Annotated in this window: 53 protein-coding genes and 1 tRNA gene (2 of these 54 running past the window's edge); 34 read left to right on the top strand and 20 right to left on the bottom strand. The window is 62.9% G+C overall.

Annotated features, from left to right (window positions below; translation table 11 throughout):
- Positions 1-263, top strand: partial view of a threonine--tRNA ligase gene (gene thrS, locus FQV27_RS02760; RefSeq protein WP_147096278.1) — the 3' end only. 1,684 nt of this gene lie to the left of the window's left edge; the window shows 263 of its 1,947 coding nt (coding positions 1,685-1,947); its start codon lies off the left edge, out of view; it ends in the stop codon at positions 261-263.
- Positions 264-463: 200 nt separating this feature from the next.
- The gene (locus tag FQV27_RS02755; RefSeq protein ID WP_147096277.1) at positions 464-670 is read left to right on the top strand and encodes a cold-shock protein; all 207 of its coding nucleotides are present in this window, start codon (positions 464-466) and stop codon (positions 668-670) included.
- 116 nt (positions 671-786) lie between these two features.
- Here FQV27_RS02755 and FQV27_RS02750 read toward each other — a convergent pair whose 3' ends face one another.
- Entirely contained in the window at positions 787-990 is a 204-nt protein-coding gene (locus FQV27_RS02750) for a hypothetical protein (protein WP_147096276.1), read from the bottom strand.
- On the opposite strand from FQV27_RS02750, the gene FQV27_RS02745 reads away from it, so the two are divergent.
- The gene (locus tag FQV27_RS02745) at positions 974-1,618 is read left to right on the top strand and encodes a DsbA family oxidoreductase (RefSeq protein WP_147096275.1); all 645 of its coding nucleotides are present in this window, start codon (positions 974-976) and stop codon (positions 1,616-1,618) included. The genes FQV27_RS02750 and FQV27_RS02745 overlap by 17 nt on opposite strands.
- Before the next feature lie 74 nt (positions 1,619-1,692).
- Here the strand turns inward: FQV27_RS02745 and mepK are convergent, their stop codons facing one another.
- Positions 1,693-2,250, bottom strand: coding sequence for a peptidoglycan L,D-endopeptidase MepK (gene mepK, locus FQV27_RS02740; RefSeq protein ID WP_147096274.1), 558 nt, complete (start codon positions 2,248-2,250; stop codon positions 1,693-1,695).
- Between the two features lie 284 nt (positions 2,251-2,534).
- Between mepK and FQV27_RS02735 the strand changes: the two genes are divergently transcribed.
- The 4 genes from FQV27_RS02735 to FQV27_RS02720 all read left to right on the top strand — a co-directional run bounded on the left by FQV27_RS02735 (position 2,535) and on the right by FQV27_RS02720 (position 6,828).
- Complete coding sequence (locus tag FQV27_RS02735; protein WP_246132974.1) at positions 2,535-4,130, top strand: L,D-transpeptidase family protein; 1,596 nt, start codon at positions 2,535-2,537, stop codon at positions 4,128-4,130.
- Between the two features lie 74 nt (positions 4,131-4,204).
- Positions 4,205-5,290 carry a UDP-3-O-(3-hydroxymyristoyl)glucosamine N-acyltransferase gene (gene lpxD, locus FQV27_RS02730; RefSeq protein ID WP_147096273.1) on the top strand — a complete coding sequence of 362 codons (1,086 nt, stop codon included), beginning with the start codon at positions 4,205-4,207 and terminating at the stop codon, positions 5,288-5,290.
- Between the two features lie 12 nt (positions 5,291-5,302).
- On the top strand, positions 5,303-5,563 hold the full coding sequence (locus FQV27_RS02725) for an acyl carrier protein (RefSeq protein WP_147096272.1): 261 nt from the start codon (positions 5,303-5,305) through the stop codon (positions 5,561-5,563).
- Positions 5,564-5,619: 56 nt separating this feature from the next.
- Complete coding sequence (locus tag FQV27_RS02720) at positions 5,620-6,828, top strand: beta-ketoacyl-[acyl-carrier-protein] synthase family protein (protein ID WP_147096836.1); 1,209 nt, start codon at positions 5,620-5,622, stop codon at positions 6,826-6,828.
- A gap of 26 nt (positions 6,829-6,854) precedes the next feature.
- Here FQV27_RS02720 and FQV27_RS02715 read toward each other — a convergent pair whose 3' ends face one another.
- Entirely contained in the window at positions 6,855-7,577 is a 723-nt protein-coding gene (locus FQV27_RS02715) for a hydroxypyruvate isomerase family protein (protein ID WP_342779865.1), read from the bottom strand.
- Positions 7,578-7,600: 23 nt separating this feature from the next.
- Positions 7,601-8,191 carry a DUF1285 domain-containing protein gene (locus tag FQV27_RS02710; RefSeq protein ID WP_147096270.1) on the bottom strand — a complete coding sequence of 197 codons (591 nt, stop codon included), beginning with the start codon at positions 8,189-8,191 and terminating at the stop codon, positions 7,601-7,603.
- A gap of 56 nt (positions 8,192-8,247) precedes the next feature.
- Between FQV27_RS02710 and FQV27_RS02705 the strand changes: the two genes are divergently transcribed.
- The 8 genes from FQV27_RS02705 (at position 8,248) to lpxB (ending at position 18,422) form a co-directional block, all read left to right on the top strand.
- On the top strand, positions 8,248-9,246 hold the full coding sequence (locus FQV27_RS02705; protein WP_147096269.1) for an AAA family ATPase: 999 nt from the start codon (positions 8,248-8,250) through the stop codon (positions 9,244-9,246).
- Positions 9,243-10,124, top strand: coding sequence for a DUF58 domain-containing protein (locus FQV27_RS02700; protein WP_147096268.1), 882 nt, complete (start codon positions 9,243-9,245; stop codon positions 10,122-10,124). Before FQV27_RS02705 ends, FQV27_RS02700 begins: the two co-directional genes overlap by 4 nt.
- Positions 10,125-10,126: 2 nt before the next feature.
- Complete coding sequence (locus tag FQV27_RS02695; protein WP_342779864.1) at positions 10,127-12,991, top strand: DUF4159 domain-containing protein; 2,865 nt, start codon at positions 10,127-10,129, stop codon at positions 12,989-12,991.
- On the top strand, positions 12,988-15,111 hold the full coding sequence (locus FQV27_RS02690) for a hypothetical protein (protein ID WP_246132973.1): 2,124 nt from the start codon (positions 12,988-12,990) through the stop codon (positions 15,109-15,111). Before FQV27_RS02695 ends, FQV27_RS02690 begins: the two co-directional genes overlap by 4 nt.
- A gap of 68 nt (positions 15,112-15,179) precedes the next feature.
- The gene (gene fabZ / locus FQV27_RS02685; RefSeq protein WP_147096266.1) at positions 15,180-15,659 is read left to right on the top strand and encodes a 3-hydroxyacyl-ACP dehydratase FabZ; all 480 of its coding nucleotides are present in this window, start codon (positions 15,180-15,182) and stop codon (positions 15,657-15,659) included.
- Complete coding sequence (gene lpxA / locus FQV27_RS02680) at positions 15,652-16,434, top strand: acyl-ACP--UDP-N-acetylglucosamine O-acyltransferase (protein WP_147096265.1); 783 nt, start codon at positions 15,652-15,654, stop codon at positions 16,432-16,434. Before fabZ ends, lpxA begins: the two co-directional genes overlap by 8 nt.
- Positions 16,431-17,225 carry an LpxI family protein gene (locus FQV27_RS02675; protein WP_147096264.1) on the top strand — a complete coding sequence of 265 codons (795 nt, stop codon included), beginning with the start codon at positions 16,431-16,433 and terminating at the stop codon, positions 17,223-17,225. The genes lpxA and FQV27_RS02675 overlap by 4 nt, the downstream gene beginning before the upstream one ends.
- Before the next feature lie 42 nt (positions 17,226-17,267).
- Entirely contained in the window at positions 17,268-18,422 is a 1,155-nt protein-coding gene (gene lpxB, locus FQV27_RS02670) for a lipid-A-disaccharide synthase (RefSeq protein WP_147096263.1), read from the top strand.
- Here lpxB and mnmA read toward each other — a convergent pair.
- Positions 18,419-19,573: a tRNA 2-thiouridine(34) synthase MnmA gene (mnmA, locus tag FQV27_RS02665; RefSeq protein ID WP_246132972.1), complete on the bottom strand. Its 1,155-nt coding sequence runs from the start codon at positions 19,571-19,573 to the stop codon at positions 18,419-18,421. The genes lpxB and mnmA overlap by 4 nt on opposite strands.
- A 136-nt stretch (positions 19,574-19,709) precedes the next feature.
- Here mnmA and sciP point away from each other — a divergent pair, with 136 nt between their 5' ends.
- The 6 genes from sciP (at position 19,710) to FQV27_RS02640 (ending at position 26,796) form a co-directional block, all read left to right on the top strand.
- A complete protein-coding gene (gene sciP, locus FQV27_RS02660) occupies positions 19,710-19,985 on the top strand; it encodes a CtrA inhibitor SciP (protein WP_147096262.1) in 276 nt (91 codons plus the stop codon).
- A 96-nt stretch (positions 19,986-20,081) separates the two neighbouring features.
- Entirely contained in the window at positions 20,082-20,792 is a 711-nt protein-coding gene (gene ctrA / locus FQV27_RS02655) for a response regulator transcription factor CtrA (protein WP_147096261.1), read from the top strand.
- 141 nt (positions 20,793-20,933) lie between these two features.
- Positions 20,934-23,243 (top strand): NAD-dependent DNA ligase LigA, encoded by a 2,310-nt coding sequence (gene ligA / locus FQV27_RS02650; RefSeq protein WP_147096260.1) that lies wholly within the window; start codon positions 20,934-20,936, stop codon positions 23,241-23,243.
- A complete protein-coding gene (gene recG / locus FQV27_RS02645) occupies positions 23,222-25,336 on the top strand; it encodes an ATP-dependent DNA helicase RecG (protein ID WP_147096259.1) in 2,115 nt (704 codons plus the stop codon). Before ligA ends, recG begins: the two co-directional genes overlap by 22 nt.
- 72 nt (positions 25,337-25,408) lie before the next feature.
- A complete protein-coding gene (locus tag FQV27_RS18785; protein ID WP_186827189.1) occupies positions 25,409-25,546 on the top strand; it encodes a hypothetical protein in 138 nt (45 codons plus the stop codon).
- A 146-nt stretch (positions 25,547-25,692) separates the two neighbouring features.
- The gene (locus FQV27_RS02640) at positions 25,693-26,796 is read left to right on the top strand and encodes a patatin-like phospholipase family protein (protein ID WP_147096258.1); all 1,104 of its coding nucleotides are present in this window, start codon (positions 25,693-25,695) and stop codon (positions 26,794-26,796) included.
- Here FQV27_RS02640 and FQV27_RS02635 read toward each other — a convergent pair.
- The 4 genes from FQV27_RS02635 to FQV27_RS02620 all read right to left on the bottom strand — a co-directional run bounded on the left by FQV27_RS02635 (position 26,703) and on the right by FQV27_RS02620 (position 31,872).
- The gene (locus tag FQV27_RS02635) at positions 26,703-27,455 is read right to left on the bottom strand and encodes a DUF502 domain-containing protein (RefSeq protein ID WP_147096257.1); all 753 of its coding nucleotides are present in this window, start codon (positions 27,453-27,455) and stop codon (positions 26,703-26,705) included. The two genes, FQV27_RS02640 and FQV27_RS02635, sit on opposite strands and share 94 nt — an antisense overlap.
- Positions 27,456-27,501: 46 nt before the next feature.
- Entirely contained in the window at positions 27,502-28,431 is a 930-nt protein-coding gene (locus tag FQV27_RS02630; protein WP_147096256.1) for a pseudouridine-5'-phosphate glycosidase, read from the bottom strand.
- Complete coding sequence (locus FQV27_RS02625; protein WP_147096255.1) at positions 28,428-29,321, bottom strand: PfkB family carbohydrate kinase; 894 nt, start codon at positions 29,319-29,321, stop codon at positions 28,428-28,430. Before FQV27_RS02625 ends, FQV27_RS02630 begins: the two co-directional genes overlap by 4 nt.
- Before the next feature lie 64 nt (positions 29,322-29,385).
- Entirely contained in the window at positions 29,386-31,872 is a 2,487-nt protein-coding gene (locus tag FQV27_RS02620; RefSeq protein ID WP_147096254.1) for a penicillin acylase family protein, read from the bottom strand.
- Positions 31,873-32,010: 138 nt separating this feature from the next.
- Between FQV27_RS02620 and FQV27_RS02615 the strand changes: the two genes are divergently transcribed.
- On the top strand, positions 32,011-32,877 hold the full coding sequence (locus FQV27_RS02615; protein ID WP_147096253.1) for an NAD(P)-dependent oxidoreductase: 867 nt from the start codon (positions 32,011-32,013) through the stop codon (positions 32,875-32,877).
- Between the two features lie 7 nt (positions 32,878-32,884).
- On the opposite strand, the gene FQV27_RS02610 is transcribed toward FQV27_RS02615, so the two are convergent.
- From FQV27_RS02610 to FQV27_RS02600, 3 genes are read right to left on the bottom strand one after another with little or no spacing between them, the layout of a single operon-like run.
- Positions 32,885-33,388 (bottom strand): flavin reductase family protein, encoded by a 504-nt coding sequence (locus FQV27_RS02610; protein ID WP_147096252.1) that lies wholly within the window; start codon positions 33,386-33,388, stop codon positions 32,885-32,887.
- 9 nt (positions 33,389-33,397) lie between these two features.
- Positions 33,398-34,291 (bottom strand): aldo/keto reductase, encoded by an 894-nt coding sequence (locus FQV27_RS02605; protein WP_147096251.1) that lies wholly within the window; start codon positions 34,289-34,291, stop codon positions 33,398-33,400.
- Positions 34,291-35,448, bottom strand: a complete 1,158-nt coding sequence (locus FQV27_RS02600) for an LLM class flavin-dependent oxidoreductase (RefSeq protein WP_147096250.1) — start codon at positions 35,446-35,448, stop codon at positions 34,291-34,293. The genes FQV27_RS02605 and FQV27_RS02600 overlap by 1 nt, the downstream gene beginning before the upstream one ends.
- 99 nt (positions 35,449-35,547) lie before the next feature.
- Between FQV27_RS02600 and FQV27_RS02595 the strand changes: the two genes are divergently transcribed.
- The 6 genes from FQV27_RS02595 to FQV27_RS02570 all read left to right on the top strand — a co-directional run bounded on the left by FQV27_RS02595 (position 35,548) and on the right by FQV27_RS02570 (position 40,531).
- A complete protein-coding gene (locus tag FQV27_RS02595) occupies positions 35,548-36,249 on the top strand; it encodes a GntR family transcriptional regulator (protein ID WP_147096249.1) in 702 nt (233 codons plus the stop codon).
- Between the two features lie 8 nt (positions 36,250-36,257).
- Entirely contained in the window at positions 36,258-37,406 is a 1,149-nt protein-coding gene (locus FQV27_RS02590) for a Gfo/Idh/MocA family protein (RefSeq protein ID WP_147096248.1), read from the top strand.
- Positions 37,403-38,407 (top strand): YeiH family protein, encoded by a 1,005-nt coding sequence (locus tag FQV27_RS02585; RefSeq protein ID WP_377768716.1) that lies wholly within the window; start codon positions 37,403-37,405, stop codon positions 38,405-38,407. The genes FQV27_RS02590 and FQV27_RS02585 overlap by 4 nt, the downstream gene beginning before the upstream one ends.
- Positions 38,408-38,564: 157 nt before the next feature.
- Positions 38,565-39,155 carry an NADPH-dependent FMN reductase gene (locus tag FQV27_RS02580; protein WP_147096247.1) on the top strand — a complete coding sequence of 197 codons (591 nt, stop codon included), beginning with the start codon at positions 38,565-38,567 and terminating at the stop codon, positions 39,153-39,155.
- A gap of 61 nt (positions 39,156-39,216) precedes the next feature.
- On the top strand, positions 39,217-39,531 hold the full coding sequence (locus FQV27_RS02575; protein ID WP_147096246.1) for a GNAT family N-acetyltransferase: 315 nt from the start codon (positions 39,217-39,219) through the stop codon (positions 39,529-39,531).
- A 25-nt stretch (positions 39,532-39,556) separates the two neighbouring features.
- Positions 39,557-40,531, top strand: a complete 975-nt coding sequence (locus FQV27_RS02570) for a glutathione S-transferase family protein (RefSeq protein WP_147096245.1) — start codon at positions 39,557-39,559, stop codon at positions 40,529-40,531.
- A gap of 148 nt (positions 40,532-40,679) precedes the next feature.
- On the opposite strand, the gene FQV27_RS02565 is transcribed toward FQV27_RS02570, so the two are convergent.
- Positions 40,680-41,621: a ring-cleaving dioxygenase gene (locus tag FQV27_RS02565; RefSeq protein ID WP_147096244.1), complete on the bottom strand. Its 942-nt coding sequence runs from the start codon at positions 41,619-41,621 to the stop codon at positions 40,680-40,682.
- 119 nt (positions 41,622-41,740) lie between these two features.
- Here FQV27_RS02565 and FQV27_RS02560 point away from each other — a divergent pair, with 119 nt between their 5' ends.
- Entirely contained in the window at positions 41,741-42,664 is a 924-nt protein-coding gene (locus FQV27_RS02560; RefSeq protein ID WP_147096243.1) for a LysR family transcriptional regulator, read from the top strand.
- A 15-nt stretch (positions 42,665-42,679) separates the two neighbouring features.
- Here FQV27_RS02560 and tdh read toward each other — a convergent pair whose 3' ends face one another.
- The 7 genes from tdh to glpX form a co-directional block, all read right to left on the bottom strand.
- Positions 42,680-43,705 carry an L-threonine 3-dehydrogenase gene (gene tdh / locus FQV27_RS02555; protein ID WP_147096242.1) on the bottom strand — a complete coding sequence of 342 codons (1,026 nt, stop codon included), beginning with the start codon at positions 43,703-43,705 and terminating at the stop codon, positions 42,680-42,682.
- Complete coding sequence (locus FQV27_RS02550; protein WP_147096241.1) at positions 43,702-44,895, bottom strand: glycine C-acetyltransferase; 1,194 nt, start codon at positions 44,893-44,895, stop codon at positions 43,702-43,704. The genes tdh and FQV27_RS02550 overlap by 4 nt, the downstream gene beginning before the upstream one ends.
- A 101-nt stretch (positions 44,896-44,996) precedes the next feature.
- Entirely contained in the window at positions 44,997-45,551 is a 555-nt protein-coding gene (locus FQV27_RS02545; RefSeq protein ID WP_147096240.1) for a helix-turn-helix domain-containing protein, read from the bottom strand.
- 31 nt (positions 45,552-45,582) lie between these two features.
- On the bottom strand, positions 45,583-48,279 hold the full coding sequence (locus tag FQV27_RS02540; protein ID WP_186827188.1) for an SEL1-like repeat protein: 2,697 nt from the start codon (positions 48,277-48,279) through the stop codon (positions 45,583-45,585).
- 174 nt (positions 48,280-48,453) lie between these two features.
- A tRNA-Glu gene (locus FQV27_RS02535) sits at positions 48,454-48,528 on the bottom strand.
- A gap of 102 nt (positions 48,529-48,630) precedes the next feature.
- Positions 48,631-50,379, bottom strand: coding sequence for a single-stranded-DNA-specific exonuclease RecJ (gene recJ, locus FQV27_RS02530; RefSeq protein WP_147096238.1), 1,749 nt, complete (start codon positions 50,377-50,379; stop codon positions 48,631-48,633).
- Positions 50,380-50,419: 40 nt separating this feature from the next.
- Complete coding sequence (glpX, locus tag FQV27_RS02525) at positions 50,420-51,385, bottom strand: class II fructose-bisphosphatase (protein ID WP_147096237.1); 966 nt, start codon at positions 51,383-51,385, stop codon at positions 50,420-50,422.
- Positions 51,386-51,618: 233 nt separating this feature from the next.
- Here glpX and cysS point away from each other — a divergent pair, with 233 nt between their 5' ends.
- The 5 genes from cysS to ribB form a co-directional block, all read left to right on the top strand.
- A complete protein-coding gene (cysS, locus tag FQV27_RS02520) occupies positions 51,619-53,103 on the top strand; it encodes a cysteine--tRNA ligase (protein WP_147096236.1) in 1,485 nt (494 codons plus the stop codon).
- Positions 53,100-54,713 (top strand): citramalate synthase, encoded by a 1,614-nt coding sequence (cimA, locus tag FQV27_RS02515; protein WP_147096235.1) that lies wholly within the window; start codon positions 53,100-53,102, stop codon positions 54,711-54,713. Before cysS ends, cimA begins: the two co-directional genes overlap by 4 nt.
- On the top strand, positions 54,710-55,456 hold the full coding sequence (locus FQV27_RS02510; RefSeq protein ID WP_147096234.1) for a squalene/phytoene synthase family protein: 747 nt from the start codon (positions 54,710-54,712) through the stop codon (positions 55,454-55,456). Before cimA ends, FQV27_RS02510 begins: the two co-directional genes overlap by 4 nt.
- A 105-nt stretch (positions 55,457-55,561) precedes the next feature.
- Positions 55,562-56,611: a chemotaxis-specific protein-glutamate methyltransferase CheB gene (cheB, locus tag FQV27_RS02505; protein ID WP_147096233.1), complete on the top strand. Its 1,050-nt coding sequence runs from the start codon at positions 55,562-55,564 to the stop codon at positions 56,609-56,611.
- 347 nt (positions 56,612-56,958) lie between these two features.
- Positions 56,959-57,671: the 5' portion of a 3,4-dihydroxy-2-butanone-4-phosphate synthase gene (gene ribB, locus FQV27_RS02500; RefSeq protein ID WP_147096232.1), read on the top strand. The gene runs 400 nt beyond the window's last position; the window shows 713 of its 1,113 coding nt (coding positions 1-713); its start codon is at positions 56,959-56,961; its stop codon lies beyond the right edge, outside the window.

Here is a 57,671-nt window from a genome sequence, read left to right as displayed (position 1 = left end):
ATGACTATGTTCAAGAAGTAGTGAACGCGCTGCAGGCGGCCGGCATCCGCGCCGAGGCGGATACGCGCAACGAGAAGATAAATTATAAGGTTCGCGAGCATTCGGTGGCAAAAGTGCCGGTGATTCTCGCCATTGGGATGAAGGAGGTCGAGGACCGGACCGTGTCAATGCGCCGCCTTGACCAGCAGGGAAGCCGCAACGTAACGCTTGACGAAGCGTTATCGCAGCTTAGCAAAGAGGCAACTCCGCCCGATTTGGGCTGATTCATGCCGATGTAAACAAAGATTACCGTCGCCTTGTCCAAGCGCGGCGTTTCGGCCTTGCGTTTCGCGCGCTTTCTCCCATTCTGTGGGCGTGAGCATGACTTTCTACCGCCTCCCTTCACGGGGCAGCCGGAATTTCGAAAGGGCTGCACGGCCCGGTCGCAAACCCGCGGCACGGGAAATTTGAAGGAGAGAACGGAATGGCCACCGGCACCGTTAAATGGTTCAACGCCACCAAAGGCTACGGCTTCATCGCCCCCGATTCGGGCGGCAAGGACGTGTTCGTCCATATCTCGGCGGTTGAGCGCGCCGGTCTGACGGGTCTTCAGGACAACCAGAAGATCAGCTTCGAGCTGCAGTCGGGCCGCGACGGCCGCGAATCCGCGTCGGATCTCAAGCTGCTCTGACCAGGCGCGGGGGCGACCATGCGTCAGCCCCCCGTTACTTAGGTGAGCGCGCGCGAAATATGCATTTGCAGTCGCGCTGCCTGCAAGGTCTTGCGATACGAACGATCCCGCCGCCGTCAGAAGGTAGCGGGATTTTTGCTTTTGGGCAGGGCCTTGTCGGCGTGTTGCGCATCGCGACGGCACTGATCTTTTCGATAGATCGATTTCCTGAATCGCTTATCGCGCCAAGCGGGCAGGGCGAGTTGCACCGCAGCGGCCGAGCGATTAAGGCTGGCGGGCCTTGTTTTCAGGAAAGGTCCCCTCATGATCACGTTGGACATTTTTGCCGATCCGACATGTCCCTGGTGCCTCGTCGGCAAGGCAGAACTGGATCAGGCGCTGGAATCGCGCCCCGATCATCCGTTCGAACTGACCTGGCACCCCTTCCGTCTCAATCCGAATATTCCGCCCGCTGGCGTCGGGCATGCTGATTACATGCTTGCAAAGTTTGGCGATGAGGCCGGGATAATCGCTGCGAATACCCCCGTGCTGGAGGCGTCAGAGCGTCTTGGCCTGGGGATCGACATGGCGGCGATCACGCGCGTTCCGCAAACATTGGATGCGTTCCGGCTTATGCATTGGGCCGGGATAGAGGGCGCGCAGACACGGGTCATGTCGGGCCTCATGCGGGCATATTGGCGAGAAGGCCGGGATATCGCAGATCACGACGTGCTGGCGGACATTGGCAAGGGTGCGGGCATGGATGGCGCGATGATCCGCAAGCTGTTGGCCAGCAACGCTGATCGCGACGAAGTATTAGCCCGTGAGGCCCATGCGCGCGAACGCGGCATCCGGGCCGTGCCCACCTTCGTTATTGGCGGAAGTCATGTCTTGCCGGGCGCGCAGCCCGCCGATCTGTGGCGCAAGGTTATTGACGAACTTTCCGGACCGGCCGCAGGTGGCGGCTGAGGTGCCTCCGCACGCCGCGGCAATATAGAACGCAAAAGGCCCGCCAGATCGGCGGGCCTTTTGCAATGCAACGCTCAGGCGCCCCAGGTGCGGATCGGGCCGCAATCCATATGGACGAAGTTCGAGCGTGAATATTTGCCGACCCCGCCGCCACGGCAGGCCATCGCCGCCTTGTACATCTGGTTCACAGAGCGCGATTTCAGGCGCAGATCGGCCGCCTTGCCGGACATGTGAAGAGAGTTCTTCGCCACGCCTTCCGAACGCGAGCGCAGCATCGCGTTGGTCTTGGGCGAACGATAGCCCGACAGCATCATGTAGGGTTCGTTCGTTTGAAGCATCCGGTGCGAGGCGGCTGCAATGTCGACGGTGCGAGGGTCGATGCCAATGGCCTGCCCGACGCGCCAGTCACGCATGAAATAGTTGATCTCGTTCAATGCGTCGCGGATGTATTTTCCGTCGATCCAGTAGACGGTGTCGATGCTTTCGCCAGTTCGTGGCGAATACATGCTGATGCGGCGATAGTCGCCTGCTTTGCGGAGGATGCCGAACGCGTTGCCGGTTACGGGCGCGGCCACGACGGCAGTTGCGGCAAATATCCCGAAGACGCCGCGGCGGGTGATGTCGATTGTCATTTCAGATCGCCTGTCCTGCTTTTCTTAACTCACCACTGTCGGTGGCTGTCCCTGATTACCCGGGACTGGTTAACAATATGTCACCAGTTGCGTGACACCCGAAAGCATTTCGTTCCACTATCGGCAAAATTGTGTCAGAATAGGCGAAAATCCGCCTGTGTGTTGTTGCGAGGCCACGTTTCGTCCAGCCGCGGCAAGTCAAGTGTCGAGTGCATGCAGCTTTTCTGGACGATCCGCGTTGTCGCTGGCAAAAGTAAACAAAAAGCGCGAGCAGAGGTCAAACCGTGAACAAGTTAGCGAATCGTATTCGCCGAACCGTCCTGTTGGGCATCGGAATATCAGCATTGCCTTATATGGTGGCGGCAGCGCCCGCGCCGAAACTTGATTTCAGTGCTTTCGAAATGCAGCTGGCCAGCACAGTGGCCGCTGACCCGGGCCTGGCATCCTTCTATGGCGCGCATGGCCTGAAACCGGTTTTCCTTGGAACGGAGGGCGAAGCGCGCCGTAAAGCACTGCTCGACGCGATTTCGACCGCGCCCCAACACGGGCTGCCGCCGCAGCGTTACAAGTCCAGCGGGCTGTCTGCGGACGATACCGGCAATGATGTCGCGACAGAATTGCGTTATGCGCGCGCCTTGTCGCTTTGGGCGAACGATGTCTCGAATGGCCTTGTCGATCCGTCCCGAACGGATTCGATGAATAAGCGCGAGGTTATCGCGGTCGACATGACGAAACTGCTGGATGGCATGATTGACGGCGACCCTGTTGCGTCGCTCGCCACGCTGCCGCCGCAAAACCGCGAATATCGGGAGTTGCAGCAACTGCTTGCAGATCACGCGCGGCTGATCCCGCCACCGGACGCGCCGGAAGTCGCCTCGGGGTTGTATAAGCTGGGTGTAAAAGGCCCTGCGGTCGCCGATCTGCGCGCACGTCTGGCGAGCATCGGCTTCAGCCCCGCCACGCCGCCCGCCGATCCGCAGAACTTCGATGAGGAACTGGCGCAGATCGTATCGGATTATCAGATCGCCGCCGGACTGCCCGTTGACGGCGTGGCCGGGCCAAGAACCATTGCCCAATTGAGCGGCGGCGAGGCTGGCCCCCAGACCCGGCGCATCATGATCGCGATGGAGCGGCTACGCTGGCTGAACGGCAATGACCTGAACACCCGGATGATCTGGGTAAACATCCCCAGCTATATGGTCGAAATCCGCGAGGGCGGTCAGACCGTCTTTGAATCGCGCGTTGTCGTCGGCAAATCCGAGCCCGACTGGGAAACACCGGAATTCAGTGACACGATGGAATTCGTGGTCCCGAACCCGCGCTGGAACGTGCCGCAATCAATCGCGGCGCAATCCTATCTTTCGAAGCTGCGCGCGAACCGCAATGCGGTGCCTCACCTTGACGTTGTCGATCGCAAGGGCCGCGTGATCCCGCGCGATCAGGTGGATTTCAACAGATACAGCGACACGAATTTCCCCTATCGGCTGCGCCAGAAGCCATCTGCCGACAACGCGCTTGGCCTTGTGAAGTTCATGTTCCCGAATCCGTGGAATATCTATCTGCACGATACGCCGTCGAAGGGTCTGTTCAGCAATCGCAACCGCGCAGCCTCGCATGGGTGCGTGCGTGTCGCCAAGCCGTTTGATCTGGCTTACGAGCTGTTGCGCGGCAATTCAGACAACCCGCAGGCGATGTTCCAGCGGATTCTCGACAAGGGCGACGAACAGTGGATCAAGCTGAAAGAACCGCTGCCCGTCCACCTCGTCTATTTCACCGCGATTCCGGGTCCGGATGGTCAGTTGCGGACCTATCCTGACGTCTATAACCGCGATGCAAAGGTGTGGTCGGCGATGCAGAAGGCGGCCGAGGCGGGGACCTGAAGACCCATCCACTACATGAAGGGCTGGCAAAGCGGGGCGCGGATGGCTAGATCACTCCGCGAAAGGAGACCGCGATGCAGGTCACGATCCAGGATCTCGCCAATGCGCTGAATGCGCGTGCATGGGGCGATGTGTCGATGCAGATCGACGGCGCGGCAGAACCGGGGCAGGCAGGCCCGGGCCAGATCGCGCTTGCGATGTCACCGAAATACGCCGAGGCGCTGAAGCCCGGCGCCTGCGCGATATTGGCAGAGGGGATGGACCCGAAAGACTATGGGCTTTCCGCCGCGATTTTCGCGCCGCGCCCGCGTCTGGTGATGGCCGCGCTGACGCGCAGCTTCGATGCCGGACCTGACATTGCCGAAGGCATCCATCCTTCTGCGGTCATCGATCCGTCTGCGGAAATCGGCGATGGCGCGGCGATTGCTCCTTTTGTGCAGATCGGCGCAGGGGTGCGTATCGGCGCGCGGGCGCGGATCGCCAGCCACGTTTCGATCGCGTCTGGCACGGTGATCGGTGACGACGCACTGATCCTGAACGGTGTGCGCGTTCTGCATCGGGTGCGCATCGGCGACAGGGTCGTGATTCAGCCGGGTGCCATCATCGGATCTGACGGGTTCTCGTTCGTCACGCCAGAGGAATCCGGCGTCGAGGAAATTCGCAGAACGCTTGGAAAACGAGAAACAATCAGGCGCCAGTCATGGGAGCGCATCCACTCGCTTGGGATGGTCGAGATTGGCGACAATGTCGAGATCGGTGCCAATGCCACGATTGATCGTGGCACCATTCGCGCGACGCGGATCGGGTCCGGCACGAAGCTCGATAACCTTGTCCATATCGGCCACAACGTGGTGGTCGGCGACGATTGCCTGATTTGCGGGCAGGTCGGGATTGCCGGATCGTCTGTCATCGGCGACAGGGTGGTTCTGGCCGGGCAATGCGGTGTGTCCGACAATATCACCATCGGCGACGACGTGATCGCGGGCGGCGCGGCCAAGATTTTCAGCCGCGTGGCTGCGGGCAAGGTCGTGCTGGGCAATCCCGCCGTCGACATGCCGACCCGGATGGAGATGGACCGTGCCACTCGCCGTCTGCCGCGACTTGCTGCCACAGTCGCAAAGCTTCAAAAGGCTGTTACAGAATTCGTCGAAAAGCCCTGAATGGAGAGTCACATGACCGATATTCGCGATCGCATCCGCAACATTATCGCCGAACAGGCCATGCTGGAACCCGATCAGGTGACTGACGATTCCAGCCCGGCCGATCTTGGCATCGACAGCCTTGGCCTTGTCGAATCGATCTTCGCACTGGAGGAGGAGTTCGACATCACCATCCCCTTCAACGCGAATGAGCCGGAGAAGTCGGAATTCGACATCTCCAGCATGGGCAGCATTATTGCTGCCGTCGAGAAGCTGGTGGCCGAGAAAGCATGAGCCCGAAGAAGACCGCCGACGAAGCCGCCGCGCCTGCGACGAAACCCGCGAACGGGCTGAGGCGTGTGGTCATCACCGGGATGGGCACCGTCAACGCACTTGGCCTTGATGTTCCGAAAACGCTGGAGGCATTCCGTGAAGGCCGCAGCGGGATCAGCCAACTGAATTTCCGCGATGTTGACCGGCTGACGATCCAGATCGGCGCACAGATCCATGACTGGCAGCCAGAAACCTGGTTCAATCGTCAGCAGATCCTGCTTTACGACAAATTCACCCAGTTCACCCTGCTTGCCGCAAAAGAGGCCGTCGAGCAGTCCGGGCTGGATTTCCAGGGCGAACTTGGGCTTTCGGCCGGGGTTGTTCTGGGCACGGCGGGCGGCGGTCTGAACACCTGGGACGAAAACTATCGGGTCGTCTATGAAGAGGGCAAGAACCGCGTTCACCCCTTTGTCGTGCCGAAGCTGATGAACAATGCGGCGGCCAGCCATGTCAGCATGGAGTACGGCCTTCGCGGGCCTTCCTTCACCGTCGCGACCGCCTGCGCGAGTTCGAACCACGCGATGGGGCTGGCCTTCCAGATGGTCCGCTCTGGTGCGGCGAAGGTGATGCTTTCGGGCGGGTCCGAGGCGATGCTGTGCTTCGGGGGTGTGAAGGCGTGGGAGGGGCTGCGCGTCATGTCCAGGGATGCCTGCCGCCCCTTCTCGGCCAATCGCAACGGCATGGTGCAAGGCGAAGGTGCCGGCGTCTTCGTGTTCGAGGACTATGAACATGCCCGCGCGCGCGGAGCCGAGATTCTGGCCGAGGTGGTGGGATTTGCGATGTCGTCCGACGCGCAGGATATCGTCATGCCAAGCGCGCAGGGGGCCGAACGCGCGATCACCGGCGCGATGCGGGATGCGGCGCTCAACCCCGAAGATATCGGCTATATCAACGCCCACGGCACGGGGACGGCGGCGAATGACAAGACCGAATGTGCCGCCGTCGCTCATGCGTTCGGCCATCACGCCGACCAGCTGATGATGTCGTCCACGAAGTCGATGCATGGTCACGTGATCGGGGGCACCGGGGCGATCGAGTTGCTGGCCTGCGTCATGGCGCTGCGCGACGGGATTATCGCGCCCACCATCGGCTATGAAGAGCCGGACCCCGAATGCGCGCTCGACGTGGTGCCCAACACCGCGAGAGAGGCGAAGGTCACGGCCGTGCTGTCCAACGCATTCGCCTTTGGCGGCCTGAACGCGGTGATCGCGCTCAGGAAGGTCTGAGGGTCACGCCAGAACGGCGCGAGGGATCACATTTCCGCGCCGCGCGACTGGCGCATCCAACGCAATCCGGCCTCGGTCGTCGTGCGCGGCGTGTATTCCGCGGCGACCCAGCCCGGATATTGGGCCGCATCCAGCGCATTGAAAAAGGCGAGATAATCGATCTCTCCCTCGCGCGGTTCGTGACGGCCGGGACAGCCAGCGATCTGGATATGGTGAACACGCGTGCGATAACGCTCCCACGTTCCCAGAACATCACCGGTAATCATATGGGCCTGATAAGCGTCGAACTGCAGGCCGAGATTCGGTGCCGAGACGGCGTCAATCACGTCAGCGGCGGTTTCGAAATCCGACAGGAAATAGCCCGGCATGTCGATCTCGTTCATCGGCTCTATCGTCAGGCTCAGATGCGGCGCACGCGCAGTCGCCCAACGAAGGTTCTCGATCAGGCAGCTCATCGCCTCATGGCCCTCGGCTTTGCCCGACATCACATGCAGATGACGCGCCGACAGCGCCTCGGCCACGCGCACCGACCGCTCGAAGTCGCGGCGAAAGCGGTCGCGCAGCTCCGGGACCGCCGCAAATCCGCGCGGCCCGCCCGCCCAGTTCGGCGGTGGGCAGTTGATAAGCACGATATCCATCCCGCTGCTGCGTGCGGCGCGCCTTAGGTCAGGCGCTGCGACATCATAGGGAAAAAGTATCTCGACACCCTGAAAGCCTGCCTGCTTAGCAGCGCTGAAACGCTGCAGCATCGGAAGCTCGTTAAACATCAGGGTCAAGTTTGCGGCGAACCTTGCCATGGCGACTCCAACTCGTGAAACAGACCGGACGAGCGCAGACCAAGGCGCCCGTCGGGCCCCGGACTGGCGCATTCGGCCAACCGATAAAAGCTCTTGCGGTCGATCCGCGCGCGCAGGCCGCCGCGCACCATGACATAGGGGCGCGGCTCGTCTGGCGAGCCTTCGATCACAAGAGGGTGATCGGCGTCCAGCACCACGCTGTCGCCGACATTCGTCTGAAAGGTCACGAGATCGTCGCCGATTTCGACATCGACCGCGATAAACGGCGAATCCTCGACCTTTATGCCGATCTTCTCGACCGGGGTAACAAGGTAGTGGCGCCCATCCTCGAATTTCAGGATGTTGGAAAACATGCGCACCATACCGGGTCGCCCGATGGGTGAACCTTCGTGGAACCAGGTCCCATCGGCCCTGATTTCCATGTCCATTTCACCGCAATAGGGCGGGTTCCACAGATGCACGGGGGCTGGTCCGCGCAGTCCTGCCTTTTGCGCACCCGCCGCAATATCGCTTGCGCGGTCTGCCGCCGGGCCGGGGTTAGAAGCTATGCCGGACTGTTTGCCCATTTCACCTGCGTTCGATCCGTGGTTTCATATGTGTAGAGCAGAATGAGAGATATGTCATGGCCGAGGATGACAAACTGGTTGACGAAATCCTGTCACTGGGCGGAAAGCTGATCGAGGCGAGGTCCAGTATCGAGCGCCGGTTCGTCGGGCAGCACGATGTCGTGGAGCAGGTTCTGGCCGCGATCCTGTCTGGCGGGCATGCCCTTCTGGTCGGGCAGCCGGGGCTTGGCAAGACGATGCTGGTGGATACGCTGGCCACGGTTCTGGGCCTTGATGATGCGCGCATCCAGTTCACGCCGGACCTGATGCCGGCTGATATTCTCGGGTCGGAAGTGCTGGATCAGGATGCTGATGGCAGGCGTGCCTTCCGCTTTGTCGAGGGGCCGGTTTTCACGCAGCTTCTTATGGCCGATGAGATAAACCGTGCCAGCCCGCGCACGCAGTCTGCGCTGCTGCAGGCGATGCAGGAAGGGCAGGTGACTGTCGGCGGGGCGCATCGCCCGCTTGGCCGGCCCTTCCATGTCCTGGCCACGCAAAACCCGATCGAGCAGGAGGGCACCTATCCGCTGCCCGAAGCGCAGCTCGACCGGTTCCTCATGCAGGTGGATGTCGATTATCCCGACCGCGATACCGAACGCGCGATCCTTCTGGCGACGACCGGCGTCGAACGCGACGATCCTCATGCCGTGATGTCGCCCGACGCGCTTATCGCCGCGCAGACACTGATACGGCGCATGCCCGTCGGTGAGACGGTGGTGAATGCGATTCTCGATCTGGTGCGCTCGCTGCGTCCGGGACCGGACAGCATGCCGTGGGTTGGCGAAACGCTCAGCTGGGGGCCGGGGCCGCGCGCGGCGCAGGCGCTGATGCTGGTGACGCGGGCGCGCGCCGTGCTGAATGGCCGCTTCGCCCCAACACTTGAAGACGTGGATGCGATGGCGGCACCGGTTCTGCGGCACCGCATGGCGCTTGGCTTCGCTGCGCGCGCCCGTGGCGAGACGGTGGACGGGATCATCGCGCGGGTCCGTGACGCGCAGCTTCGGCAGGCGGCGTGACGCCAGAAGACGCATCCCTTGCCGGCCTGCGCGCGCGTGCCGAGGCTGCCGCCGCGGCGCTGCCGCCGCTGGTGCTGGCGCGCGGCCCGGTCGCGGCCACGTTTGCACCGGGCGGTCACGGGTTGCGCCGACCGGGCATTGGCGAAGATTTCTGGCAATACCGGCAGGCGCATGAGGGTGATACCGCCGCGGCGATCGACTGGCGGCGTTCGGCGCGCGGAGACATGCGTTTCGTGCGTGATCGCGAACGGCAGACCGCGCGCACAGCGGCAATCTGGCTGGGCCGGGGCGCAGGAATGGCCTATGCAGGGCAGGCCGGCACGGGCGAGACGAAGATGGGTCGCGCAAAACTGCTGTCCCTGTCTCTGGCGCTTCTGCTGATCCGCGCTGGCGAGCGGGTGACACTGTTGGGAGAACCCGCCGGGACCGGCGCAGCACAGGCGACCAAGCTGACCGCCGGGATCAGCATGATTGCGCCACTGGACCACGACGACGACGCGCCCTTGCGGGCAGCAGCGCGCGGGGCGCAAGTCGCGGTGTTGATCGACGATTTTCTGAACGATGACCCGCGGCTGGACGAATTTCTTCAGACCATGTCGGGCGTCGGCTCAACGGGTGTGATGCTGCAGATATTGCATCCTGACGAGGAGGATTTTCCCTTCGAGGGCGCGGTGCGCTTTCAGACGCTTGGCGGTCAACGCCATGACACGCGGGATGCGGGCGGCCTGCGCGCCGCGTATCGGGCGCGGTTGGACGAACGGCGCGATGCCCTTGCGGCGGCGGCGTCGAATGCGGGGTTTCTGTTCGGAACGCACGATCTTGGCCAGCCTGCATCCGAGGCGCTCGCCTGGCTTCACGGGGTTCTTTCGGCGCGATGATGATGCTCGGGCCAATAGGTTTCGCAACGCCGCTGATCCTGCTGGCGCTCGCCGTGCTGCCGCTTCTGTGGTGGCTTCTGCGTGCCTTGCCGCCGGTTCCCAAACGGGTTCGCTTCCCCGGCACGGTGCTGCTGAAGGGGCTGGTCGATGCGAACCCGGTCGCGCGGCGCACACCCTGGTGGCTTCTGCTGCTGAGGATTGCGGCGGTTGCGGCGGCGATACTGGCTTTTGCAGGGCCTGTCTGGCGGCCCGCACCCGCGCCCGAACCGGGCGATGCGCTGGTGATCGTGATGGATGCGGGCGCGACAGCGGGGCCGGGCTGGCGCGCCGCGCAGACCCGCGCGCTTCGCGCAGCTGACACCGCTTTGGGTGATGGCGCCCCAGTGGCGCTGCTGCTGGCCGACGGTCGAAGCGAGGGCGCGCTGCCGTTTCTTGCCGACGACGCGATTGCCGCGGCCCTTCGCGCCGCCAGTCCGCAAGCGTGGCCGGGTGCTTATCCCGATGCGCCGGACACGATCCTGGCCAACGCACCCGAAGGGGGGCTGCGCACGCTGTGGCTCAGCGACGGGCTGGACCATCCGGGCCGCAGCGCCTGGCTTTCGGCGCTTTTGGCGCGTGGCCCGGTCGATGTCGTGCCGCCCGTGTCGCCGGCCTATTCGCTGCGGATGGTGCGTGATGGCACCCAGCCAGAGCTGGAACTGCAATCGACAGCGCCAGAGGCGCGGGCGGTGCTGGCCCTTGGACCCGATCCGCAGGGTATCCCGAGAGAGCTTGCGCGTCTTGAGCCGTCAGAGGGCAGAAGCGCCTTCGGTGTCACGAGTTGGCCCGTTCCCGTCGATCTACCGCCCGAGCTTCTCGGCCGCGTGACCCGCTTTCAGATCGACGGGATCGAGAGCGCTTCCGCCGTGGTGCTGGGTGATGACAGGCTGCGCCGCCCGGTTGTCGCGCTGATCGGGCAGGGACAGGCCACCAGCGAGCGGCAGGCATTGCTATCGCCCGCGCATTTCCTGCGCAGCGCATTGGAACGTTCGGCGCGCGTGATTGAAGCGGGGCTGAACGATGCCATCGCCGCGAAGCCCGACGTGATCGTGCTGATGGACCGTTCCGGGCTGGACGCGGACGGCGCGCTGACCGATTGGGTTGCCGAAGGCGGGCTTCTGATCCGGTTTGCCGGTCCGCGCATGGCCGCTGATCCCGGCCTTGCAGAGGAGCCGCTTCTGCCTGTCCGGTTGCGCCCCGGCGGGCGCGACATGGGTGGCGTGCTAAGCTGGGGAGAGCCGCGTCCGGTCGCGCCCTTCGCCGCTGACGGTCCGTTCGCGGGGCTCGCGATCCCGCCTGACGTCACCATCCGTGCGCAGCTTATGGCCGAACCCTCGCCGGATTTGCCGTCGCGCAGCATCGCGGTGCTGAGCGATGGCACGCCCCTTGTGACCCGCGCCGATTCTGGCGACGGGCAGGTGGTGCTATTCCATTCCACGGCCAACGCCGACTGGTCCTCGTTGCCGATTTCGGGGTTGTTCGTCCAGATGCTCGAACGTCTGGTTGCAGGTGCCGGACGCGCGACGGCAGAGCCGCAGGGCCAGCCACAAGGCGGAAGCTGGACCGCGACCGACGTTCTGAGCGGCTTCGGTCGCCTGATTGAAGCGCCTGACGCTGTTCCGGTCGCTGCCGAGGTTCTGGCGGATGGGGCGGCCCCCGATCTTCCAGCCGGGATCTATGCCTCGGGCGAACGGGTAATGGCGCTGAATGCGGGTGCGCCGCTTGCGCTGGCTGGCTGGGCCGGTGCGACTGTCGAGAGCGCGCGGCCTTCCGGTATTCCGCTGGCCGGGTGGTTATTGATCGCGGCGGCGGCGGTGCTGATCGCCGATCTGGCGGGAAGTGCCGCGCTTCGGGGCGGGCGCAGATCGGGCCGTGTGACCGCCTCGCTGCTGGTCGTGGCGAGCATGCTGGTCCTTCTGCCGACTGCCCCGCGCGCGCAGGTTCCTTTCGGCGATAATGGCCCGGCAGACCAGCCGGTGCCCGAACTTCTGGCACCTTTCGAGGTGCCACAGGACGATCCGACAGGCGCTGACGACGCGCAGGCTGACCCGGACGGTGGTGCGGCGGCTGAAGAACCGCGAGCAGAGGTCGATCCCGATCTGGCCCGTGCGGCATCCGAATTCGCGATGGGCTATGTGCTGACCGGCAATGCCGAACTTGACGAGCTGTCGCGCGCCGGACTGACAGGGCTGTCACTGACGCTTTATTCGCGCACCACGGTGGAACCTACGCCGCCCGTCGCAATCGACCTTGAGACGGCGGATCTGACGCTGATGACATTCCTTTACTGGCCCATCGGCCCGGATCAGCCGATCCCATCGGCAGACGCGTATCTGCGCCTGAACCGCTTCCTGCGCGGCGGCGGAATGATCCTGTTTGATACCCGCGACGCCGATCTTGCCGGAAGCGCTGCAGATGCATCTGACGATCTGCGCAGACTGGCCGGGCCGCTTGACATGCCGCCCTTGCAGGAGGTTCCGCAGGATCATGTCCTGACACGCAGCTTCTATCTGCTGGAAGAGATGCCGGGGCGCTTTGCCGATGGTGATGTCTGGGTCGCTGCGACCTCGACCGAGGCGGGCACCGTGAATGACGGTGTCTCGCCGGTCGTGATTGGCGGGAATTCTTGGGCAGAAGCCTGGGCCATCGACGACAGGGGCCTGCCGCTTTTCGCTGTCGGTGCCGGGATGGACGGCGAACGGCAGCGCGAAATGGCGCATCGGTTCGGGGTAAACCTGATCATGTATGTGCTGACCGGCAACTACAAATCCGACCAGATCCACGTGCCCGCGCTGCTTGAACGCCTGCGGCAGGAGGGGCAGCCATGAGATTTGATGCCCTCGTCTTCGACCCGCTGCTTGCACCTCTGATCGGAACGGCGGCGGCTGTCTGGATTGCCGTCGTGATCGCCGTTCTGGCCGCGCTGAGCGTTGCCTTTTCGATCTGGCGCGGGCTCAAGGGGGCGTGGTGGCGCGGGGCGGCGCTTCTGCTGATTGCGCTGGCGCTGTCCGGGCCTGGCATCCAGCGCGGCACGGCGCGCCCTCTTTCCGATATCGTCATTCTGCTGGATGATCGCAGCGCCAGCCAGTCCTTGCCGACCAGGCGCGAAGCCAGTGACGCCGCATTGCGCCAGATCGAGACACAGCTTTCCGAATGGCCCGAAACAGAGGTCCGCAGGGTCACGGTGGGCGATTCCGATGACGGCACTTTGCTGGGTGCGGCGCTGTCGAAAGCGATTGCAGCTGAACCCGCGAACCGGCTGGCAGGCGCGATTGTTGTCAGCGACGGCCTTTCCCACGATGCCGGCGTGATCCCGGAAACCGCGCCCGCGCCGGTGCATTTCCTGCAGACCGGCAGGCCCGAAGACTGGGACCGCCGCATCGTCATTGACGAGGCGCCCGGCTTCGCCCTGATCGGAGAGCCCGCGACCATCAGCCTGCATATCGCTGATGAAGGCCAGACGCCCGACGAGACGGCAGGTCCGACGACGCTGACGGCGCGCCTTGATGGCGAGGTGATCGCGACGATTGCCGTGACGCCCGGCACCCGTGTCGAACTGCCCGTCACGCTTGAAACGGCGGGCGCGAACGTGATCCTTCTGTCGGTCGGAACCGAGGATGGCGAGCTGACGGGGCTGAACAATCAAGCCGCGTTGACCGTCAATGCGGTGCGCGACAGGCTGCGCGTTCTGCTGGTTTCAGGAGAGCCGAATGCAGGTGAACGCACATGGCGCAATCTTCTGAAATCGGACGCGAATATCGACCTCATTCACTTCACGATCCTTCGCCCGCCAGAAAAATTCGATGGTGTGCCGGTAAATGAGCTGGCGCTGATCGCATTTCCGACGCGCGAACTTTTCATGGAGCGGATCGAGGATTTCGACCTCATCATCTTCGACCGCTACCGGATGCGCGGCATCCTTCTGCCCGAATATTACGACAATATCCGAAGATATGTCGAAAATGGCGGCGCGGTGCTGGTTTCGGCGGGTCCGGAATTTGCAGGCGTCGACAGCATCGCGCGTTCGGCACTTGGCCCGGTTCTGCCTGCGCGGCCCACGGGCCGGGTGATCGACACACCATTCCTTCCGCGCCTGACCGAGGAAGGGCGCAAGCACCCCGTAACGGACGGCCTGCCCGGTGCGCCTGCCGCCGAAGGAAGCGCCTCGCAAGGCGACGATTGGGGGCGCTGGCTGCGCATGATCGAAACCGTGCCGACGCCTGACAGCACTGTGGCCATGACCGGCACCGACAATCAGCCGCTTCTGATGCTGCGCCGGCAAGGAGACGGGCGCGTCGCCCTGATCGCATCGGATCAGCTTTGGCTTTGGGGGCGGGGATTTGAAGGCGGTGGGCCGCAGCTCGACCTGATGCGCCGGGTTGCGCATTGGTCGATGAAGGAACCCGAGCTGGAGGAAGAGGCGCTGGAACTGCGCACCCTTGCCGGGCAATCGGTCGAGGTCACGCGACGCAGCCTTATGGACGATCCCGGCCCCGTCCAGCTGACCGGACCTTCGGGCCAGCTGGCAGAGATTACGCTGGACGAAACCGCCCCCGGACGTTTCACCGGTCGTTTCACGGCACCGGAACCGGGGCTTTACACGGTCCGGCAGGGCGAGCTTACCCGTTCGGTCGCCGTCGGACCTGCGGCCCCACGCGAATTTGACCGCACCGTCGCCAATGCTGCCGACATGGCGGCTCTGGTCGAAAATTCCGGCGGCAGCACGCATCGGCTCTCGGACGGCATTCCCGAACTGCGGCGTGTGGCCGAAGGACGCCCGGCTGAAGGGCGCGGCGTTGGCGGGCGCTGGATCGGACTTTATGAACGTCAGGCCGAGACGATCACCGGCCTCAGCCGCAGGCCTGTCCTGCCGGATTGGGCGTGGCTTTGCCTGATCGGCGCGGTCATGCTTGCCGGCTGGCTGATCGAAGGACGACGCGCCGCCTGACGCCCGAATGCTTGCCAATCCGCCCCGCCGTTTGCTAGCACCTTATCCGGACATTCCAAGAGGACATCATGGCCGAGACCACGACGACATCCGCCGATATCGGCCTTATTCAGCGGATCATTCCGCATCGCTATCCGTTCCTGCTGATCGACAAGGTGCGCGATATCGTTCCGCACAAATCCGGCATCGGCATCAAGAACGTCACCTTCAACGAGCCGCATTTTCAGGGCCACTTCCCGAACCAGCCGGTCATGCCCGGCGTAACCATTGTCGAGGCGATGGCGCAGACCGCCGCTGTCGTCGTGGGCATGAGCCTCGATCTCGCGGACAAGGGCATGCGGACCTACTTCATGGCCATCGACAAGGTGAAATTCCGACGCATGGTCGTGCCGGGGGATGTGCTGGAGCTGCATGTCACGGTCAAGCGCGGCGGCGGCAAGATCTGGAAGTTCGAAGGTAAGGCGGTCGTCGACGGCGAAACCGCCTGCGAGGCAGAGTTCACGGCCATGATGGATCAGCCGGCGGCACAGGGATCGGCGGATGGCTGACACGCTGATCCATCCGTCAGCGATCGTCGAGACCGGGGCGAAAATCGGGCAGGGCGTCCGCATCGGCCCGTTCTGCCTCGTGGGATCGCAGGCGCATCTTGGCGACGGTGTCGAACTGAAGTCGCATGTCGTCGTGACAGGCGATACCTCGGTCGGCGAGGACACGGTGATCTATCCCTTCGCCTCTATCGGGCACGACCCCCAGGACCTTAAGTTCCGTGGCGAACATACACGATTGCAGATAGGTGCGCGCAACCGCATCCGCGAATATGTCACAATGCAACCCGGAACCGAAGGCGGCGGTGGGCTGACCGAAGTCGGCGATGATGGGCTTTTCATGGCGAATTGCCATGTCGCCCATGATTGCCGCATCGGAAACCATGTCGTGCTGGTCAACTCTGTCGCGGTGGCCGGCCATTGCGTGGTCGAGGACGAGGTCATCATCGGCGGCCTGTCAGGTATCCATCAATTCGTCCGGCTGGGCCGTGGCGCGATGATCGGGGCGCTGTCTATGGTCACGGCTGATGTCGTGCCATACGGCCTCGTGCAGGGGCCGCGTGCGCATCTTGACGGGCTGAACCTTGTCGGGCTGAAGCGGCGCGGGGCCTCGCGCAGCGAAATCGCGGCGCTCCGGTCCGCGCTTGCAAAGCTTCATCAAGGCGCCTTTCGCGACACCGCGCGCGACCTGGCCGCGGACACGAACGGCCCTATGGTGCAGGAAATGCTTGACTTCATCCTCGGTCCGTCCGACCGCAGCTTCCTGAAACCGCTATGAGCCGCACCGCCATTATTGCCGGGCAGGGCGCGCTTGCGCCGGTTATCGCCGAACGGCTGGACAATCCGGTCATCGCCTCGCTTGAGGGATTTGCGCCACCGATGCCGCATCACAGCTTCCGGCTGGAGCGTCTGGTGCCGTTTTTCGACTGGCTGACCGAGCAGGATGTCGGGCAGGTGACATTTGCAGGTGCCGTCCGGCGGCCGCGACTTGATCCCGAAGCGTTCGATCCGCGCACTGCAAGCCTTGTGCCGCGGATCCTGACGGCGATGCAGTCGGGCGACGATGCGGCCTTGCGCGAAGTTATCGCATTGTTCGAGGAAGCCGGCTTCTCGGTCGCCGGCACAGCTGAAATCTGCCCTGATCTGGTGCCCGAAGCGGGCTTTCTGGTGGGTGAGCCGACGGCCTCCGACATTGCGGATGCCGACCGCGCGGCCCGGATTGTGGAGGGTCTGGGCGCACTCGATCTGGGGCAGGGAGCGGTGGTCGCTCAAGGGTTGTGCATTGCCGTCGAAACCCTGCCGGGCACCGAGGCAATGCTTGATTTCGTGGCAGCGCATCGCGACATGCGCCCGCGCCCGAATGGTCCGCGCGGTGTGTTCTGGAAGGCCCCGAAGCCCGGTCAGGATCTGCGCGTCGATATGCCTGCGATCGGCCCCGAGACGGTGGATCAGGTGGTTCGCGCCGGTCTGGCGGGCATCGCGTGGCAGGCGAGCGGGGTAATTCTGCTCGGGCGCGAGGAAACGATGGAACGGGCACGCGCAGCCGGCGTTTTCCTTTGGGCGCGATGAAGCCCATAAGCCGCTACCATTCCGAAGCAGAGGAGTGACGCCATGAACGTCTTCCTGATCGCGGGCGAAGCGTCGGGCGACAAGCTCGGCGCGGCGCTGATGGGGGGGCTGAAGGCTTTGCGTCCCGATACCGCCTTTGCTGGGATTGGCGGACCAGAGATGGGCAGGCAGGGCCTTGAAAGCCGCTTTCCGATGGATGAGCTGTCTGTCATGGGCATTGCGGAAGTACTGCCCAAATACCGCCAGTTGAAGCGGCGCATAGATGAAACGGCGCAGGCTGTGGCAGAGGCGCGGCCCGATGCACTTATCACGATCGACAGCCCGGATTTCTGCCTGCGTGTCGCCCGGACGGCAAAGAAGCTTGGCTATGATGGTCCGGTGATTCACTATGTCGCGCCCTCGGTCTGGGCCTGGCGCCCCGGCCGGGCGGCAAAGATGGCGAAAGTCGTCGATCATGTTCTTGCGCTTTTGCCGTTCGAGCCGCCTTATATGGAAGCGGCCGGGATGAGCTGCGATTTCGTGGGACATCCTGTCGTTGCCGAACCCCGTGCCACGAAGGCCGAGGCCGCGGCGTTTCGCGCAGCGCACGGGATTGCGCCCGATGCGCCGCTGGTGTTGTGCCTGCCGGGATCGCGCAAGGGCGAGGTTGCGCGCCTTGGACCGCGTTTCGACGAGGCCCTGATCCGGCTTCGCGACCGCATCCCCGAACTGCGCGTCGTCATTCCGACGGTGCCGGGCGTGTCGCGGATGGTGCGCGACATGACCCGCCGCTGGCCAACCGCACCCGTCGTGGTCGAGGATGCGGCCGACAAGCGCGCGGCCTTCATGGCGTCCAACCTGTCGCTTGCGGCATCGGGCACCGTCAGTCTGGAACTGGCTGCGAATATGGTTCCGATGGTGATCGCCTATGACATGGCGCCCCTGTCGCGCTGGCTGATCGGGATGCTGCTGAAAACCGACACGGTTACGCTGGTCAATCTTGTCAGCGACATGCGTGCGGTTCCGGAATTTCTGGGCGCGGACTGTCAGTCCGACCTGATTGCCAAGGCGCTGCTCGATTTGCTGGAAAACCCGGAACAACGTGCCGCGCAGGCCGAGGCGATGTCGCTGACGATGAAACGTCTTGGCGAAGGCGGCGCGCCGCCGGGACTGCGCGCCGCAAAGTCGGTGCTGGATTTTCTGGAACGCCGCCCCTAGCGGCGTGGCTGTATCCAGCCGCCACCCAGAACGCGCGTGCCGTCGGTTTCATAGAAGACGCAGGCCTGTCCGGGGCTGACACCTTCCTCGGGATCAAGAAGCTCTACCTCGGCGCTGCGCGGCCCAGTCGGGCGCAGGATCGCCCCGCGCGGCGGACGGGTCGAGCGGATGCGCACCGAAACCTCGCGCGCAGGGCCTTCGAACGCCCCATCGCCGATCCAGTTGACCTCACCTACCGGAACGATGCGGGTCGACAGCGCCTCTCGTGGGCCGACAATGACACGGCGGGTTTCTGGGTCGAGTTTCACGACATAAAGCGGATCGCCAAGCCCGCCGATGCCAAGCCCCCGCCGCTGGCCGATCGTGTAGTGGATGACGCCTTGATGCTGCCCCAGAATGTTGCCGTCCATATCGACGATCTCGCCCGGATCGGCGGCACCCGGGCGCAGTTTTTCGATGACCGACGCATAGTTGCCATTCGGCACGAAGCAGATGTCCTGACTGTCGGGCTTGTCGGCCACCGACAGCCCGTATTTTGCCGCGAGCGCCCGCGTCTCGGCCTTGCTGGCCAGATGACCAAGCGGGAAGCGCAGGAAATCCAGCTGTTCCTGCGTGGTCGAGAACAGAAAATAGCTTTGATCGCGATGCGGGTCAGTCGCCATGTGCAGTTCAGCGCCGTCCGGGCCGGTCTTGCGCTGGATATAGTGCCCCGTCGCCATGCAATCCGCATCCAGATCGCGCGCCGTTTCCAGAAGGTCACGGAACTTGACGCGCTCATTGCAGCGGATGCAGGGCACGGGTGTGGCCCCGGCCAGATAGGCGTCGGCGAATTCGTCGATCACCGATTCCCGGAACTTGTTTTCATAATCAAGTACATAATGCGGAAACCCGATCCGCTCGGCGACCCGGCGGGCATCGTGAATATCCTGCCCCGCGCAGCACGCACCCTTCTTCGCCAGCGCTGCGCCGTGATCGTAAAGCTGCAGCGTCACGCCCACGACATCATAGCCCTGTTCGGCCAGATAGGCGGCCACGACAGAACTGTCGACGCCGCCAGACATGGCGACGACGACCCGCGTTTCGGCGGGTGACTTTGCAAATCCCAATGAATTCAAACCCGTTTCCGGGTTGATCTTTGTCGTGATTGTCACGGATTATCCTTTCGGGTTGCCGACACCGGCTCCGATATTTCGACAAAATTATAGGAATTAAACGTCTATTCGCAAGGGGCCGGTTCAACCTGCATTAAACTGTTTGATCTAGACAGGCCGATGAAAGGAGGTGGCCATGTATCTGCGAAAATCAACTGGCCCTCGGGCGGTCCAACTGCATGATGGAACGATCCTGACATTGGCCGACCTGCCACCCGCAACTGTTCGCTGGGTCGCCAGCCGCAAGGCGCTTGTCGTGAAGGCGGTGGTTCACGGGCTGATTACCAGGCAGGATGCCATCGCGCGTTACGGCCTTTCGGACGAAGAATTCGACGGCTGGTGCGCAGCGATCCGCGATCATGGTATCCGGGCGCTCCGTGTGACGAGTTTACAAAAATATAGACAACCATAGGTTGAATTGCGCTGAGGAATAGCGTTCAGTAACCCCATATTAACGAATTGCCGCGAATGTGGATTTCATAGTTCGATTCGCAGCGGGGACAGAGCGATGCGTATACTTCTGGTTGAAGACGATCCGACGACGGCGCGCAGCATCGAGATGATGCTGACCCATGCCAACTACAATGTGTTTCTCACGGATATGGGTGAGGAGGGGATCGATCTTGCCAAGCTGTATGACTATGACCTGATCCTTCTCGACCTCGATCTGCCGGATATGAGTGGAATGGATGTGCTGCGCCAGATCCGCATGTCGCGCGTCGATACGCCGATCCTGATCCTGACCGGATCAGACGATACCGAAAGCAAGCTGCGCGGTTTCGGTTTCGGGGCAGATGATTATATGACCAAGCCCTTCCACCGCGAGGAACTGGTCGCGCGGATCGCTGCGATCATCCGCCGTTCGAAGGGGCACAGCCATTCGGTCATCCGCACCGGCGATCTTGTCGTCAATCTGGACGCGCGTTCGGTCGAGGTGCATGGCAAGCCCGTGAATCTGACAGGCAAGGAATATCAGATCCTCGAATTGCTGAGCCTGCGCAAAGGCACAACGCTGACCAAGGAAATGTTCCTGAACCACCTTTATGGCGGTATGGACGAACCGGAACTCAAGATCATCGACGTGTTCATCTGCAAGCTGCGCAAGAAGCTGTCTGAAGCGCTGGAAGGCGAGAACCATATCGAAACGGTCTGGGGGCGCGGCTATGTGCTGCGCGATCCGCAGCCCGGCGACAGCGAGCGCATGGCGCTCGGGGCCTGAAGGACATTCCTGCCGCCTGAAGGCGCGACTGTCGGCAGCATCCGGATTGCGGTCCCGTCTGGCTTCGGCAGGCTTCCCGGTCTATCACGCTGAAATCGGGTGATCCCCAAGATCGCCCGTTTCTTCACGACGGGGGTGCAGATGGCAGAATCAGACCGCGAATCTGGCGATGGCAGCACCGACAAGGTTCTGGCCGCAATTGCCAAGGATGCCGAGCCCGCCGATATTTCCGCGCTGAGCGATGCGGATGCGGCGGACCGAATTGCGGGGCTTGGCGATTTGCTGCGGCAGGCCAATCTGGACTATCACCAGAAAGACGCGCCAACGATCTCTGACGCCGACTATGATCGTGCGAAGCGGGCATTGGCTGCGTTGGAGGCGGCCTTTCCATCGCTCGCCCAAAGCGACAGCCCAAGCGAACAGGTCGGCGCCGCGCCATCCGAAGCGTTCGGCAAGATCGCCCACGCACAGCGGATGATGTCGCTTGAAAACGCCTTCGCAGAAACCGAGATTCAGGAGTTCGTTGGCCGCGTGCGCAGCTTTCTCGGCCTGAAGGCCGGTGCGGAACTGGATTTTACGGCAGAGCCGAAGATCGACGGACTTTCCCTGTCGCTGCGCTATGAGAACGGCAGGCTTGTTCAGGCTGCAACGCGCGGCGACGGCGCGGTCGGCGAGAATGTGACGGCGAATGCGCGAACCATCGCGGACATCCCCCAGACGCTGAAAGGCGACCCGCCCGCCGTGATGGAGGTGCGCGGCGAAGTCTATATGTCGCATGCGGACTTCGCGACCCTGAATGCTGGGGAGGGTGCGCGGGTTTTTGCGAATCCGCGCAACGCCGCAGCCGGGTCGCTGCGCCAGCTCGATCCGGCTGTGACGGCGGCGCGCCCGCTGAAATTTTTTGCCTATGCCTGGGGTGAGGTCAGCGCGCCCTTCGCCAAAACCCAGTCGGATGCCATTGCGAAACTGAAATCGTTCGGCTTCCAGACCAATCCACTGACACGGCTTTGCCGCAACACGGCGGAGATGATTGCGCAATGGACCGCGATCGAGGCGCAGCGTTCCAGTCTCGGCTATGATATCGACGGCGTGGTCTACAAGGTGGACGATCTTTCGCTGCAGGCACGCCTCGGCTTTCGCTCAACCACGCCGCGATGGGCCATTGCACACAAATTCCCTGCCGAAACCGCGTGGACCCGACTTCGCGATATCGAAATTCAGGTCGGCAGGACCGGCGCGCTGTCGCCGGTCGCACGGCTTGATCCGGTGACGGTGGGCGGGGTGACGGTTTCGAACGCGACGCTGCATAACGAGGATTACATCGCCGGCATCAATTCGAACGGCGAACGTATCCGTGACACCGATATTCGCATCGGCGACTGGGTGAAGGTCTATCGCGCGGGCGACGTGATCCCCAAGGTGTCAGAGGTCGACGAGGGCAAACGAACCGGCTCGGAAACCCGCTTCGTTTTCCCCGAAACCTGTCCGGAATGCGGCTCTGACGCGATCCGCGAAGCAGGCGACGCGGTGCGACGCTGCACGGGGGGCTTGATATGTCCCGCGCAGGCGATTGAAAAACTGAAGCATTTTGTCAGTCGTGGCGCATTCGACATAGAAGGGTTGGGGACCAAACAGATCGAGGCCTTCTATCACGATGATAGCTTGCCGATCCGCGAGCCGGCCGATATTTTCACGCTGCGTGCGCGCGATCAGGCTCAGATTGGCAAGCTGAAGAACCGGGACGGGTGGGGCGAAACCTCATCAGGTAATCTTTTTGATGCCATTGACGCGCGCCGCCGTATCGCGCTTGCCCGCCTTATCTTCGCGCTTGGTATACGTCACGTCGGCGAGGGGGCTTCCTCGGATCTTGCGCGGCATTTTATCAGTTGGGACAATCTCGTCTCGACCGTCGATGCGGCAATCCCTGCGGCCGAGCGTCATGTCGAAGCCGATGAGGCCGTATTGGCAGAGCGCGCCGCCGCAACGGAGGAGGGACGCCGTGCCCGTATTTCCGCCACACGCGATGCGGTGCTGGCCCGTGCGCCGGAACTGCCGCCGGCATCGGTTGATGCATTTGACGAACTGATCTCGATTGACGGGATCGGGGCGGTGGTTGCGCAGTCTCTTTGTGCCACATTCGCGCAGGCCAAAGAACGCGCATCGATCGACGCGCTTGTCGCCCAGCTTGACGTCCAGGATGCCGAAATCGCGGCCACCGCCGGCAGCCCCGTTCTGGGCAAGACCATCGTTTTTACCGGGACCCTGGAACGGATGACGCGGGCAGAGGCGAAGGCCCGCGCAGAAGCGATGGGCGCAAAGGTCGCGGGCTCGGTTTCCGCGAAGACGGATATTCTGGTTGCCGGGCCGGGCGCTGGTTCCAAGGCCACGAAGGCGGCAGAGCTCGGCGTCGAGGTGATTGACGAGGACGCATGGCTGAAGCTGATCGGATAGCGACAAAGGGACGCCCGCCGATCCTGTTTCCGCTTTTCGCGGAGGCTGAAACCCTGCCAGGCATCGGTCCGAAGGCGGCGGAAGCCTTGCAGAACATGTCCATCACCCGGCCCCGCGACCTGATCTTTACCCTGCCGTCGTCCGGGATTGCGAGACGGAATGTCGCCGAATTGCGCGACCTGCGGCCGCCCGAAGTGGCCACCGTCACGGTCACGGTCAGCCGTCACATTGCGCCAAGCGCGCGCAACCGGCCCTATCGCGTGATCTGCACCGATGGGCGCGGCGATCTGACGCTGGTCTTCTTCCACGCCCGGCGCGACTGGCTGGAGAAGGAGCTGCCCGTTGGCGAGAGGCGCATCGTTTCGGGCAAAACAGAACTGTTCGACGGCGTCGCGCAGATGGTTCATCCCGACCATATCCTGCCCGTGGGCAGCGCGCCCCCCGCAGGTTTTGAGCCGGTCTATCCGCTTGCTGCCGGGCTGAACGCAAAGCAGATGGCGCGGGCCGTGGAAGGATCTTTGGATCGTGCGCCGAAGCTGCCGGAGTGGATCGATCCGGCGCTTCTGGCGCGTGAAGGCTGGCCCGACTGGCATACGGCGCTTTTGCGCGCGCATACGCCGTCCGGTCCGTCGGATATTGCGCCGACCGCCGCGGCGCGGGCGCGACTGGCCTATGACGAACTGTTCGCGCATCAGCTCACCCTCGCGCTCGCCCGTCGCGAGCATCGTCGCGGCAAGGGGCGACAAAGCCAGGGCACCGGGCATCTTCGCCAGCGCGTGCTGGACAGTCTGCCTTGGCCGCCGACCGGCGCGCAAAGTCGCGCAGTGGCAGAGATCGCGGCGGACATGGCTGCCGATACGCGGATGAACCGTCTGCTGCAGGGCGATGTCGGCGCCGGCAAGACTCTGGTTGCGATGCTGTCGCTGTTGATCGCGGTCGAAGCAGGCGGGCAGGGCGTTCTGATGGCCCCGACCGAGATCCTCGCGCGGCAGCATCTTCGGGCGCTTATGCCTTTGGCGGACGCCGCAGGCATCCGGATTGAGGCGCTGACGGGTCGCGACAAGGGGGATTCGCGCGCCAATATTTTGACCGATCTGTCCGAGGGGCGGATCGACATTCTGGTTGGCACACATGCAGTCTTTCAGGACGAGGTTCGGTTTCGCGACCTGCGCCTTGCTGTCATTGACGAACAGCACCGTTTTGGCGTCGCGCAGCGCCTGAAGCTCGCTTCAAAGGGCGAGGCGGCGCCGCCCGACGTCCTTGTGATGACCGCGACGCCGATCCCCCGGTCGCTTGCGCTGTCGCAATACGGCGATCTCGACCTGTCGGTGCTGGATGAAAAACCGCCCGGCCGAAAGCCGATCACCACGGTTCTTGTGAACGAAGACCGGATGGACGAGATCGTCGAGCGCATCGGCAAGGCGATTGCCAATGGCGTGCGTGCGTATTGGGTCTGCCCGCTGGTCGAGGAATCGGAACTGTCCGATCTTACCGCCGCCGAGGCGCGGTTTTCGGCCCTGCGCGCGCGCTTCGGCGAAGCTGTCCGCATGGTTCACGGTCAGATGTCCGCCGAGGAGCGCGACGCGGCGATGGCGGCTTTCGCAGAGGGGCGGGCGCAGATCCTGGTGGCGACGACCGTGATCGAAGTCGGCGTGGACGTGCCCGAGGCTGCGATCATGGTGATTGAGCATGCCGAAAGTTTCGGCCTCGCGCAACTTCACCAGCTTCGCGGGCGGGTCGGTCGCGGCTCGGCCGCATCAAGCTGTGTGCTGATGTATCGCGCACCTTTGTCCAAAACCGGCCAGCAGCGGCTGGAGACGCTTCGGGAAAGCGATGATGGCTTTCGGCTGGCCGAGGTCGATCTTCAGATGCGCGGGGCGGGAGATCTGATCGGCACCGCGCAATCGGGATTGCCGCGGTTTCGCATCGCCGATCTGGAACGACAGGCGGCACTGATGCAGCTTGCCCAGTCCGATGCGCGCGCCTTTCTGGAACGTGACCCCGGCATGCTATCCGAACGAGGGGGCGCAGTGCGCACGCTGCTTTGGCTGATGGAGCAGGATCAGGCGATACGGCTGATTAAGACAGGTTAAAATGTTCCTAAAAAGTTCTTGCAAGAATCGTCTGGATATGAGAACAAACGGGCAACTCGTAAGGAGATTGCCATGACTAAAGCCGTGAAATCTGTCCTGAATGCCGAAAATGCCTCGGTTAGCGATCTCGTCGCGGACGCGATAGGGGTTCTTGCGATTTCGGTGACCACGGCGGCGGTGCTGTGGCTTCCTGCGATCCTGTCTGCCTGACCTGTTCCGCGAGGGTCTCCCCGGCCTCGGATCAGTTCCTTGCGGGTGATGTGGCGTTAAGCCCGTCACCCGCTTTTTTATGCGGCGTTGCGGCATAGTGGCAAAATCGGGTAGTCATGCCTGAAAAGGAACAGGCAGGACATCAGATGGAACGGCGCAGTATTAACCTTGCCCTGCAAGGCGGGGGTGCGCATGGCGCCTTCACCTGGGGGGTGCTGGATCGGCTTCTGGACGAAGATTGGCTGGATATTGCCGCGATCAGCGGCACCTCGGCCGGCGCATTGAACGGGGCAGCACTGCAAGCGGGACTCGCCGCGGCGAAGGGGCGTGGCGGACGGCAGGCGGCGCGTGAAAATCTGGGCCATATCTGGTCAGAGGTTGGCGAGGTCAGCGATTCGCGCGTCGTGCGCTGGCTGCATTCGTTCTTTCCCGTTCCACGTTCGATGGAGCGCCTGACCGAGACGTTTTCCCCCTTCGCCTGGTTCGACAATGTGACCCGGCTGTTCAGTCCGTATGATTATGGTCCTTTCTATACGAACCCGCTTCGGGCAATCCTGAAAACCATGCCATATCCGACATTTGGCGCCAAATGTTCGACCCGGATATTCGTTAATGCCACGAATGTCCGCACCGGCCAGCCTCGGGTTTTCGCGGATGCGGAAGTGACGGTGGATGCGGTTCTCGCCTCGGCATGTCTGCCGACGATCTATCGCGCTGTGAAAATCTACGATCCGCGCACCGGCGAAATGGAAGAATATTGGGACGGCGGCTATTCCGGAAATCCCTCGCTCTGGCCGCTTTACGCGCCGGAACTTCCGCGCGACATCGTTCTGGTGAACATCAATCCGCTGCGCCGGGACGAGGTGCCGAAGACGCCCGCCGCCATCGCCGACCGCGTCAACGAGATCAGCTTCAACACCGCGCTTCTGTCAGAACTGCGGGCGATCAATTTCGTGAAACGCCTTCATGATGAAGGACGGCTGAAGGGCAAGGTCATGAAGAACGTTCTGATGCACATGATCCTTGACGATACGCTGATGAACGACCTGACAGCGCGCACCAAGATCCTGCCCGATCCGGGGATGCTGGAGCGCATGTTCACAGCCGGTAAGGCGTCTGCCGACAGTTTTCTGGACCGTCATGCTGATGACCTCAATCAGCGCGACTCGGTGGATTTCACGACGCTGTTCCCGCGCGGCATTTCGGAACCTGCCGACCCCGAAGAAATCGAAAGATTGTCGGAAGGGTAAACAAGCCCGCCCGAGATCACCAGCTTCGCCGCGTCCTCAACGCTCATATCCAGAATATGGACGTCGGTTTCCGGCACGAACAGCAGAAAGCCCGATGTCGGGTTCGGTGTGGTCGGCACGAATACCGCAAGACAATTGCCGCGCCCCGCGGCGGTTCCGCGTCGCGCGATCTCGCCCTTGGCGTTGCCTGCGACAAATCCAAGGCCCCATAGCCCCTTGCGCGGATACTCGATCAGGCAGGCACGGTCGAACTTGTCGTCGCCCTGGGTGAAGATCGTTTCGGCGATCTGTTTCAGGCCGCCATAGACTGCGCCGATGATGGGCATGCGCGTCACCAGCGCCTCGCCCGCGCCGATCACGCCGCGCCCGATCCAGCCGCGCGCGATCCAGCCGATCAGCAGCGTGAAGATCAGGAAGACGACGACGCCAAGCCCGCGAAGGTCGATGCCGATATAGTTCTCCGGCCGCCAGCGTGGCGGGATCAGCGGCAGCACCCAGCTGTCCATCCAGCCCGTCAGCGTCCAGATCAGCCAGACGGTGATGCCCACCGGGGCGATCACGATCAGCCCGGTCAGAAAAGAGGCACGCAGCGCCGAAATCGGGCCAGAGCGTCGGCGTCGCGGCCGTTCCGGCCGCAATGGGGGCAGATCTTCGGTCATCTCGGCTTTTCCTTCGCCGCGATGCTGAAGGCCGGGCGGGATTCCGTCAAGCCCCGCCGCGCAGCGCTGCCGCTTCCAGCGCGATCTTTGCGCCCAGCCGGGCATTGTTCATCACCAGTTCGATATTGGCAGTCAGCGAAGCGCCGTCGGTCAGCTCGAAGATGCGTTGCAGCAGATAGGGGGTAACGGCCTTCGCGGCAATGCGGTGGCGCGCAGCGTCGGCTAGCGCCTGCTCGACAATCGGGCCAATCGTCGCGCGGGGAATCTCGGCGTTCGTGGGGATCGGGTTGGCGACAAGCTGGCCTCCGGGAAGCTTCAGGGCCGCGCGGATCGCGGCCGCACGCGCGATCTGGCCCGGATCATCCATCCGGAGCGGTGCGCGCAAGCCGGATTCGCGCGACCAGAATGCCGGAAGCTGATCCTGCCCGAACGAGATGACCGGAACGCCGAGCGTTTCCAGCACCTCAAGCGTCTTGGGCAGGTCCAGGATGGCTTTTGCCCCGGCGCACACCACTGTAACTGGGGTCTGTGACAGCTCCTGAAGATCGGCCGAGATGTCGAAGCTTGTTTCCGCGCCGCGATGCACGCCACCGATACCGCCGGTCGCAAAGACCTCGATGCCCGCGAGATTCGCACAGATCATCGTTGCCGCGACGGTCGTGGCCCCCGTGCGCCCCTGTGCCACGCAAACCGCAAGATCGGCGCGCGACAGTTTCATGACCTGCGATTGCGACGTATTCGCCAGATGTTCCATCGCCGTTTCATCAAGGCCGATGCGGATTCGCCCCTCGATCACGGCAATGGTTGCGGGCACGGCACCGTGGTTGCGGATTTCGGCCTCGACCCGGCGCGCCATTTCCAGATTCTGGGGATAGGGCATTCCATGGGTGATGATAGTCGATTCCAGCGCGACGATCGGTGCACCAGAGGCGCGGGCCTCGGCCACTTCGGGGGTGTAGTCGATGAAATCCTTCATGGCATGTCCTTTCCTGAAACATGGGCGGCGGCGGCATGGGTGGCGCGCTCCAGCGCGGTATCTCGGGCGTGACCGGCGCGCTCTGCGGCAAGATGGGCGGCAAGGAAGCTGTCGCCCGCGCCGGTCACGCGGGCGATGGTGACAACGGGCGGTGTCACGCTTGTAACACCTTCACCGGCCAATCCGTCCGCAACCGGCCTGCCGCCATCAGTGACAATGACCCGGTGCATGCCCAGATCGAGCATCGCCTGTGCCGCATCCATGGCAGAGCCAAGAGCGCGGTGGGCCAGCACTTCTGCCTCGTAACGGTTCAGATAGAAGCAGCCATGCGCCGCCCCGATCAGCGGTGCGAGGCGTTCGGCCTTGCCCGGACTGGCCGGAACAATGCGCAGATCGGCCTCTGCCAGGCCCGGTTCCTGCCCGATCCGCGAAAGCTGCGCCGTAGTCAGGTTGCCGTCGATCACAGCAACGCCGCGCCAAGGTGCAGACGCCGCAGCAAGGCGGCCGTCGCGGATCGGCTGCAGGATCGCATCGCCCGATTCCTCCAGCGAATGCACGTCCGCGATCGCCGCGATCAGGCCGTTCACATCCTCGACGGCCATATAGACGTCGGTCGGCCCGCCGTCTCGATACAGATATTCCGTCGCCACACCCTGCGCCGCGACCGTGCCAATCAGCGCCTCGCCTTCGCCATCGCGTCCGACAGCAGAAAGGATCGCCGGCGTCATGCCCCAGCGTGCGACGGCAAGCGCGACATTCAGCGCTACACCGCCCGGTACATGCGCAATCCGGCCCGGCATGTCGGCGCCAGCCGCCATCGCGCGCGGGCAGCGCCCGATCACGTCCCACAGCATCCCGCCGATACACAAGAGATCCGCTTGCCTGCTCATCCGTAAGTCCAAACCCTGTTTCTTTGATATGCCGTGCAGGACGGGCTTGCCAAGGACAAGCCGATCAGGGCGCGTTCGTTTCAGCCGTGGCCGCCGGTGCCGGGACCGTTGCAGGTGCCGAGGGCAGCAATCGCGTGATCCCCGTCGCCGCCGCCCGCGCGAGGTCCGGGTCAAGCGACATCGTCACATATTCGCCGCGCCGCCACTTGACCGCCAGATCGTCATAGTGACGCGACAAGGGATGTCCCGACTGACCCGAGGCGATAATGAACACAGAACTGTCGGGATCGGCCAGATCATAGACACCGCGATAGCCCGATCCGCTAACCGGCAGGAAACTGTCTGCCGCAGCGTTCAGCGGCGCACGCGCCAGTGTCGTGTCCCCGCCCGAGAGGGATTGCCGCAGATTGGCGATCCAGCCGAGGCGCGGGATCGGGCCGAGGGCCGGGTGCATCTGCACAGCCTCGTGCGCGTCGCCCCAACGCCAGCTTGCCACATCGGGACCATATCGTGCGGTAAGGTCAAGAATCGCTGCATCGAGTGACTGACGGGCGATTGTCGGGCATGATTCCACCGCCGCCGACTGGCGGATGTCGCACCAGGCCGCTGCGCCGCCGCGATTGCGGAAGACGCGTTCGATAAAGCCCGGATGAAGCGTTGATATATGCTCGGAAAGCGGGCCCAGATCGTCGCGGATCAGCCGGTCCTGAAGCGCGCGCATCCACGAGGCATAGATCAGCGGCTCTGGCAGATGCTCGTTCATCGCGCCGTCCCATTCGGCCAGCAGACGAAGCGCGTCCTGTCGCTGACGCTCTGGCGTGCCTTCAGCCGCAGGCTCTCCGGTGAACCACAGATCGGCACCGACAAGCGGCAGCAACGCGCGCGCTGCCGGGCTGACGATGTCAAGCTGCGTCTCGATCAGGCTGTCGCGGCTGTGAACCTCGCGTCCGTCGAGCAGGCGCCGAAGCCGTTCGCGACGCAACCCGGAATCGCCGTCATGGCCAAGCGTCGCGCTCGTGCCTACAAGCGCGCCGGTGGCCAGATCGACGCCGTCCTGTGCCGCATCGCGCATATCGAGCGCGGTCACGCCCTGCCACCTGTTCGCGGCGATCCAGCCCGGCGTCGGCATCCGGCCAAGCGTCTGGTGGCCGGAAGCGCGGACCGGGCTCAATCCGACAAGGCGCTCCGAAATCCCGTCGCGATCAGCCAGCGTCAGATGCGCTGCCGGCGTGCCCCAGTCCTTTGCCGCCGCGATCGCGCCGGCGCGGTCCTGCGCCGTCATGATGCCGATCAGCGCGCTCATCGTGCGGTCGTCCTGGCTTAGACCCGTCCAGGACAGCGAGGCGGCAAATCCCACGGGCGTAACCGTATTCAGACCGAAACTGCTGCCGGAAAGCAGCGGACCATTCTCGGTTTCCCGCAGGGTAATGGTCCGGTCTTCGCCTCCGTTGACGCGGATGATCTCGCGGCGGGCTGCAAAATCCTGCCAGCCATTCACGCCGCGATAACGGTTCGTGTCGCCGGGCTGGATTTCTTCGATGTGAAGATCGGCATCGTCATTCTGCGCGGGCGCGAATCCCCAGGCCAGCCGGGCAGAACGACCGGACATGATGGCCGGAACGCCCGGAATTGTCGCGCCAATCACATCGCCCGAACGCAGCTGCATCCGCGCCAGATACCACAGCGACGGCATCGTCAGCGCCGCCTGCGGATCGTTGGCAAGAAGCGGCTGACCAGCGGCCGTGCGGGGCGCGTCCGCCGAAAACACCGATGCGCCAAGCCCGGAAAACGGGACAAGATAGCCGGCCAGATCCCAGGGCCAGCCCGGCGCTGCATCGGGTGCTGTCGGCGAAATCCGCGCAGCCGAGAAAAGCGAGGCGTAGGCTGGCATCGCAGCTTCGCCGATGCCGGCCACCAGATCCTGCCCCCGTTCGGGCGCCGCCAGCGAAAGCTGCGCGCGCAACACCTCGGCCGGAAGCTGCCGGCTGGCGGCGGCGGCGAACAGCTTCAGGATCGCCAGCGAATCGGCCGGCTGCCAATAGGCTATATCGTCCGGAAACAGAAAGAATTCCGGCGCGCCCCGGCCAAGCGCGCCCTGATTGACGATCTCGATCCACTGGTTGACGCCCGCGGCATAGCTTTGAAGCGCCGCGCGCGTCTCGGGCGTCTGCGACTCCAGCGACGCACGGGCCGCGCGCGCGATCCCCATGCGCCGCGCCAGGTCGTCAGATGGCAGGGCGCGCTCGCCATAGATCTCTGCCAGCCGGCCCTGCGAGGCGCGGCGCAGGACCGTCATCTGGAAAAGCCTGTCCTGCGCCTGCGCAAGACCCAGCGCGAAGAACGCGTCGCTGTCGGATTGCGCGAAAATATGCGGGACGTCTTCGGTAGACCGCACGATCTCGACCGCGGCGCCGATGCCGGACACACGGTAGCTGGCGGCATAATCGGGAAGCGAGCGCACAGCGAAATACCAGACAAGAAGCGTCGCCAGCAGTGCAACGACGATCAGACCAAGCGTCAGCCGCAGGAACCAGCGGAACAGGGTCAGCATGTTTCGGGCAAGGTCCTTCGCAGCGCGCCCTCGCTTGACCGCGGGGCCGGGGGGTGTTGTCTTGCGGTTGTGTAGGCCAAGCGCAGCGGGCTTTCAACGCGGGAAAAGCGGCAAGGGCCGCGTCAGCAGGAGCATGATATGGCAAAGATCGCATTTCTGGGGCTTGGCGTCATGGGATACCCGATGGCGGGGCATCTTTCGAAGGCCGGGCACGAGGTGACAGTCTATAACCGAAGCACCGGAAAGGCCCGCGACTGGACAGCGGAATACGGCGGCGACAGCGCCCCGACCCCGCGAGAGGCGGCGAAGGGCGCAGAATTCGTCATGGCCTGTGTCGGCAATGACGACGATCTGCGCAGCATCTGCCTTGGTGACGACGGCGCTTTCGCGGGGATGGACAGGACCGCAATTTTTGTCGATCACACGACGGTATCCGCGCGTGTAACGCGCGAGCTTGCCGAAGTCGCGTCGGACAAAGGCATTGGCTATGTCGACGCCCCGGTATCAGGCGGGCAGGCGGGGGCCGAGAACGGCCAGCTTTCGGTGATGTGTGGTGGCAGCCAGGACGATTTCGACCGCGCCGAACCTGTCATCGACGCCTATGCCAAGATCTGCCGCCTGATGGGTCCGGTCGGGGCAGGGCAGACGACGAAGATGTGCAATCAGATCGCGATTGCGGGACTGGTTCAGGCGCTTTCGGAATCGCTTCGCTTCGCCGAAGCATCAGAGCTTGATATCGAAAAGGTGGTCGAGGTCATCAGTCAGGGTGCGGCCGGAAGCTGGCAGATGGTCAACCGTCACAAGACGATGGCAGCAGGCGCGTTCGATCACGGCTTCGCAGTTGACTGGATGCGCAAGGATCTGGGCATCTGCCTGGACACCGCTGACGATATCGGCGTCAGCCTGCCCGTCACCGCGCTTGTCGATCAGTTCTACAAGGATGTGCAACTGATGGGCGGCGGTCGCTGGGACACCTCGTCGCTGATCGCGCGCCTGCGCGACTAGACAGCGATCAGGCGCGCTGCGCGAAGTCGCCGATGCGACCCCGATAGAACAGCAGCGGCGCGCCATCTGTCATCGTGGCCCGCAGAACTTCACCCACGACAATCGCGTGATCGCCGGCATCATGCAGCGCTGACATGCGGCATTCGAAGCGCGACAGGCAGCCTTCAATCAGCGGGGTGCCGTCCCGTCCCTCGGTCCAGTCCAGACGGTCGAAGATGTCATGCGATCTGGCGAAGCCGTGGCAGACCGCATCCTGTTCGTGCGACAGAACATGAATGGCGAAATGCGTGGCATTGGCAAAATGCGCGAACCGGCGCGACGCCTTGGCGGGCGACCACAGCACCAGCGGCGGGTCCATCGAGACAGAGCTGAAGCTGTTTGCGGTCATGCCGACCGGCCCCTGCGCCGAGGCCGTCGTGACAACCGTAACCCCCGTGCCGAACATGCCGAGCGCGTCGCGAAAGGCGCGCGAATTCTCGGGCGAGGGTGTGAAGCTTTGAACATGTTGCATGGCGGAACCTCAGGGAATTTCGAAACCGTTGCCAAGTTCGTAAAGTTCGAACCACGTCTCGCGGTCCAGTTTCACCCGCATCGCATCCGACATGGCGCTGATCCGGTCCAGATTGTTGGTGCCCAGGACAGGTATGACCCGCGCCGGGTGCCGCAGCAGCCAGGCAATCGCTGCGGCGCTTGCGTCGGCATCGTAATCCCCGCCGATCTCGCGCAGCCTTGCCAGCAGCTTCGGATGCGCGCCGCCGAAAAGCGCGCCTCCTGCCAGTGGCGACCAGGCCATCGGCGGTATGGCGCGTTCCTGAAGAAAAGCCACATCGCCATTGCGGAAGGGTTCGCTGTTGACGACGCTCAGCTCGATCTGGTTGGTCACGAGCGGCGTTTTCATCGACGATTGAAGCAGGGTCCAGTCGAACAGCCGAAAGTTTGACACGCCGACCGCACGGACTTTGCCGGTCGTGACCAGTTCATCCAGCACCGCGCCGGTTTCGTGCGCGTCCATCAGCGGATCGGGACGATGGATCAGCAGAAGATCAAGATAGTCGAGGCCCATCTCGGCAAGGGATTGGTCCACAGAGGCAGTCAGATGGGCGCGGCTGGTGTAGTAATGCTTGGTCCGGCGATGGGGCGCCTTGTCAGAGGTCAGCGCAATATCAGCCTTGGTAACGATCTCGATCTGGTCGCGCAGGTCCGGCGCGGCTTTCAGCGCGGCGCCCAGAACCGTCTGGCTTTCATAGTCGCCATAGATGTCGGCCTGATCGAAGCTGGTGATCCCCTGTGCCAGACAGGCGTCGATCTTTGCCCGCGTATTGGATTCGCTGCGGTCGGCATCATCGGCAAGTCGCCACATGCCATAGACGATACGGCTGATTTCCAGATCGCCGTTCAATGCAATGCGTTCCATCAGCGGCGCTCTCCGTTGCCGAGGGGGGTGGCGGGGGTCGCATCAGGTACACGACCATATTCATGCGGCAGCGAGCAGGTTTTCAGATGCGGCATCACCAGACGTCCGAAATGCTCTGCCTCGTCGATATGCGGGTAGCCAGAGAAGATGAAGGCTCGGATGCCCATTTTCTGATAGGCCTCGATTTCCGACAGCACCTGATCCGCGGACCCCACGATTGCCGCCCCGCAGCCCGACCGCGCACGGCCAACGCCCGTCCACAGATGCGGTTCGATAAAGCCTTCCAGATCGGCGATCTCCCGGTTTTTGGCCTGATGAGATACCCCCAGCGATCCCGCATCCAGCGCGCGTTCGCGAATCGCGCGGCCCTGTTCGTCGTCCAGCTTTGAGACAAGCTCGCGCGCATATTCCCGCGCCTCGGCTTCAGTGTCGCGCACGATCATGTGGACGCGCAGCCCGTAATCCAGCGTCCGGCCATAGCGTTCGGCGACGGCATTGACCGCTTTCATCCGCCCGGCCAACTCGTCCTTCGTTTCGGGCCACATCAGATAAACGTCGCAATGCTGACCGCATAGTTCCAGCGCGTCGGGGCTGTAGCCGCCGAAATACATCAGCGGACCGCCATTCTGCTGATAGGGTTTCGCGGGGTCCGTGGGCACGCCTTCGAATTGATAGACCTCGCCCTGATGGTTGATCTGGTCCTGCGTCCAAGCCTGTTTCAAGATCTCGACCACCTCGCGCGAGCGCTGATAGCGAAAGGCGCTGTCGGCTTTCTCGCCCGGAAAATCGCTGCTGATGATGTTGATCGTCAGACGGCCTTTAAGCATGTGGTCCAGCGTCGCGATGGTCCGCGCCAGCATGATCGGCTGCATCTCGCCGCAGCGCACGGCGGCAAGCAGGTTGATATTTTCCGTGATGGGCGCACAGCCCGCCACGAAGCTGAGCGTGTCTTGCCCGACCTGATACGAAGACGGGCACAGGACATTTCGAAAGCCCTGCGCCTCGGCAGTTTTGACGATGTCGGAACAGTGCTGCCAGCTTGACCGAAGCGATCCGTCCGGCACGCCGAGATAGCGATAGTCATCGGAACACAGCGCGGAAAACCATGAAATCTCTGCGGCGTCCAGCCCCGGCGAGGTGATCGGAACAATGCTCATGCGATATGGCCTCTCGCGGAAAATGGTGGTGAAATTTCATCTTGCGTAGCAAGGCTGATAGTATAAATCAATAGTGGATCAATTTCGATGCAGCAGGTCATGGAAACACCCTCGGCCCTTCCGATCTATCTGCAGATTTCCGAGCTTCTGGCCCGAGAGATCGCGGCCGGTCATCTGCGGGACGGCCAACGCCTGCCACCCGAACGCGATCTGGCGGCACGGCTGAAAATTTCGGTCGGCACGCTTCGAAAGGCGCTTGCGGAACTGACCGAGCGGGGCCTGCTGGAGCGGCGTCAGGGCTCGGGCAATTACGTGCGGGCGCGGGCCGATGCGCGCAATGTTTACAGTTTCTTCCGCATCGAACTGCTGGAAGGGGCGGGGCTTCCGACCGCGCGGCTTCTATCACTGGACCGGATGGCCAAGCCTGACGATCTGCCCGAATTCGGGCGCTCGACCGGGGCGCATCGCATCCGGCGTCTGCGCCTGCTCAGCGGGATTGCCTGCGTGCTGGAGGAGATCTGGCTCGATGGCAGCTATACCGATGAAATCGCACCGCGCGATCTGTCGGAATCGCTTTATCTCTATTACCGCGAGCGCCTGAATCTTTCCATTTCGCATGTCGAGGACGCGGTTTCGGTCGGCGATGTCCCGGATTGGGGTCCGCCGGATTTCACGCCCGCACCCGGCACACGGACCGGCTATGTCGAACGCATCAGCTTCGATCAGGAAAACCGCAGGGCCGAATTTTCGCGCAATTGGTTCGATCCGAACCTGTCGCGCTATGTCGCCCGCATCAGTTAGAGGACATCATGCCCAGAAAAGTTCGCTACGGGATCATCGGCTGCGGCATGATGGGTCAGGAGCATCTGCGCAATATCAGCCTGCTGGGCGATACCGAAGTGGCGGCGATATTCGAGCCGGATCAGGTCATGCGCGCGGGCGCGGCGCGCCTCGCGCCCGAGGCCGCGCTTTCTGACACGATTGATGAACTGCTGGCGCGCGACGATCTGGATGCGCTTGTGATTGCCTCGCCGAACCAGCATCATCTTTCGCAGATGGAGGCTATCGCCGCCACGCGCAGTCTGCCGCTTCTGGTCGAAAAGCCGCTGTTCACCGATCCGTCGGACATGGCCAGGATCGCGCGTCTTGAACGCGATTACGCTGCGCCGATCTGGGTGGCGATGGAATATCGCTATATGCCGCCGATCGCGGCTTTTCTGGCGCGCTGTGACCAGACAACTGGGGGCATGCACATGCTCTCGATCCGGGAACACCGTTTCCCGTTCCTGCCCAAGGTCGGTGCCTGGAACCGGTTCAACCGCAATTCGGGCGGCACGATGGTCGAGAAATGCTGCCATTTCTTTGACCTCATGCGCCTTGCGACCGGGGCAGAGCCGGTGCGCATCATGGCAAGTGCCGGGCAGGCCGTGAACCATCTGGACGAACGCTATGACGGCAGCGTGCCCGACGTCTGGGATCACGGCTTCACCATCGTCGAATTCGACAACGGCGTCCGCGCGATGCTGGAACTGTGCATGTTCGCCGAAGGTGCTCGCTATCAGGAGGAGATTTCTGCAATCGGCCCGCAAGGGAAGATCGAGGCGCTTGTGCCCGGTCCGGGTCGTTTCTGGCCCGAACATCTGGGCGCGGCGCCTGTGCCGATGCTGATCGAAAGTCCGCGCTTGCCGAAAGGGCCTGTCACAAGGGAAATTCCGGTCGATCCGGCACTTCTGGCGGCAGGCGATCACAACGGCGCAACCTTCTATCAGCACCAGCGCTTCTTGTCGGTCGTCCGCGGCGAGGCCGTGCCAGAAGTGACGTTGACCGATGGCGCAAGGGCGGTGCTGATGGGGCTGGCAGCGCAGCAATCCGCGCGCAGCGGTCAGGCGGTGACGCTGGATTTCGGGCCCCATGCCAGCGCCAGCGAGATGCCCCTGACGGCCGGGGCCGCGCAGTGACGTCGCGCGTTTGCGCGATCCGCGACAAGGTGCAGTCCAATCTGCCGGGCATGCTGGTCGCCCTGCTGGTCGCGGTCGCAGCCCAGTTCGTCGCCGAACATTACGGCGCGCCGGCGATGCTGATGGCACTGCTGTTCGGAATCGCACTGAATTTCCTGGGACAAGAAGGCCGCGCGGTCCCCGGCATCGTCTTTTCGTCGCGGCATCTGTTGCGCGTCGGGGTCGCGCTTATGGGCGCGCGCATCAGCGTCGGTCTGCTGGCCGACCTGGGCGCGCCGGTGATCGCCATGCTGATCCTAGGTATCCTGCTGACCATCGCCGCAGGAATTCTGCTTGGCCGGTTGCTGAAACAGGACCAGGATTTCGCGGTGCTGAGCGCAGGCGCAGTCGCGATATGCGGGGCCTCCGCGGCAATCGCGATTTCGGCGGTCCAACCCCGGACCGAGCGCAGCGAGCAGCAACTGATGTTCACGGTCCTTGGCGTGACCATGTTGTCGACGATCGCGATGATCCTTTACCCGACAATCACGGCAGCATTCGGCATGTCCGACCATATGGCCGGCATCTTCCTGGGCGGCACGATCCACGATGTCGCGCAGGTGGTCGGGGCCGGATTTTCGATCTCGGACGATGCGGGCAAGACGGCCACCCTCGTCAAGCTGATCCGCGTCAGCATGCTGGCGCCCGTGGTGATAAGCATGTCGCTGATTTATCGACGCCGGGGTGCGGGCGGCGCCGCCTCGGGGGCGCGCTTGCCGGGCTTTGTCATCGGATTTGCGGTCTTGGCGGCTGTCAACTCGCTGGGGCTTTTGCCTGAAATCGTGAAGCTGACCCTGCAGCACTTGTCAGGCTGGGCCCTGCTGATCGCGATTGCTGCAGTGGGATTGCGCACGCGTCTGGACCAGATCCTTCAGCTTGGTCCGCGTGCCATTGCGCTGATGGTCGCCGAGACGGTGTTCCTGGCGCTTTTCGTCCTGGGCGTCTGCCGCCTGCTTGGCTGAGCCGAAGCGCGTGTTCGAGATTTTCGAACGCTGCCTTTCGATTTGCTTCGCTTGCTGTCGGCGTGACAGGACCCTAACTTGGCTTCTGCATTGATCGGACGGGCCGCCACCCGCGATGGCCGCGAACTCGCCCGCACAGAAAAGGATCAAGATTCCAATGAGCAAACCGAAAATCGCCATTATCATCGGCACCACACGCGACACGCGCTTTGCGGACAAGCCCGCGCAATGGCTGCTGGAAAACGCGCAGAAGCGCGACGACCTCGATTTCGAACTGGTGGATATCCGCGACTATGACCTGCCGCTGTTCAACGAGGTCGCTTCGAACCTGTGGGTGCCCTCGCAGGACCCGCGCGTCGTGAAGTGGCAGGAAAAGCTGGCCGAGTTTGACGGCTATGTTTTCGTGACCGCTGAATACAACCATTCTGTCAGCGGGTCGCTGAAAAACGCGCTGGATCAGGCCTACAAGGAATGGAACCACAAGCCGATGGCCGCCTTCGGCTATGGCGGCGTCGGTGCTGCGCGCGCGATCGAACATCTGCGCGGAATCGCTGTGGAACTGCAAATGGTGCCGATCCGCAATGCCGTCCATTTGGGCGGTGGCGAATTCATGAAGGTCAGCCCGCTTGGCGCGAATGGCGACATGTCGGAGGTTGACGCCGTTCTGCAGCCTTCGTTGAAGGCGATGCTGGACGAACTGGCGTGGTGGACTGACGCCACCAAGGCTGCACGCGAAAAGACTGCGTGATCCCGGCGGGCGGCCAGTAAGGCCGCCCTTCTTTTTCAGTCCGCCGGAAGGAAGTTCCGCGATGACGACGATCACCAAGGAAGAGGACGGCCGCCACGGCCGCTATGTTGCCCGGATCGAAGGCATAGACGCCGAGGGGGAAATCACCTTTACCCATCGTGGCGAGCGCGTCATCAGCGCCGATCACACCGGGGTGCCAGACAACATGTCGGGCAAGGGCGTCGCAAAGGCTCTGCTGGATTTCATGCTGGATGATGCGCGCCAATCCGGCTTTCGCATCGTGCCGGTCTGCCCCTTCGTGCGGGCGCAGTATGCGCGCCACCCCGAATGGTCGGACCTGTTCACCACCGCGCCGGGCGAAGATCCCCAAGCCTGATATCAGCTCAAGGAAGTAAGACGCGATGGGCAAACTGGTCGATGGGATCTGGCATGACCAGTGGTATGACACCGAAAGCACAGGCGGCAGGTTCCAGCGCACGACGACCTCGTGGCGGAACTGGATCACGCCGGACGGCGCGCCGGGCCCGACGGGCGAGGGCGGATTTGCACCGGAAAGCGGGCGTTATCACCTGTATGTCAGTCTCGCCTGTCCATGGGCACATCGGGCGCTGATTTTCCGGGCGCTGAAAGGGCTCACACCGCATATCGACGTATCCGCCGTTCATCCGGACATGCTGTCCGAAGGGTGGGAGTTCCGCACGGATTTCCCAGCTGCGACCGGCGACAAGCTGTTCGGAACGCCTTATCTGCGCGACATCTACTTGCGCGCCGATCCCAAAGCATCGGGCCGCGTGACGGTGCCGGTCCTGTGGGACAAGCAACAGAACACCATCGTCAGCAATGAAAGCGCCGAGATCATCCGCATGTTCAATTCGGCCTTTGACGAATTGACCGGCAACGAGCTGGATTTCTGGCCCGAGAACCTGCGCCCGCAGATTGAGGCGCTGAATACCCGCATCTATGACACGGTGAATAACGGCGTCTACAAGGCCGGCTTCGCGACCACGCAGGATGCCTATGACGAGGCGATCGGCCCGCTGTTTGACAGCCTCGACTGGCTGGAAGACCTGCTGTCGCAGAACCGCTATCTAACGGGTGATCGCCTGACCGAAGCCGATTGGCGCCTGTTCACCACCATGGTCCGCTTCGATCCGGTCTATCACACGCATTTCAAATGCAACCGGAAATGGCTGCGGGAATATCCCAACCTGTGGGGCTGGACGCGCGAACTGTACCAGATGCCGGGCGTGGCCGGGACGGTCGATTTCGACCATATCGTGCGGCACTACCATTACAGCCACGACACGATTAACCCCAATCGGATCATTCCGATCAATCCCGTTATCGACTGGATGGAACCGCACGGGCGCGGTTAGCGCAAGGGGTCCGGCAGGCTTTGCCTCGCCGCGTCATGCCTCTGCTCTGCCGGAAGATATCTCGAAGCCGAGGCGTTCCGCTGTGGAGAAGCGGAACGGGCCGCCGGTGAGGCGGCGGCCCATTCCAGTCCATTAGAGGCAGCCGATCTTAGTCGAGCGGTTTCAGCCCGGCCTCGATCTGCGCGCGGCGCGGTTCCAGGAACGGGGGCAGGGACAGGGCTTCCCCCATCGTCTCCATTGGTTCGTCCACGGCGAAACCGGGTCCGTCTGTCGCGATTTCGAACAGGTTGCCGCCCGGTTCGCGGAAATAGAGGCTGCGGAAGTAATACCGCTCGACCTCGCCCGAGGACGGGATGCGGAACTCGTTCAGGCGCTGCGCCCAGTCGTGGATCGTCTTCACGTCCGGGGTGCGGAAGGCGACGTGGTGAACAGCGCCCGCGCCCTGCCGTGCGACCGGCAGACCGGGCTGGACGGCAACGTGCAGCTCGGCCGCAGGGCCGCCTTCGCCCATTTCGAACACATGCACCTGTCCTTCCCCATCTGGACTGGCATAGTCGCGGACGCGGCGCATGTTCATCACGCGGGTGAGCACCGTCTCGGTTGCTTCCAGTTCAGGCACCGAAATGGTGATCGGGCCAAGGCCGCGGATCTGATGTTCGGCCGGGACGGGGCTGCGTTCCCAAGGGTTCGCATCGCCCGGCTGATCGGCGGTCAGGCGGAAGCGCTGCCCTTCCGGGTCTTCGAAATCGAGGCTGCCACGGCTGTCAGTCATGGCGATATCGCCAACCAGCAGCCCCTTGTCGCGCAGACGCGCGGCCCAGTAATCAAGGCTTTCTTCCTTCACACGCAGCCCGGTGCGGCTGATCGAATGGGTGCCGCGACGTTCACGCGCGACGGGCCAGTCGAAGAAGGTCAGATCGGTTCCGGCGCTGCCTTTGCCGTCGGCAAAGAACAGGTGATAGGCCGATGTGTCGTCCTGATTGACGGTCTTCTTGACCCGGCGCAGGCCGAGCGTGTCGGTGTAGAAGCGATTATTTGCCGGAGCGTCGGCAGTGATCGCGGTCAGGTGGTGAATTCCGGTGAGGTCCATGACGGTCTCCTTTCTCGTTGGGATCAATATCGGACCGCAAGGCGCTTCGCGCCAGCCGATCGGTCACGAAGGCGGTGTTCGAATATTGCGAACAGCCTCGCGCTGGTTAAGATGCCGCCATGCGCTACGACCTCGACCAGATCGAAACCTTTCTGACGGTGATGGAACTTGACACCATCACCGCTGCTGCAGCGCGGATGAACCTGTCGAAATCCGTTGTTTCCAAGCGGATCGCGGATTTCGAACGGGTGATCGGCGCGGCCTTGTTCAGGCGCAACGCCGGACGCATCACCCCGACCGAGGGGGCGTTGCGACTGGCCGAACGCCTGCGCCCCGCACTTGGCGAACTGGTCGCGGCGACCGAGGGTGCCGCCTGGAGCATGGACGGTGCCGCGCGGTTGCAGGGCAGTCTTGCGATTGCCGCCCCGATGAGCTTCGGGACAATGTATCTGACGCCGGTTCTGGCGCGCTTCGCGCTTGCCCATCCGGCGCTGGAGCTGCGCGTCGATTACGACGACCGCCTGCGTGATCTGACACGGGACGGTTTCGATATCGGCATTCGGATAGGTCAGGCGCGCGACGGCGCGCTGATGTCACGCAAGCTGTGCGAGGACCGCCCGATGGTCGTCGCAAGCCCGGCCTATCTGCAACGGGCGGGCACGCCGAAGACCCCTTCCGACTTGAGCGAGCATGACGTAATCGGCTATACCCATGTGCCGGATGCGCAGGTCTGGCAGTTCCAGCAGGGCAGCAAGACCATATCGCCGCCTGTTCATGGTCATTTGATGCTGAACAATGGCGAAGCAATCCGGGACATGGCGGTCGAGGGACTGGGCCTTGCAATGCTGCCGGCGTTTATCGTGCGGCCTGCCGTGAAAGCCGGTCTGCTGGTTCACGTCATGCCTGACATAGAAACCCGGCAACTGCCGATCATGGCGGTCTGGCCGCCAGTCAGCCCGTTGCCCATGAAGCTGCGGCTGCTGGTCGATCACCTCGTGGCAGAGTTCAGCGGCCCTGAATGGCAGGGGGCGTGGTCGGATTAGGGTTGGGTTCGCGGGTCAGTCCCAGTCGAGCACGATCTTTCCGCTTTGACCTGCACGCATGATCTGGAACCCCTCGGCGAAATCGGCAACAGGCATCTCGTGGGTGATGACGCCGCCGATATCCAGACCGTTTTCCAGCATGGCCAGCATCTTGTACCAGGTCTCGAAAATCTCGCGCCCGTAGATGCCCTTGATGGTGATGGATTTGAAGACGATGCGGTTCCAGTCCACGGGCGACTTGCCGGGGGGGATGCCCAGCATGGCGATGCGCCCGCCGGTCACCATCGCCTCGACCATCTGATCGAAGGCGTGGGTATTGCCCGACATTTCCAGACCCACGTCAAAGCCCTGCCGCATGCCAAGACGGCTGCGCACGGCGTCCAGATCCTCGGTCGCGACATTGACGGGGGTGACATCGGCAACGCGCCCCGCCAGATCCAGCCGGGTCTGGTTCACATCGGTAATCACGACATGACGCGCGCCGACATGACGCGCCACCGCCGCCGCCATGATGCCGATGGGTCCGGCACCGGTAATCAGCACGTCCTCGCCCACCAGATTGAAGCTTAGCGCGGTGTGAACCGCATTCCCCAGCGGGTCGAGGATCGCGCCGATCCGGTCGGGCACGGCATCGGGCAGGGGGACCACGTTGAAGGCAGGCAGACGAAGATATTCCGCGAAAGCGCCCTGCACATTGACGCCGATGCCCTTGGTTTCCGGGTCCAGATGGAACTGGCCTGACCGGCTTTGCCGGCTGGTCTTGCCGATCAGGTGGCCTTCACCTGACACACGCTGTCCGACGCGAAGGTCGGTCACGTCGCGACCCAGTTCGACAATCTCACCCGCGAACTCATGGCCGGTGATCATCGGCACAGGCACGGTGCGCTGCGCCCATTCGTCCCAGTTCCAGATATGCACGTCCGTTCCGCAGATGCCGGTCTTGCGGATGCGGATCAGCACATCGCCGGGGCCTATTTCCGGCACCGGTTCGTTCTGTAGCCAAAGGCCTTCCTCGGCCTTCGCCTTGACCAGAGCTTTCATTGGATCACACCTGTTTCCTGTCCGGCCTCGCGGAAGGCCTTCAATGCGGTGTCCAGATCCTCCATCGCGATTGCAGCGTTCATCTGGGTGCGGATCCGTGCCTGTCCGCGCGGCACGACCGGAAAGAAGAAGCCCGCCACATAGACGCCGCGCCGGTCAAGCGCTGCGGCCATGTCCTGCGCCAGCGTCGCCTCGCCCAGCATGACGGGGACAATCGGGTGCTCGCCTTCCAGCAGGTCGAACCCCGCGGAGGCCAGACCGCTGCGCCAGTATTCGGTCTTGCGTGTCAGATCGGCGCGCAGGTCGTCGGCTTCTTCGATCAGGTCAATCGCGGCAAGTCCCGCAGCGGTGATAGCGGGCGGCAAAGCGTTCGAGAAAAGATAGGGCCGTGCGCGCTGGCGCAGCAGGTCGATGACGGGCTGCGGCCCCGCGATATATCCGCCAAGCGCGCCGCCAAGCGCCTTGCCAAGCGTTCCCGTGATGATGTCAGCGCGCGTGCCCAGATGCGCGGCAGTGCCAGCACCTTTTGGCCCAAGGATTCCCGCAGAATGACAATCATCCACCATGACCATCGCGCCATACTGATCCGCGAGCGCCCGTATTTCAGGCAGTTTTGCCAGATAGCCGTCCATCGAAAACACGCCATCGGTCGCGATCATGATGAAGCGCGCACCATCCGCGCGGGCCTTCTGTAATTGCGCCTCAAGATCCGCCATATCGGAGTTCGCGTAGCGATAGCGTTTCGCCTTGCACAGCCGGATGCCGTCGATGATCGAGGCATGGTTCAGCGCATCCGAGATCACCGCATCCTCGGGACCGAGCAGTGGCTCGAACAGTGCGCCATTGGCATCGAAGCACGAGGCAAACAGGATGCTGTCGTCATGGCCCAACCATTCGGCAATTCGCTGCTCCAACTCGCGGTGAAGGTCCTGCGTCCCACAGATGAAGCGGACCGAGGCCATGCCGTAGCCATGCGTTTCCATCGCCTCTATCGCAGCGGCGCGCAGGGCAGGGTGGTTGGCAAGGCCGAGATAATTGTTTGCGCAAAGATTTATTGCCTGACGCTCACCGACGGTGATGCGGCTTCCCTGCGGGCCGGTAATCAGCCTTTCACGCTTGGCCACGCCTTCCTGCCGGATCGATTCAAGCTGATTGCTGGCATTTGCCAGAAATTCGGCTGCATCTGCCATGGCTGAGGCTCCTCCTTTTGGCTGACCTTATCGCTTCTGCCGGGATAGGCGGAGCAACAGATTCGTGCAAGATAAAAGAATAATTTCCGATATGGCGGAATTCAGCTGTTCCGCACGATCATCATGACACTCGCAGCGCCACCTTCCGCGGTCACGCAATGCGGGCAATCGGCGGCGTAATTCGCGCTGTCGCCTGTTTCCAGACGTGCCTCTTCATCGCCGGATCTTACCCGAACCGCGCCGGCAAGAACGACAAGATCCTCGCGGCAGCCAGCGCGATGGGGCGCAGAATCCAGCGCGGCACCTGGCTCGAACCGGATTTCGTAGATTTCATGGTCCCCGACCGCGTGCGGCGCGCTGAGAATACGGATGTGCACGGCGCGCTCGCGGTCCTCGATGACGGGGGCCGCCGCGACGCGGACGATGCGGATCGCAGGCTCCACACGGCCTTCAAGCAGTCCGGCGAAATCGACCTGCAGCGCCTGCGTCAAATTCCACAGCGTGGCAACTGTCGGGCTCGATTCCCCGCGCTCGATCTGGCTGACCATGGATCGGCTTACGCCCGACAGTTTCGCCACTGCCTCAAGGCTAAGCCCCTTGGCGCTGCGCGCTTCCTTCAGTCGGGTTGCAAGGCGGGTGGCAATATCCTGTTCCATGCCGACAGGCTGATCCGCGCGCGCGCGTCTGTCAATCGCCAGACCTATCGTACCCTGAACTGGCGCAGAAGCTTCGCTGGGTTTCGGGGTTCTCCAGGCAGCTCATCTCGGGCGCGATAAATCTGCGCTGCGTCAATACGCCGTTCAGCGACCACGGCCCGCCCATATATTTAACGACAGTGCGATCGCCGTCGGGCCAAATATAGATCTCGGCCTCGGTCGTACGCATCTCGTTCTCAGCCGAAAGGAAATTGTCGCGATAGACAATAAGCCCGCAGATCTTGTCAGACAGCAGCACGTCTTCGCGCTGCCGTATCTGGCAGTTGACCTGACCGGTCGGGAAGCTGCCAGCGATCCAATCTGCGATCAACGTTTCATGGGCGTTGCAAGCCGCTTCCCAGCGGCTCGCGCATCCTGTCGCGAAGGCGTCCGACGCAGCCGTGGCGAGCGTCGTCACGTCACGCTGCCCCTGATCGATCGGCCGGGGCAGAACGACATAGCGCCCCACCTCGGCATCCCAGCGAACCGAATCTCGATGTTCGAGCAGCATCCGGCCATAGTGCAGACATCCCTCACCGTCGCCGCGTTGTGCGCCGGGGGGATAGCAGGACCGCGCAAAAAGCCGAAGCGCAGCGTCAATATCCCCCGCGCCAGACGATCCGCCCTGTTCGAGAAGACCGAGATGTTTGCACGCATAGGGCATATTCGATGATGCGCCATCGTCGCAGACGCGCCGGAAATCCCGGCGCGCCATGTCTTCGTCACGCATTGCACGCAGTGCATGCAAGCCGCTTTCGAAGCAGGCATTCTGCTGCGCATGCGCATCACTTTGCGTCATCTGCGCGGCGTCGCAGGCCAGCCGAAAGCTTCTCTGCGCCTCGGCATCCTGCCCCCGCTCGGCCTGCATCTCGGCCAACTTGGTACAGTTCAAAATATGTGCGCTTTGCGGCTGACACCCCGTCCGAAGCGCCTGCAGGCGTCTTTCCGGCTGATCACTGCCGGTGAAGCGAAAGTTCTCTCCGGCGATACTGTGCGGGCTGTAAAGCGTGGCGAGTTCACTGCAGCCTGCGATCCGAGTACCCTCGCATGCCTGCTGAAGCGCGCTTTCCAGCGGTGCGAGATCCGTCGCGGAAATCTGCCGTATATAATACAGCATCGCATCGTGACACGCCTCCTCGGCGGCGAGGCTGTTATCGGCACCACATCGCTGCGCCAAAGCTTCGAAATCACCACGCTTCAGGGCAGTCACCGACGGAAGATCGTTCTTGAGCGCAATCTGGAGGTTTTGACAAACCGCATTGCCCTTGTCGTAAAGAGCGCAGGAGCTTGCTGCACGGCTCGCGCCCCAATCGCGATCCTCAACGGACACCTGATCCGAAAGCTGGCTGTAATAAAGGCAGGCGTCTGCGCGCCACCCTTCGCAGCCGCGCCGCAGAAATGCCGTGGCGATTGCGCGGCGCTCGACTGTTGCGAACGGGTCATTGATGGGCGCTGAAAGGAACTTTGAATAGTTTTCATATACCGGTGCACATGATCCATCGTTCGAACCGTTTGGCGACGGATCGCAGCGATCAGCCCAAAGTTCGGCAGCGAAAAACTGATCGCGCGCGCTGAACGGACGGTTGCGGTCGTCGGCGCGCTTCTTCATCGCGCGGAACATGTCGCGACACCCGTATTTGTCGCCGATCTCGCAGCTTGCGATCAGTGCCGAGAATCCAGACGCCCAGGCCGCGGCGTCACCGGAAAGCATCTTCGTCATATTGCCGCCAACCCGATTGCACGCCACGGCTATCCCGTCATCACAGCCTATCCGGTCCATCTCCGTGTAAAGCCCGGGCGTATTGTCGTCGCCGCCAGGCCAGGCAGTCCGCATCGGGTATTCGAGATAGACCGAACTCGACCGGATATAGCCTATGCAGGCCTCCGCCTCGCCGCGCATGCAGCCGAGAAGCCAGTATCGGAACATTTCGAATTCGTCGTCGTCGCCACCCTTTTCTTCGGCCGCATCGCGGTCAAAGACGTCGTTCGCGTAATCTGTGCAGGCCGCACCATTGCCCTGCAGGCATTCTGCCTTGTATCTCGCGGTAGCGCTCTCATCTGGCAGTGCTGTCCTTGCGGAAGTGAAGCCCGCGCCAGTGAATTCGGCCAGGTCGATGTAATTGGCACCGTCCGAGCAATAAGCGTCTGCGGGCAAATTGTCTGCAGCTTCAAGCAATTCTTGCGCGATGCTTGTGCTGATCAGACCGAACGAAACCGCGTACCAGCCATTATCAGATTTATACGCGGACATGGTCGGCAGAAAGTCAGAGTATTCGGCAGCGAATGCGTTGATCTCATCAAGCGTGCGGCGCGACGCGGCGATCAGGTGGCAGCTATTCGGTGGCGCCAGAAAACGACGGCCAGCGGACGATTTGCGATCGGCGAAGTCGCAGAAATTCGCGGTGGTCTTGGTCGGTATCCAGCCTGCCTGCCCATTCGCAGCCTCAACCTCAAAATAGGCGTGACCGTCATCTGCGAAGCCGACATCCAGGATCGCGACAGTCGTACCAGACGCGATCTGTCCGGCGTCATTTTCGTCCAGCCCGACGCGCAGCGCCGCAGGCTGGCAGACCTGACGGAAGCCCGTTGGCTGGTACGGCGGTAGCTGCTGCTGCTGCGCAATGGCGGGTGTAGTACAAAACAGGGCGATGAAAAATCCAACGACCACTCTGGAAAACGAATTCCACACCGCTACCCTCCAAACCTGCCGGATCAGGCAGTTCTCGATAGGTAAATGCGAGCCTTTGGACGGGTCAACGTCAATAAAGGACGTGACGGGTAACGAATATTCCGGAAAGCGGAAGCGCGCGATCCATGCGCAACGTCGGAGCGGGCAAAGTAATCAGTGCTGAGCAGGCAAAAGTGGCAGCCCGTAGGGGAATCGAACCCCTCTTTCCAGGTTGAAAACCTGGCGTCCTAACCGATAGACGAACGGGCCACTGTCTGGCGCTGCGAGTGTCGCTCGCGGCGTGGAGCGGTGTTTAGGTCAGCGGCGCGGAGGCCGCAAGACGAAAAATCGTCTCGTTGCGAAAATTTTTCCTTACGCCTCGGCGACGTCGTCAAGGCGCAGGCGCACGCGCGCGCGACCGTTCCAATGCGACAGTTCAAGCTTGCCCGCGACATGAAAGCGACGCCCCCGCGCGCCAAGCAATGCGGGACCGAGCGGGCCCTCCATCGCCCCCCAAGCCACCGCCTCAAGCGGTTTCTGACCCGCCGCACGGAAACCGGCACGCAGATGCGTTGTGCCCATCATGGCCGCGCTGTCGAGAATCAGGTCCGCGAAGGCGTAGCGCGGCGCAGGTGCGGCCTGGCCGAACGGACCCGCCTGATCGATCAGTTCCATCAGTTCCGGCGTTGCGGCGGCGGGTTCCATCAAACCGGATATCCGGAGATCCCCGGTCCCGCTGCGCCCAGACAGCTCTGGCGCGATCAACTCTGCCAGTCGCGACATGGCGACGGCGATGCCCGCCTCGGCGACGGTCAGGCCGGCGGCCATGCGATGTCCGCCCCCCTTTTCGATCAATCCTTCGGCCGCAAGGCGATGCACGGCATGGCCCAGATCAACGCCCGGAACCGAACGTGCAGAGCCCTTGCCGATCCCCCGCTCGACGCCGATCACCACCGAGGGGAGACCTGTCCGTTCCTTCACGCGCGCAGCTACGATGCCGACGACGCCCGGATGCCAGCCATCGCCAACCGCCCATGAAAGCGCGGTATCGCCACGTGCTTCGACCTGCGACAGCGCCTCATCGCGGACGGCGGCCTCGATCTCGCGCCGCTCGCGGTTCAATTCGTCAAGCGCCTCGGCCAGCCGGCGCGCCTCGGTCGGGTCGGCGCTGGCGAGGCAGCGGGCACCCAGATCTGCGCGCCCGACACGCCCGCCCGCATTGACGCGCGGACCGAGCATGAACCCGAGATGGAAACTGGTGGGTGCCGTGTCCAGACGCGCGACATCGGAAAGGGCGACCAGACCCGGACGCTGGCGGCGCGCCATGATGGCCAATCCCTGCCGCACGAAGGCCCGGTTTACCCCGATGAGCGGCGCGACATCAGCAACCGTCGCCAGCGCCACCAGATCCAGTAGCGGCAGCAGCGCAGGTTCGGGCAGCTTCTGTTCACGCAAAACGCGGCCTGCCTGCACCAGCGTCAGAAAGACCACGCCCGCGGCGCAAAGATGGCCGAGCGCACCATCCTCGTCCTGACGGTTCGGGTTCACCACGGCCAGAACCGGCGGCAGGGTTTCGCCGCCAAGATGGTGGTCAAGCACGACGATATCCGCGTCTTTCCCGGCGGCAAGTGCGTCGTGTGAAAGTGTGCCGCAATCGACACAGACGATCAGGTCGTGATCCTTGGCCAGCGCCTCGATAGCGGGGGCGTTGGGACCATATCCCTCGTCAATGCGATCGGGGATATACAATGTCGCGTCGCGCCCCTGCTGACGCAGCCAGTCGATCAGCAGGGCCGCCGACGACCCGCCATCAACATCGTAATCGGCAAAAATCGCGATGCGTTCGCGGTTTGTCACTGCGGCCACCAGCCGTTCTGCCGCCCGCGCCATGTCGCGCAGCGACAGAGGATCGGGCAGCATCTCGCGCAGGGTCGGGGACAGAAAGCCGGGCGCGTCTTCTGCCTCGACGCCACGCTCGGCCAGAATGCGCGCAACAGGCAAGGGCAGGTCAGTCACCTGCGCAAGTGCCTCTGCCCGACGGTTCACGTCATCGTCCGGGCCGGCCCAACGGCGACCGGTCAGCGAGTTCTCGACATTGAGGAAAGCGGCGCGATCTGACATGGCAGGGTTCTGCGACAGTGCCGCGCCGCTTGCAAGCCGCTTACCTGATCGGGTTGCGATAGATCATCCGGCGCACCGACCCGGTTTTCGAGCGCATGAGGATCGTCTCGGTTTCCAGAAACTTAGGTTCGCGCTTGACGCCGCGCACGATGGAGCCGTTGGTGACGCCCGTGGCCGAGAAGATCACGTCCGCTGTCACCATATCGTCGCGCGAATAGATGCGGTTGAAATCGGTGATGCCGGCCTTCTTCGCGCGGCCGCGTTCGTCATCGTTGCGAAACAAAAGGCGACCCCACATCTGGCCACCCATGCATTTCAGCGCCGATGCAGCCAGAACGCCTTCAGGCGCGCCGCCCGCACCCATATACATGTCGATGCCGGTCAGCTCCGGCTCGGCGCAATGCATCACGCCGGCAACGTCACCGTCGGTAATCAGGCGGATTGCCGCACCCGTCGCGCGGACTTCGGCGATCAGGTCTTCGTGGCGAGGGCGTTCCAGAATGCAGACAGTGATGTCCGAAGGCTTGACGCCCTGCGCCTTTGCAAGCGCCTCGACCCGCTCGGTCGGGGTCATGTCCAGACTGACGACATCCTTGTCATAGCCCGGCCCGATCGCCAGTTTGTCCATATAGACGTCAGGGGCGTGCAGCAGTGTGCCGCGCGGGGCCATGGCGATCACGGTCAGCGCGTTCGGCATGTCCTTCGCCGTCAAGGTTGTGCCTTCCAGCGGGTCGAGCGCGATGTCGACCTCTGGCCCGGTGCCGCTGCCGACCTCTTCGCCGATGAACAGCATCGGGGCCTCGTCCCGTTCGCCTTCGCCAATGACCACAACGCCCTTAATGTCCAGCTTGTTCAACTGTTCGCGCATGGCGTTGACTGCAGCCTGATCGGCCGCCTTTTCGTCGCCCCGGCCGATCAGCGTGGCCGACGCATGGGCCGCAGCCTCTGATACGCGGGCCAAGCCCAGTGAAAGCATGCGGTCGTTGAAATCCGTCTTGTCGGGCATGGCGAGGTCCTTTTGAAACTGATGTTACGGCTTGCATAGGCGCGCACCCTGACTGGGGCAAGACTGGGGGCGCTAACGTCATGTGATTGCGCAAGCATGTCCGGCCCTTGGCAGCGCCGCCACGATGGTCTAAGTCTGCGCCATGTTCGTAAGCTGCACCATCTGCTGCATTATCCGCTGACGCATTACGTGCGGGGCTGAATGCTGCAAGCAGGTCCCGCCAGGGGGACTTCATGGTCGAAATCAGCCTGACCAACACGCGCACCCGGACGAAGGAACGGTTCGAGCCGATCGATCCGAAGAACGTCCGCGTCTATGCCTGCGGCCCGACCGTCTATGATCGCGCCCATCTGGGCAATGCGCGGCCTGTCGTCGTGTTTGACGTGCTGTTCAGGCTGCTTCGGCATGTTTATGGCGAAGACGCAGTGACTTACGTCAGAAACTTCACCGATGTGGATGACAAGATCAACGCCCGCGCCGCTGAAACGGGCCGCCCGATCCGCGAGATTACCGAGGAAACCATCGGCTGGTATCACGACGATATGGACGCGCTTGGGGCGCTGCGGCCGATGCACGAGCCGCGCGCGACAGATTACATCGGGCAGATGATCGCCATGATCGAAGACCTGATCAGAAAGGGCTTTGCCTATGAGGCCGAAGGGCATGTCCTGTTCGACGTCCGCAAGTTCCCCGAATACGGCAAGCTGTCGGGCCGCTCGCTGGACGACATGATTGCCGGCGCGCGGGTCGAGGTTGCGCCCTATAAGCGCGATCCAATGGATTTCGTGTTGTGGAAGCCTTCAACGGACGATCAACCGGGCTGGGATTCTCCTTGGGGTTATGGGCGTCCCGGCTGGCATATCGAGTGTTCGGCCATGTCGGCGGAACTGCTGGGCGATGTCTTCGACATCCATGCCGGCGGGATTGACCTGCAATTCCCCCATCACGAAAACGAAATCGCCCAAAGCCGCTGCGCCCATGGCACCGAGGTCATGGCGAAGACCTGGCTGCATAACGAGATGCTGCAGGTCGAGGGCAAGAAAATGTCCAAGTCTTTGGGCAATTTCTTCACCGTGCGCGATTTGCTGGATCAGGGCATTCCGGGCGAGGTGATCCGCTTTGTCCTGTTGATGACGCACTATCGCAAGCCGATGGACTGGACGGCGGAGAAGGTTCGCGAGGCAGAGTCAACTCTGCGCAAGTGGCGCGGCCTGACGGAGGGTATTGAGCCCGCCGCCAGCCCGGCACCCGCCGTCATCGCAGCGCTTGCAGATGACCTGAGCACAGCCGGTGCGATTGCGGCCTTACATGACCTGGCTCGGGCCGGGGATGCGGCGAGTTTGAAGGCGTCCGCTCAATTTATCGGACTGCTTGGTGATACAGCCGGTGATTGGGATAACAGAAAAAGTCACCGGGTCAGTGCAGCCTTGTTGCGCTTAATCGAGTTGAGAACTCAGTCCAGGAATCTGAAAGACTATGCCACTGCCGATGCAATTCGTGACGGCCTAGGTGAAGCAGGAGTGCAGATCGTGGACGCTGAGAATGGTCCGCATGTGCAGTCAGATGTTTTGCGGTTAATCGAATGGGGGAAGAGGGCCGGTTTGATTACAGGACTACACTCTAAGCTCGGAGCGCCTGACCACCTAGAATATCAAATATACGATGCGATCTCTCGTGAGGTGCTTGCGAAGATTGAGTCATCTGGAAGTGATCAATGACTGACCGCCTCTACCTCTACGACACCACGCTTCGCGACGGCCAGCAGACGCAGGGCGTTCAGTTCTCTGCCAGCGAGAAGACCGAGATTGCGAACATGCTCGACGCGCTCGGCGTTGATTATATCGAAGGCGGCTGGCCCGGCGCGAACCCGACCGATAGCGAGTTTTTCGATCATGCGCCGAAGACGCGCGCCAAGCTGACGGCGTTCGGGATGACCAAGCGGGCAGGGCGCTCGGCGGGCAATGATGATGTGCTGGCGGCGGTGCTGAATGCGGGCACCGACAGCGTCTGTCTGGTCGGCAAGACCCATGATTTCCACGTACACGAGGCGCTCGGCATCTCGCTGGACGAGAACCGAGAGAATATCTCCGCTTCGATCGCCCATATCGTCAGCCTCGGGCGCGAGGCGCTTTTCGATGCCGAACATTTCTTCGACGGCTGGGCGGCGAACCGCGATTATGCGCTTTCCTGCCTGATCGCGGCGCGGGATGCGGGCGCGCGCTGGATCGTGCTGTGCGACACCAATGGCGGCACGCTGCCGCACGAGATCGAGGCGATTGTGGGAGAGGTCATTGCCGCCGGCATTCCCGGCGACCGGCTTGGCATTCACACCCATGACGATACCGGCATGGCGGTCGCGGGCAGCCTTGCCGCAATCCGGGCCGGGGTGCGGCAGGTGCAGGGCACGCTGAACGGTCTGGGCGAACGCTGCGGAAATGCCAACCTGACGACCCTGATCGCGACGCTGGCGCTGAAGCCGGAACTCGCGGCGTTGGTGCCGCAGATCACCAATGCTGCGCTGAAGTCGCTGACGCAGACCTCGCGTCGGTTGGACGAGATTCTGAACCGCGCGCCGGCGATCAACGCGCCCTATGTCGGGCCGTCGGCATTCGCGCATAAGGCAGGGCTACATGCCAGCGCCATCGTCAAAAATCCAACGACATATGAACATGTTGCGCCCGATACCGTAGGTAACGCCCGTGTTATCCCCATGTCCAATCAGGCCGGCCAGTCGAACCTGCGCGCGCGCCTGCGCGATGCCGGGCTGGACATTCCCGAAGGTGCCGATCTGGCCGCGATCCTGACCGATGTGAAATCGCGCGAGGATCAGGGCTTTGCCTATGACGTGGCGCAGGCCAGCTTTGAACTGTTGGCCCGGCGTCACCTGAACCAGCTGCCCCGCTTTTTCGATGTCGAACGCTATCGCGTCATCGTCGAACGCCGCCGCAACGCGCTTGGCGAACAGATTTCCGCTTCGGAAGCGGTGGTGGTCGTCCAGCTTCGCGGACAACAGGTGATGTCGGTCAGCGAATCGCATGGCCAGGCGAATGGAGAGGATCGGGGCGCGGTCAATGCGCTGTGGAACGCGCTTGGCAAGGATCTGGGGCCATATCAGGCCAGCATTGACGACACGCATCTGGTGGATTTCCGGGTCCGCATCACCGGCGGCGGGGTCGAGGCAGTGACCCGCGTGACCATTGATTTTGAAGACGGGCAGGGCCAGCGATGGTCCACTGTGGGTGTCTCGCCAAACCTTGTTGATGCCAGTTTCGAGGCGCTGCAGGACGGTATTATCTGGAAGCTGATCCGCGACGGTGCAACCCCGTGACGCCCGACCATTGCGCGGGCCTGCTGCAAAAGGCCGACCCCGATCGCTTTGCCAGCGTGATGGCCGCGCAGCCGGGCGATCGCGCCAAGCTTGCAACGCTCTATGCTGCCAATCTGGAAATCGCCCAAGCGGCGCTGAGTTCGAAAGAACCGCTTGTCTCAGAAATGCGGCTGCAATGGTGGGCCGACCAGATTGACCGCATGCAGAGGTCGCAGATTCCCGACAAGCACCCTGTTGCGTTGCCGCTGGCAAATAGCTGGGGGGCGGACGTCGCACCTCTTGCCGATCTGATCGAGGCGCGGCGTCGCGACGCGCTGCGCGAGCCGTTCGAGACGGAAGCCGAGGTTCTTGCCCATATAGATGGCTGTACCGGCACGCTGATGCGGATGGCGGCGGCGGCATGTGGGCTTTTCGACCGTGATGAACTGCTGCGCGATCAGTCGCGCGGTGCCGGGCTTGCGGCGTGGCTTTCGGCCTATCCGCGGCTGCGCTCGCTCAATCTTGGTGTGTTTGGCGACCGTTCCGATCTGCTGAAAGGCCTTGCCGGGCAGGGTATCGCGGCGCTGGATGCGGCAAAAGCTGCCGAAGATGTCCCGCGCCGGGCAGCCCCCGCACTGTTCGCCGGTGCAGGGGCGCGGTCGAAATTGAACGCAGCAAAGGCCGGTGAAGCCGCAGAAGTTTCCAGGTTTTCCCGGAATCTGGCGTATCTGCGTCTGGCTGTTCTGGGCCATTGGCGCGGCTGACCTGCATTAAACAAATATTCATCCGTTTCTGGCAGTTTCGATCCGTCGCCGGGAAGGAGGAGACATGCAAGCTACTCATGTCGCGCTGTCGGGAACGGCCGCTGAATGACCCCTGTCCGTGTTCTCATCATTGATGATTCCGCGACCATGCGCCGGCTCATTCAGATGCGGTTGCGCAGCGATTCGCGGATCGAGGTGGTCGGCGAAGCGTCCAACACCTTCGAAGCAAAAGCTGCTATCGATATTCTTGCGCCGGATGTGCTGACGCTGGATGTTGAAATGCCCGGCCAGTCTGGACTGGATTTTCTGGTCGAAATGATGCGGAAGAAGCCGATGCCGGTCATTATGATCTCGTCGGAAACGCAGAGGGGCAGCACTGCTGCGCTTGAGGCCTTGTCGCGAGGTGCTGTGGACTGTCTTGGCAAGCCACGGGTCGGCGACAGCGTCAGTGCATTCGCCGATCTGCCGGGCCTTGTCATCGCCGCCTCGACCGCGAGGCTGCTGAGCGGCAGACCGGTCCCCGCAGTTCCCGCGCCAGCGGCGATGCGTCGCTTTGAGTGGAGCAGGAAGATCGTGCTGATCGGCGCATCGACAGGCGGGGTCGATGCGCTTGAAACAATTTTCGCGCGAATGCCGGAAAACTGCCCGCCGACGCTGGTAACGCAGCACATGCCGTCGGGCTTCTTGGCAAAATTCGCGCAGCGCATGAACGCGCGCTACGCGCCCGAAATCCGTCTGGCGGAAAACAACGCCCCGCTTCAGCAGGGAACAATACAGATCGCGCCTGGCGGGGACTTTCACCTTTGTATTTCCACCGGGCTGCGCCAGCGCTGCCTGCTGACGGCATCGGAAAAGGTTCACGGGCACCGCCCTTCGGTCGATGTGCTGTTCGATTCGGCGCGTCCCATTGCCGACCGCATCGTCGCGGTTCTGCTGACCGGCATGGGGCAGGACGGCGCGCAGGGAATGCTGAACTTGCGCCGCGCCGGTGCGATATGTCTGGCACAGGACGAAGAAAGCTCTGTCGTGTGGGGCATGCCGCGCACCGCCTGGCAAAACGGCGGCGCCGAACGGCTGGTGTCGCTGAATGCAATGGCAGCCGAACTTCTGGCCGCGACCGAACTGACCATGCGGCGCGACCGCGCGCTGCCCTGACAGGACCTGATCGGATAAGTTCGGGCCGCGCTGACGCGGCACAACCATGATAGCCACTCGGCGCGCGGGCAGGTCGCATGCCGCAACTGCCCCGCCTGCAGATGCGTGGACTATGTTGGATCGCGCGCCGGATGCGGGGGTGCCACGCCTGCGTTGTCACAAACGCGACGGTCCAACGCCGCGTGGCCCTTGCGGTCATGCGCATCGAAATGCAATTGCCCTTTGCACGCAGATGCTTGGCACGCCTCGTCACGGCGGTATCGGTGCTGCGCGCTGTTGCGGCCACTTGTGTCGCCCGGCATAAACTTGTGCTGCCCGAATCGGGCGAAAGCAGGAAGGTGCAGCCTATGCAGTATGAAAAGCCGGGACCCGTCGAGCAAGATTGGTCAGACGCGATTTCTGGCATCGAAGAAATCATCGACGATGCCCGCAATGGCCGCATGTTCATTCTGGTGGACCACGAGGATCGCGAGAATGAAGGCGACCTCGTGATTCCGGCGCAGATGGCGACACCCGATGCGATCAACTTCATGGCGACTTACGGCCGCGGGCTGATCTGCCTCGCGTTGCCGGGCGCGCGGATCGACGCACTCGGCCTGACCCTGATGTCGCCCAAGAATTCCAGCCGTCACGAGACTGCCTTCACCATGTCGATCGAAGCGCGAGAAGGGGTGACCACGGGGATATCGGCCCATGACCGGGCGCGCACGATTTCTGTGGCGATCGACCCGACCAAGGGTGCGCCCGACATCGCGACGCCGGGTCATGTCTTCCCGCTGCGCGCCCGCGAAGGCGGGGTGCTGGTGCGCGCCGGCCATACCGAGGCCGCAGTCGATGTTGCCCGCCTTGCCGGGCTGAATGCGTCGGGCGTAATCTGCGAGATCATGAACGAGGACGGCACAATGGCGCGCCTGCCCGATCTGGTCGCCTTCGCACAGAAGCACGGGCTGAAGATCGGCACCATCAGCGATCTGATCGCCTATCGCCGCCGCCATGACAACCTGATCGCCGAACGCGCACAGCGGCCTGTGAAATCGGTCTATGGTGGCGACTGGATGAT

Source organism: Paracoccus aurantiacus, from assembly GCF_007993065.1.
Lineage (GTDB): Bacteria > Pseudomonadota > Alphaproteobacteria > Rhodobacterales > Rhodobacteraceae > Paracoccus > Paracoccus aurantiacus.
Note: the sequence above shows the minus strand (reverse complement) of the source record. Positions and strands in the feature narration are given on the sequence as shown.

Coding starts and splice junctions, on each gene's coding strand:
- FQV27_RS02755 (WP_147096277.1), top strand. CDS start 464: ATGGCCACCGGCACCGTTAAATGGTTCAACGCCACCAAAGGCTACGGC.
- FQV27_RS02745 (WP_147096275.1), top strand. CDS start 974: ATGATCACGTTGGACATTTTTGCCGATCCGACATGTCCCTGGTGCCTC.
- FQV27_RS02750 (WP_147096276.1), bottom strand. CDS start 990: ATGTCCAACGTGATCATGAGGGGACCTTTCCTGAAAACAAGGCCCGCC.
- mepK (WP_147096274.1), bottom strand. CDS start 2,250: ATGACAATCGACATCACCCGCCGCGGCGTCTTCGGGATATTTGCCGCA.
- lpxD (WP_147096273.1), top strand. CDS start 4,205: ATGCAGGTCACGATCCAGGATCTCGCCAATGCGCTGAATGCGCGTGCA.
- FQV27_RS02725 (WP_147096272.1), top strand. CDS start 5,303: ATGACCGATATTCGCGATCGCATCCGCAACATTATCGCCGAACAGGCC.
- FQV27_RS02715 (WP_342779865.1), bottom strand. CDS start 7,577: ATGCTGCAGCGTTTCAGCGCTGCTAAGCAGGCAGGCTTTCAGGGTGTC.
- FQV27_RS02710 (WP_147096270.1), bottom strand. CDS start 8,191: ATGGGCAAACAGTCCGGCATAGCTTCTAACCCCGGCCCGGCGGCAGAC.
- FQV27_RS02705 (WP_147096269.1), top strand. CDS start 8,248: ATGGCCGAGGATGACAAACTGGTTGACGAAATCCTGTCACTGGGCGGA.
- FQV27_RS02695 (WP_342779864.1), top strand. CDS start 10,127: ATGCTCGGGCCAATAGGTTTCGCAACGCCGCTGATCCTGCTGGCGCTC.
- FQV27_RS02690 (WP_246132973.1), top strand. CDS start 12,988: ATGAGATTTGATGCCCTCGTCTTCGACCCGCTGCTTGCACCTCTGATC.
- fabZ (WP_147096266.1), top strand. CDS start 15,180: ATGGCCGAGACCACGACGACATCCGCCGATATCGGCCTTATTCAGCGG.
- lpxA (WP_147096265.1), top strand. CDS start 15,652: ATGGCTGACACGCTGATCCATCCGTCAGCGATCGTCGAGACCGGGGCG.
- FQV27_RS02675 (WP_147096264.1), top strand. CDS start 16,431: ATGAGCCGCACCGCCATTATTGCCGGGCAGGGCGCGCTTGCGCCGGTT.
- lpxB (WP_147096263.1), top strand. CDS start 17,268: ATGAACGTCTTCCTGATCGCGGGCGAAGCGTCGGGCGACAAGCTCGGC.
- sciP (WP_147096262.1), top strand. CDS start 19,710: ATGTATCTGCGAAAATCAACTGGCCCTCGGGCGGTCCAACTGCATGAT.
- ctrA (WP_147096261.1), top strand. CDS start 20,082: ATGCGTATACTTCTGGTTGAAGACGATCCGACGACGGCGCGCAGCATC.
- ligA (WP_147096260.1), top strand. CDS start 20,934: ATGGCAGAATCAGACCGCGAATCTGGCGATGGCAGCACCGACAAGGTT.
- recG (WP_147096259.1), top strand. CDS start 23,222: ATGGCTGAAGCTGATCGGATAGCGACAAAGGGACGCCCGCCGATCCTG.
- FQV27_RS18785 (WP_186827189.1), top strand. CDS start 25,409: ATGACTAAAGCCGTGAAATCTGTCCTGAATGCCGAAAATGCCTCGGTT.
- FQV27_RS02640 (WP_147096258.1), top strand. CDS start 25,693: ATGGAACGGCGCAGTATTAACCTTGCCCTGCAAGGCGGGGGTGCGCAT.
- FQV27_RS02635 (WP_147096257.1), bottom strand. CDS start 27,455: ATGACCGAAGATCTGCCCCCATTGCGGCCGGAACGGCCGCGACGCCGA.
- FQV27_RS02630 (WP_147096256.1), bottom strand. CDS start 28,431: ATGAAGGATTTCATCGACTACACCCCCGAAGTGGCCGAGGCCCGCGCC.
- FQV27_RS02625 (WP_147096255.1), bottom strand. CDS start 29,321: ATGAGCAGGCAAGCGGATCTCTTGTGTATCGGCGGGATGCTGTGGGAC.
- FQV27_RS02620 (WP_147096254.1), bottom strand. CDS start 31,872: ATGCTGACCCTGTTCCGCTGGTTCCTGCGGCTGACGCTTGGTCTGATC.
- FQV27_RS02615 (WP_147096253.1), top strand. CDS start 32,011: ATGGCAAAGATCGCATTTCTGGGGCTTGGCGTCATGGGATACCCGATG.
- FQV27_RS02610 (WP_147096252.1), bottom strand. CDS start 33,388: ATGCAACATGTTCAAAGCTTCACACCCTCGCCCGAGAATTCGCGCGCC.
- FQV27_RS02605 (WP_147096251.1), bottom strand. CDS start 34,291: ATGGAACGCATTGCATTGAACGGCGATCTGGAAATCAGCCGTATCGTC.
- FQV27_RS02600 (WP_147096250.1), bottom strand. CDS start 35,448: ATGAGCATTGTTCCGATCACCTCGCCGGGGCTGGACGCCGCAGAGATT.
- FQV27_RS02595 (WP_147096249.1), top strand. CDS start 35,548: ATGGAAACACCCTCGGCCCTTCCGATCTATCTGCAGATTTCCGAGCTT.
- FQV27_RS02590 (WP_147096248.1), top strand. CDS start 36,258: ATGCCCAGAAAAGTTCGCTACGGGATCATCGGCTGCGGCATGATGGGT.
- FQV27_RS02580 (WP_147096247.1), top strand. CDS start 38,565: ATGAGCAAACCGAAAATCGCCATTATCATCGGCACCACACGCGACACG.
- FQV27_RS02575 (WP_147096246.1), top strand. CDS start 39,217: ATGACGACGATCACCAAGGAAGAGGACGGCCGCCACGGCCGCTATGTT.
- FQV27_RS02570 (WP_147096245.1), top strand. CDS start 39,557: ATGGGCAAACTGGTCGATGGGATCTGGCATGACCAGTGGTATGACACC.
- FQV27_RS02565 (WP_147096244.1), bottom strand. CDS start 41,621: ATGGACCTCACCGGAATTCACCACCTGACCGCGATCACTGCCGACGCT.
- FQV27_RS02560 (WP_147096243.1), top strand. CDS start 41,741: ATGCGCTACGACCTCGACCAGATCGAAACCTTTCTGACGGTGATGGAA.
- tdh (WP_147096242.1), bottom strand. CDS start 43,705: ATGAAAGCTCTGGTCAAGGCGAAGGCCGAGGAAGGCCTTTGGCTACAG.
- FQV27_RS02550 (WP_147096241.1), bottom strand. CDS start 44,895: ATGGCAGATGCAGCCGAATTTCTGGCAAATGCCAGCAATCAGCTTGAA.
- FQV27_RS02545 (WP_147096240.1), bottom strand. CDS start 45,551: ATGGAACAGGATATTGCCACCCGCCTTGCAACCCGACTGAAGGAAGCG.
- recJ (WP_147096238.1), bottom strand. CDS start 50,379: ATGTCAGATCGCGCCGCTTTCCTCAATGTCGAGAACTCGCTGACCGGT.
- glpX (WP_147096237.1), bottom strand. CDS start 51,385: ATGCCCGACAAGACGGATTTCAACGACCGCATGCTTTCACTGGGCTTG.
- cysS (WP_147096236.1), top strand. CDS start 51,619: ATGGTCGAAATCAGCCTGACCAACACGCGCACCCGGACGAAGGAACGG.
- cimA (WP_147096235.1), top strand. CDS start 53,100: ATGACTGACCGCCTCTACCTCTACGACACCACGCTTCGCGACGGCCAG.
- cheB (WP_147096233.1), top strand. CDS start 55,562: ATGACCCCTGTCCGTGTTCTCATCATTGATGATTCCGCGACCATGCGC.